Genomic DNA, 43,521 nt, shown 5'->3' on the forward strand with positions numbered 1-43,521 from the left:
CCAGGATCAAACTCTCCAATTGTATTCTTGGTTTGCTTGAACCGGCGTTCCCCGAGACCCGGCTAAGGAGTCTCGGCTCGCTGATTCGTCGGCACTTCCCTCTCGCTGCGCTTTTCAGCGCTGCTCTCGAGGTGAAGCGCCCTCAAAAAATTGACTGCGGGTTTCCGCAATCCATTACTTCTTGGGCTTGCTATTTGGTTTTCAAAGACCGAGCCGCTTGTGCTGCTTCGCGACTTTTGCTACCGTCTACCTCGCTGCTGGTTTCGTTTCAACCAGCGGGGTTGCAGCTTCTATTTCAGTTCGCAATCAGCGTCAACTTCGCTTTTGCGGGCTGCGGGCTGCTTCGAAGTTCGTCGGCGCCGTCCAGTGACTTCCGCCGTTTCTTTTCGAAGGGGAGCGGCTTCTACTTCGGCGCCGTCTTCCCTGTCAACCGCTTGCTGTCAGCTTTCCTCACCGCTTTGCGTCCGTCGTGTTGCTTTCCGGACTGCTGCTTCTTCGGTGGGGCGCGGCTTCTATCTCTTCGCCGCGTTCGCTGTCAACTCGCTCGTTGACTGCCCTATTTCCTTGTCGGTGCTGCTCTCTCCACGAAGTGCCTTCCGCGCCAGTGCGCGGGCTTCGAGGTGAGGGGCGCGGCTTGTACCACCACCGCATCCGCGATCAACCATTTTGGTGGCGACCGTTTGCTGCTGTCCGCTCTCTGCGTTCCGAGGTGCTGCTTTCGGTCCGGTTCGGGCGGGGCGCGGCTTCTACCTCTTTGCCGCGTTCGGGATCAACAACCTTCGTCGATCCTTTTCTTCCCCGCGCTGACTTCCCGAGGCCCGAGGGCCAGCGGTCCGTTGCGCGGAGGTCCAGTCTCTAACGCTTCGGTTCGGCGACGTCAAACCCTGATTGATCCGGGCCTGATCATTCGACTCAGCCGCCGGGGATATGGGCACGCCGTTCCAAGGTGTGAACCCCCGGCTCCGGCTTTCTTCTTTCCCCGTCACTTCCCTCGGCGTGCCGCCTGCTCCTCATCCAGCGGGGCGCGCCATCGCGTCCCGAAGAGCCCGTCCGAGAGGGGAAAGGTGATGTTGAAGTTGTGGCGGCCCATCCGGCTGGGATCGTGGTGCACCTGGTGGTGACGCCGGAGGAAGGAGATGCCGGGCAGCCGGGCGCTCCAGTGGTTGCTCGGCAGGTGGGTGGTGAAGTGCACCCACTCGTACGCCAGGTAGTAGCCGAGCGCCGTGGCGGCGAAGAGCCAGCCCGCGTTGGGGGAAATCAGCAGGAAGCAGAGGGCGCCTAGCGGGGCGGCGATGGCTCCCAGGAAGAAGAGGAGCAGCACCGGCGGGAAGAGCACCATCTTGAAGTCCCGGCTGGACTCGTACGCCATCGCCTCGTGGGTGAAGAAGCGGTGGTGCTGGACGGTGTGCCGCTCGAACATCAGGCCCAGGCCCCGGGTGCGGTGGTGCATGGGGCCCCGGTGCCCGAGGAACTCGACCACGTTCGCGAGCGCGATGACCGCGGGGACTCCGAGCAGCTCCCAGAGGCGGGGGGCCTCCAGCTGGCTCAGCGCCAGGGCGATTCCCCCCAGGCAGACGAGGCTGGTGAAGGCGAAGTGGACCTGCCCCCGGTAGCCGGGCCCGATGGCCTGGGCCCGGTACTCCTCACGGAAGGCCAGGACCTTGCGGGGGACAGGGTGCGGTTCCATGCGTCAGGAGCGCTTCGTTCCCTTGCCGTCCGCGGGCTCTTCCTTCCGGCGCGCGAGCGACTTCTGCAGCTTCTTCATGCGGTCCAGGATGAGGGTGCGCTTCAGGCTGGAGAGGTGGTCCACGAAGACGTGGCCGTCCAGGTGGTCGATTTCGTGCTGGAGCACGTGCGCGAGCCGGCCGTCCGCCTCCAGTTCGTGCCACTGGGCCGTCTTGTCCTGGTAGCGGACCTTCACGCGCTCGACGCGGGAGCACTTCTCCCAGACGTCCGGCACGGAGAGGCAGCCCTCCTCCAGCTTCACGCTCCCCTCCTTCGAGAGTATCTGGGGGTTCACGATTTCGAACTGGGTGCCGTCCTCGCGGCCGACGATGGCCACTCGCAGGGGGACTCCCACCTGGTTGGCCGCGATGCCGATGCCCTTGGCTTCCGCCATGGCCTCCGCCATCTCCTGGAGGAGCGTTTCGAGCGCCGGGCCGAAGTCGGTGACGGGCTGGGTAGACGTGGTGAGAACCTTGTGGGGCCAGATGACGATGTCGCGAGCCATGCGGCGGACTCTGCCATGCGGCCCCTTCCATTGCTCGGCAGTTCCGCTAGACCGGCGGCATGCACCCGAACGCCCAGCTCATCACCGACTTCTATTCGGCCTTCCAGCGGCGCGACGCGGACGGAATGGCCGCCTGCTACCACCCGGACGTGGAGTTCAACGACGCCGTGTTCCAGGGCCTGCGCTACGCGGGGGCCACCTCCATGTGGCGCATGCTGCTGGAGCGCGGCAAGGACCTGGAACTCGTCTTCAGTCAGGTCCAGGCCGATGACCGCACCGGCAGCGCCCACTGGGATGCGACCTACACCTTCAGCCAGTCGGGCCGGAAGGTGCTCAACCGCATCGACGCGACCTTCGAGTTCGCTGACGGGAAGATCATCCGCCACACCGACCGGTTCCCCTTCTGGACCTGGTCGCGGCAAGCGCTGGGGCCAGTGGGATGGGCGCTCGGGTGGACGCCGCTCTTGCACAACAAGGTGCGCGCCCAGGGCGCAGCGGGCCTGCGCAAGTACATGAAGGAGCGCGGCATTCAGGGGCCGTGACTCACTCCCTCACGTCGAGCGCCTTCAGCGTCACCGGTCCCTTGGGGCCCTGGCGTGAGAGGGTCGCCTCGCAGCGCACCTGGCCCATCCAGTCCGTGTAGCGCAGCGACGCGTTGCCGTCCGCGTGCAGCCACAGCGACGCATGACCGTGGTTGCCCCGGTCCTGGCGCACGCCCGTCCATTCCGGGAAGCGCGGCCGGGATTCGAAGAAGCGAACCGGTGCCACCGGGTACGCCGGGGCATCCCTGCGCTCGGAGGGAAAGCCTCCGTGGCCCAGGCTCGCGCCGACGAAGGGGAGGCCCGGGGCGCGGTCGTAGAGCGCTCCGGCCTGGGCGCCTCCCCAGCACCAGAGGTCCACCCACTCGCGCTCCACGACCAGGGTGCGCAGGTCCTCCGTCACCAGCGGGGCGAGCTGCTCCGCGCCCGGGCCGTAGGGCGCGGCGTGGGTCAGCAGGATGTTCATCGCTCCCCGCCGGCGTCCCTCCGACAGGCGTTGCTCCAGCCATTGCAGCAGCGCGGGCTCGCGGTGACGGCCCGCTTCGAACCACGCGGTGTCCAGACCGATGAGCTGGAAACGCTCCGCGGCGAGGCTGAAGTAGCTGCCCTCCTGCGGGTGACGGGAGCTCGCGCCCCGCCGCTCGTCCAGGTAGCGGAAGTAGGCCCCCGCTCCCGAGCGCATCTCCGGCGGCGCGTTCAACGTCAGCAGCGCCGTCGTCCCGAGCAGTGGCTCCAGCGGCTCCGCCAGGTGCGCGTCGAATTCGCCCTGGCGGCCCGAGTAGAAGACACCACCCAGGTGCACCGCGCAGTCCAGGCGCTCGCCGCGCATCACCAGCTGCCGGGCGATGTATCGAGAGGCGTATTCGCCCGTGCCGAAGTCTCCGAAGAGCGCCACCTCCACCGGGCGGCCGGGCTCCGGCTCTCGCAATGGGTAGACGAAGCGGCTCTTCGCTCCGAAGTGCCAGCGGAATGGGGCCTGCCGCGCCGCCGCGCCCTGCTCCAGCCACACGGGGCCGCTGAACAACAGCCAGCCTCGCAGGTCCGCTTGCGGCTCGAAGCGCGTGCGCGTGGGGTCGATGGGGATCTCCTCCGTCCTCAGAGGGAAGGTGAAGTCCGCGGGCAGACCTCCCGTCCCCTGACGGGCGTGGCGCTCCGTCGCGGCCAGCTGCTCCTGGAGCTGGCCGGGGTCCGTGAAGAGCAGCTCGAGCTCTCGCAGCGCCTCCACGAACGCGCCCACCGTGACCCTCGCGCCCAGGCCACTCTCCGTCCAGCGCAGCACGTCCTCCGGCTCACGCAGGAAGGCGGTCTTCAGCGCCTCCAGCTCCTCCGGGCCGAGGAGGGGCAGGTCCGTGTCCTCCGGCGGCGGTGCTCCCGCCGGCACGGCCCTTCCGCTCGCGGGCGGGCAATAGCCGAGCGATTCGTAGAGCGGATTCCACCTGCTTTCCATGCGTCGTCCCCCTGGTGATGGCGTCGGATGCCCAGGGACGTATTCTCCCAGGCATCCCCGACATTCCTGCTCATCCTGGGGTGCGGCTCAGGGCGCGGCGGCGCCCGTGCCTTCCTTCCGGAAGGTGTAGAGCGTGTAGTACGAGCCCGTGGCGAAGCCGGGCAGCTTGAGCGGGTTGAACACGCTCAGGTTCGTCATCACGCCGCCCACGAAGCCCGGCGGGACTTCCACCAGCTTGAGCGCCCCCCCCGCGAGCACCACGCCCGCCTGGGGCTGGTCGTTGCTCACGAGCACGCACTCGCCCTGCGCGGTGAAGGCTCCCACCGGCAGGAGGAAGCGTGCGTAGAACGGGACCTGCGTGCCTGGCGTGAAGGCCCGGTCCGTCAGCCGGAAGCAGGCCGTGGCCGAGCCCACTCTTTCGTAGCCGCCGTCGCCCGCGGGCACATACAGGCCCGCGCCCAGCTTCACGGTGGGCGTGAAGGGCGCCGCCACGCACACCGCGTCATCCGGTGGCGTCGCGGCGTCCTCCTGCGAGCGAAAGGCATACACCCACTCGTCGCAGGACTGCAGCCGCACCGGGGCCCCCGCCTGTCCTTGAGTCATGTTCAAACCCATCCTTCTTCGAGGACAGCGAGGACCGCTGGGTTCGTGCTCCGGTCACTGCCAGGACAGCGCGTACTCCGTGTCCACCGGGCCCGTCTGCCGGCCCTTCACCTGGACGCCTCGGGCACCGAGCGCCTCGATGACGCCCTGGAGCACGCCTTCGTGGTACGCGGGCGGCATGAAGTCCCGCTTCATCATGAGCTTGCCCGCGCGGTCGCTGGACCACTCCACGCTGCGCTCGCCGTAGCTCACCGCCGCGCGGTAGCCCGTGGGCAGGTTCGTCACCAGCCGCCTGGGGCTGTCACCCGCGAGCAGCAGCAGCGTCTTGCCCGCCGCCGACGACAGGAAGTCCGTGGTCGCCTGCGTGCCCATCTTGCGCAACATCGCGTCGAAGCCGCCCAGCTGCGGGCCCATCAACTGCGCTCCCGTGAAGGACAACTTCAGGAAGCCCGCCACGGGGTAGTTGAAGAAGTCGACGAACTTCTTCTCCTGCACCACCGCCAGGCACTTCTCCACCGCGGCATCGCCGCCCAGGATGCGCACCGCGTTCAACGCGCCGTTGAAGAACATTCCTCGGGCCGTGTCGTCGGGGGTCGCCAGGGCCAAACGCTTCTCGAGATCCTGGGCAATGGCTGGCTCCAGGACCGTGACTTCCTTGCGCTGCTCACTCATAGAGGGGGGAATCTCCGGGGGGGAGGAGATGAACACGCGTGCGCGCTACAGCCGCACGAGCTGGGCCCCATAATGGACGTTGGCTCCGACAGCCGCCACCACCACCAGGTCCCCACTGCCGAGTGCAACACGACCCTGCTCCAGGTCGTCCGCCAGAAGAATCAACATCCCGGCCGCGGACGTATTGCCAATGCGATCCACGTTGCAGGCCACCGACTCCTTGGGCAGACCCGCCCGGGTCACGAACGAGTCCATCACCCGCTTGTTGGGCTGGTGGAAGTAGTAGCGCTTCACCTGTTCACGCAGCGTGGGGGTGAGCACCGCGTCCAGGCACTTCTGCATGTACTCCGGGTAGCTGCGCGCGACCTTGAAGCCGTCCACCACGAAGGCCATGTCGGACGGGCGCGTGCGGCCCGGCTGGTAGGGCAGCTTCAGCATGCCGCCGCCACGGCGCGTCACCAGCTCCGCGTATGCGTTGCCGGAGAACGAGGAGAGGATGCCCGGACCGTCCTCGTCACCCTCCTGCTTGCGCAGCACCACCGCGCCCGCGCCGTCACCGAAGACATACATGGACAGGTAGGCGTTGAGCGCCTTGGGGCGGCCCGGCGTGGGCGGCAACTCGTCCGTGTAGACCTCCCGGTTGAGCAGCGGCGACGTGAACGCCGAGGCCACCACCGCCACCGTGCGGAAGCGGCCGCCGTCCATCATCTTGCGCACCAGGTCCAGCACGTAGGGCGTGCCGCCGCAGCCGTCATCCACCACCAGCGCGAAGGCGTCCTCGCGCAGGCCCAGCCGCTCGTGCAACGCCATGGCGTCGTGGTTGAAGTGCGGCGCGTCCGGGGTGCACGTCACCACGAAGAGCGCGTCCAGCTCCTTCGGATCCACGCCGCCGCGGGACAGGGCCTGGCGCAGCGAGACCTCGCACATGTCCGTGTTGGTCGCCGGATAGAAGCGCCCCAGCACGTCGTCCGGCGGGGGGATGGCGCGGCCCGTCTCGTCGTCGAAGTCCCAGAGGAAGCGGCGCTCCTTGATGCCAATCTTCTCTTCGATGCGGGCGGCCGACCAACCGGGGATGGCTTTCGCGATCCGCTCGTTGGAGATGGTCCGTGCTGGGACGAACGAACCCGCGCCCACCACACACACCCGTTCGGTCATTACCATGGCCTCGCGATTTCACAGCCTTGCCGGACGGGATGGATTCCCTGGCACGCGTGCATAGAGCACGTTCCAGGCCACTTCCTAAGCCCTTGGAAAGACGGAGTTCCTGTTTCTGGACGCGTCATTCGTGAAGCACACGCCAGGACAGAACAGCCCCGAAAGCCTGTGAAATCCGCAGGATGCGGAATGTTTCAGAAGTGAAGCTATCGACGTGGAATGAATCACACGCGATGTGTCAATTCACTGACAGTGGACACCGAGGAGACTCATGGTGTCTGCCATTGCTCAATACTGTCAATGGCCCTCGCGTCGGCAAGGGTCCGCCGCCCCCTGCCGGGCGGGCGGTGGACTGACGACAAGCCCGCCGCGCCTCCCCCCATTGCCAGCAGGTCGCACCGGGCCCGGCTCGCACTACGCAGGGCACGGAAAATCGGATCTCCCGCCGGACACGCCGGACTTCTCTTCGAATATTGCGCGGGACGGGTCCGATTGGATCGCTCCCCTCAGAAGGGGATGTTGTCGTCGTCGCCGGGGGGCGGGATGTCGCCGTCGTCCGGCGGGTTGCCGAAGCCGTAGCCACCGCCCCGGCCTCCTCCGCCACCGCGCGCGGGGGGCTCGCCACCGCCGCCGTCACCGCGCTGCCGGGCGATCTCCGCCTCGATGGAGGCCAGGAGCTGGCGCTCCTTGTCGTGCCAGCGCGACTTGCTGGGGTCCGACAGGGAGCGGCGCGCGCCGTTGGCGTAGAACTCCAGGTCCTGGAGGCTGGCGCCGTAGACGGGGGCGCCCTTGCTGCGGCCGTAGTTGGGCAGGAGCATGCCGTCGCCGCCGCCGCCACCAGACGGGGCGCCCGAGGCCGCGGGACGGCGATACGCCGGGGCCGACGCCGCGACGGGCGTGGCGCTCATGGACAGCTCGCCCAGTTGAAGCGTGAAGCCGTCGTCGTTCCTGTACGCCGTGCCCACCCGGACCTGCTCCACCGAACCGTCGGGACGGCGGACCGCGACGGTGACTGGATATTGCTCGCTCATGGGGCCGGGATTCACACCGCCACGGCCCGCATGTCAATCGAAGGAAGCAACCCGTGTCGCTCCCGAGGCACGCACGGCGGGCCGCTCGGGGCGACCCGTCACGCGGGGAGGAGCACGGACGACGTCCTCCGTCAGGTCAGCGACACCATGCCGCCGCTGGAGCCCTTCTTGCGCAGCCACGCCTTGGGCTTGGGCGGCACCGCGGGCGCGGCCGGCTTCGCCGCTTCCTTCAGCGCCTGGCTGCCCGCGCGACCCCTCGGCAGCGTGAGGTCCGGGACCGACTGCGGCTTCGCGCCATCCACCCACGCGTCCGGGCGGCGGCCCGTGCGGATGAGCAGGCGCAGCTTCTGGTAGTGCGCCGAGCAGTAGCCCTTGGAGCGGCTCTGGCGCTTGCAACCGATGACGGCGCAGGCCTGGTTGTCTTCCGCGGCGACGACCTTCGGCGGACGGCCCGGGGACTTCGCGGCGGGCGCCTTCACGGGCGCGGCCTTCGCGGCGGGCGCCTTCACGGGCGCGGCCTTCGCGGCCGGCGTCTTCGCGGCGGGCGCCTTCACGGGCGCGGCCTTCGCGGCGGACTTCGGCGGACGGCCCGGACGGCGGCGGGCAACCGGCTCCGGCGCCAGCGAGGGCGTGCGCACGCCCGCCACGGCTCCCAGGCGGCTGGACAGCGGCGCCAGGCGGTCGGTCACCGCGCGCAGCGCATCCAACGCATCCAGCCCCTTGGCCATACGGGCCACGGCCTTCTGAACGGGAGCCAGTTGCAGTTGCAACTCGCGGCGGACCATGTCGCGAAGTTCGGTTTCAAGGGAAAGTGGGGCCATGTGGGGCAGGATATACACCCATCCGCCCGTCTAGGGATGGAAACATTCCCCAGGATGTTAAAGGAACCATCCATGACTCCGGTTCCCACTCCCGTTCGCTTCCGCGGCACCGACTCCTACCTCACGAGCGAGGGCCTGCAGGCGGCCGTCAACTGCGCCCTCACGCTCCAGCGCCCCCTGCTGGTCAAGGGTGAGCCCGGGACGGGCAAGACGTTGCTGGCGGAAGCGATTGCCCAGGGACTGGGATTGAAGCTGCTCACCTGGCACGTGAAGAGCACCACGCGCGCGCAGGACGGTTTGTATGTCTACGACACCGTGCAGCGGCTGTATGACTCGCGCTTCGGGGACGGGGACGTGCGAGACATCCGGCGATACATCCGCATGGGGCCGCTGGGCGAGGCCTTCGCTTCTCCGGAGCGCGTGGTGCTGCTCATCGATGAAGTGGACAAGGCGGACCTGGAGTTCCCCAACGACCTGCTCCACGAGCTGGACCGGATGCGCTTCCGCATCTCCGAGACCAACGACGAGGTCGTGGCGAAGAACCGCCCCGTGGTGCTCATCACCAGCAACAACGAGAAGGAATTGCCTGACGCGTTCCTGCGCCGGTGCGTGTTCCACTTCATCGACTTCCCGGAGCGCGAGCTCATGCAGCGCATCGTGGACGTGCACCACCCGGGGCTGGACTCGGCGCTGGCGGACCAGGCGATGAAGGTCTTCTACGAGCTGCGCGCGATGACGCGCCTGCGCAAGCGGCCGTCCACGAGCGAGCTCATCGACTGGATTTCCGTGCTCAAGGCCAACGGCGTCGTGGAGTTGAAGCTGGAGGAGCAGCTGCCGTTCCTGGGCGCGCTGCTCAAGAAGGAGCAGGACCTGGTGGCGGTGGCGGAAGCCTTCGGACGCGGCCGGCGGACGCGCGCTTAAGACAGCCCGGGAGCCACGCCATGTTCCTGCCGTTCTTCTACGAGCTGCGAAAGCGCGGGGTGAAGGTGGGCGCGCAGGAGGCGCTCGCCCTCGCCGGGGCGCTGAAGGCCGGGCTGCATGACAGCAGCCTGGATGGGTTCTATCACGTGGCTCGCGCGCTCCTGGTGCACTCGGAGACGCAGCTGGATGCCTTTGACCAGGCGTTCCTCTCCCACTTCCAGGGCGTCGCTTCCGACGCGCTGAAGCTCACCGAGGAGCTGTTGTCCTGGCTGGAAGAGGCGAAGGAGCGCACCGACCTGAGCCCGGAGGAGATCGCGCTCCTGGAGCAGTGGGACCCTGAAGAGCTGCGGCGGCAGCTGGAGCAGCGCCTGAAGGAGCAGACCGAGCGCCACGACGGCGGAAACCGCTGGGTGGGCACGGGCGGCGCGTCTGCCTTTGGCAACAACGGCGTGGCCCGGCAGGGCGTGCGCATTGGCGGCACGGGCGGGCGGCAGGGGCAGGCGCTGTGGCAGGCCGGGGCTCGCAAGTACGCGGGCTACCGCGACGACCTGGTGCTGGACACGCGGCAGCTGGCGGTGGCGCTGCGCAAGCTGCGGGCCTTCGCGCGTGAGGGTGTGGCTGAAGAGTTGGACGTGGACGAGAGCATCGCCGCCACCGCCAAGAACGCGGGCGAGCTGGAGGTGGTCACGCGTCCGCCGCGCCGGCCCAACACGCGCGTGGTGTTGTGCATGGACGTGGGCGGGTCCATGGACCCGTACGCGCACCTGGTGAGCCGGCTGTTCAGCGTCGCCAGCCAGGCCACGCACTTCAAGGAACTGCGCACCTACTACTTCCACAACTGCGTCTACGGGAAGCTGTACGCCACGCCGCAGCTGACGGGCGGCATCACCGTGCCGGAGCTCACCGCGCAGGTGGGAAGGCATCACAAGCTGGTGATGGTGGGCGATGCGTCCATGGCCCCGTATGAGCTGGGCATCCGCACGGATGCCAATGGCCAGTACCGCCAGGAGGGCCTGGAAGGGCTCACGTGGCTGATGCAACTGGCGCAGCACTTCGAGCGCAACGTGTGGCTCAACCCGGAGCCTCGTGGGTCGTGGCGCTCGGGCAGCATCGCGGTCATCGCCAACGTGTTCCCCATGTTCGCTCTCACCGTGGAGGGCCTGGGTGAGGCGGTGAACCACCTCACCCGGGGGAAGACGCCCCGGGGGGCGATGGCGCGGCGTTAATTCCCGGAAAGGTGCGAGCCCGCCCACCCGTCGGTGTGACTGCCGACGGACGGGCGCGTTTGGTGCGGCGCGGCGGCTCCAGTTACGGCATGGTGCGCCCGCGACGCAGTCCTGCGCGGGAGGCCGCATGACGACCGAGAAAATCGATACCCAGGCAATCAACACCATCCGCACGCTGTCCATGGACGCGGTGGAGAAGGCCCACTCTGGCCACCCGGGCGCGCCCATGGCGCTGGCTCCCGTGGCCTACCAGCTGTGGCAGCAGGAGCTGCGTTACGACCCGGCCCAGCCCAACTGGCCGGACCGCGACCGCTTCATCCTGTCCAATGGCCACGCGTCCATGCTGCTCTACAGCCTGCTGCACCTGGCTGGCGTGAAGCGCGTGAAGGACGCCAAGGTCACCGACGTGCCGGCCGTGTCCCTGGACGACATCCGCAACTTCCGCCAGCTGGACTCCGCCACGCCCGGCCACCCGGAGTACCACTGGACCACCGGCGTGGAGACCACCACCGGCCCCCTGGGCGCGGGCGTCTCCAACAGCGTGGGCATGGCCATCGCCAGCAAGTGGCTGGGCGCCCACTTCAACAAGCCCGGCTTCGACCTGTTCACCCATGACGTCTACGCCCTCTGCGGCGATGGCGACATGATGGAGGGCGTGGCGTCCGAGGCCGCTTCGCTCGCGGGCCACCTCCAGCTGCCCAACCTGTGCTGGATCTACGACAGCAACCACATCTCCATCGACGGAAGCACCGACCTGGCCTTCACGGAGGACGTGGGCCGCCGCTTCGAGGGCTACGGCTGGCGCGTGCTCAAGGTCACCGACGCCAACGACCTGGACGCGCTGTCCAAGGCCTACAAGTCCTTCAAGGACGAGCGCGGCAAGCCCACGCTCATCATCGTCAACTCGTTCATCGGCTTCGGCTCGCCCAAGAAGCAGGGCTCCGCCAGCGCTCACGGCGAGCCCCTGGGCGCCGACGAAATCAAGGCCACCAAGAAGGCCTACGGCTGGCCCGAGGACGCGCAGTTCCTGGTCCCCGACGGCGTGCGCGAGCGCTTCCAGGAGCGCATGGGCGCTCGCGGCAAGGCGCTGCACGACACGTGGGAGAAGTCCGTCGCGGACTACCGCAAGCAGCACCCGGAGCTGGCTCGTGAGCTGGAGGCGCTGCTCAAGCGCGAGCTGCCCGAGGGCTGGGACAAGGAGCTGCCCGTGTTCCCCGCGGACGCGAAGGGCATGGCCACCCGTGAGTCCGGCGGCAAGGTGCTCAACGCGCTGGCGAAGAACTACCCGTGGCTCGTCGGCGGCTCCGCGGACCTGAACCCGTCCACGAAGACGTACATCTCCGCGTCCACGTCCATCAAGCCGGGCGAGTACTCGGGCCGCAACATCCACTTCGGCGTGCGCGAGCACGCGATGGGCTCCATCGTCAACGGTCTCAACCTGAGCCACGTGCGCGGCTACGGCGCCACGTTCCTCATCTTCAGTGACTACGAGCGCCCCTCCATGCGCCTGTCGTCCCTGATGGAGATTCCGTCCATCCACATCTTCACGCACGACTCCATTGGCCTGGGCGAGGACGGCCCCACGCACCAGCCGGTGGAGCAGCTGATGTCCCTGCGCGCGGTGCCGGGCAACGTGGTGCTGCGCCCCGGCGACGCCAACGAGGTGGCCGAGGCGTGGCGCTACATCGCGCAGCAGAAGCACCACCCGGTGGTGCTCGTGCTGTCGCGCCAGCCGGTGCCCACGCTGGACCGCACGAAGTTCGCTCCCGCTTCCGGCACGGCCAAGGGCGCGTACACGCTGCTGGAGGCGGAGGGCGGCTCGCCGGACGTCATCCTCATCGGCACGGGCACGGAGGTGGCGCTGGTGGTGGAGGCCGCGGAGAAGCTCAAGGCCGAGGGCGTGAAGGCCCGCGTGGTGAGCATGCCTTCGTGGGAGCTGTTCGAGCAGCAGCCCCAGGAGTACCAGGACAGCGTGCTGCCCCCGGGCGTGAAGGCTCGCGTCGCGGTGGAGAAGGGCGCGGCGTTCGGCTGGGAGCGCTGGACGGGACACACCGGCAGCATCATCGGCATGCGCAGCTTCGGCGCTTCCGCCCCCATCAAGGCGCTGCAGCAGAAGTTCGGCTTCACCGTGGAGAACGTGGTGAAGGAAGCGCACGCCACCATCGCCAAGGCGAAGAAGCACTGACGCGCCTGTAGAAAAAAGAAGGGCCCCGGACCCTCCCCCGAAGGTCCGGGACCCCTCTGACTTCCAATCCCCCCTACTTCGACTTCGCTCCCCCCGGCTTCACATCAGGCCGCGTAGAACACGGGGCGCGTGGGGCGCGGGTTGCTGACGAACTTCATCTCGTTGATCATCTTCTTGAAGTCCTTCTGGTCGATGCCCGTGGAGCCCTGGGCCTGCGAGCGGGTGGCGTACTTCTCGTAGGTGTCCACCACCTTCTTCGCCTCCGGCGTGAGGCGGTCGTAGTTCTGGCGCGCCCACTTCATCGTGTCGGTGAACTCGGTGCCGGCCGCGTTGCCGTCCAGGTCGCCCGCGCCCTTCTCGATGGCGGCGGTCAGGTCGTTGCCGGAGATCTTGCCCTTCTTGGCGTCCAGGCCCTCCAGCGCGTCGCGCATGGAGCTGTCGTGGAAGGTCTTGAAGCCATCCATCTTCTTGAACATGGCGTCCGCCTCCTTCTGCGTCATGCCCTCCGGGCCGGCCTTCTTCGCGGCCTGCTGGTAGGTCTTCAGGACCTCCTTGGCCTCGGGCGTGAGGCGGCTCTCGTTCTTGGCGGCCCACTTCTCGAACTCCTTCAGCTCGGAGGTGGAGGAGTGGCCGTCCGTGTCGGAGATGCCGTCCTTGATGGCCTTGGTGAGGTCCTCGCCGGAGATGGGGCCGCTCTGCTTGTCGAGCGCCTCCGTGGCCTTGCGGGCGCTCACGTCACCGGCGCCCACCTTGCTCAGCTCCTTGTTCATGGCGGCGGTCTCCTTGTCGGTGAGACCGGTGCGGCCCTGGGCCTGCGCCGCCTGGGTGTGCTTGCGGTAGACGTCCAGGACCTCCTTGGCCTCCGGGGACAGGCGGCTCTCGTTCTTGGAGGCCCACTTCTCGAACTCCTTCAGCTCCGCGCCGCCGGCCTGGCCGTCGTGGTCCGCGGTGCCCGTCTTGATGGCGCGGGCCATGTCCTGGCCGGACACCGTGCCGCCGTGGCTCTTGCTGTCCAGGTTGGCGAGCGCCTTCTTCGCGCTGGCGTCACCCACGTCGCGCATCTCCGCGAGCATCTTCTTGAAGTCGCCCTGGGGGATGCCGGACTCGCCGCGCGCCTGGGAGACCGCCGCATACTTGCTGTAGATGTCCATCACCTGGCGGGCTTCCGGGGTGAGGCGCTCGCGGTTGTTGGCGGCCCAGTCCGCGACGGCGCGGTACTCACCGGAGGCGGCCTGGCCGTCCAGGTCACCGACCGCGGCCTCGATGCTGTCCGCGAACTGCTCCGCGCCGATGGAGCCAGAGGTCTTGTTCAGCTTGTTCATCTCCACCATGGCGCCCAGGTCCTTGGGCTGCCAGTTGTCACGCGGGCCCACGCAGCCGTGGCCCTGCGCGGAGAAGCGGTCACCGAGGTGCGCGTGGCGGGACTGGAGGTCGTGGAGCTGCGACTTCAGGCCCGCCATCTGCGACTTCATGTTGTTGAGGGTGGCCTTCATCTCCGCCGCCTGCTTCGCCGGGGACGAGCTGCCACGCAGGACCGCGAGCTCCTTGTTGCCGAGGGCCGGCTTGCCGTTGAGGGAGGTGGCGACGGCGGTGGAAGCGGACTTGGCGATGGTCATTTTTGATCTCCGGTGGGAGCGGCTTCCGTTGCGGAAGCAGTCATGCCGGGACCTATTGCGCGCGTCGTGCCAGCTCCCCGGGCCAGCACACCCTGAAGGATTCCATGGGGTTACGCTGCGATGACGCGAGAGCCGGGGTGGTGACAACAGTCACCAGCGGTGATGACTGTCACCATCCCCCCCGCCCCGGGGTGGTGACGAAAGGCATCACTTCCGGCGCGAGGGCTTGAGCGCCTTGCGCACGCGCTGCTTGCCGGCGGGACGGTCCGCGACGTGGACGTAGCCCCGCTTGAGGAAGAACGGGAGCGTGCCCGTGTAGGCCATTCCGTTGCTGATACGCGCTGAGCCCTTGGGTGGTTTCACCGGATAGCCTTCGAGGGTGGCGGGGCCCTCGCGACGCACCGCGGCCTCCACGGCGGCGAGCAGCGCGGTGGCCACGCCCTGGTTGCGCCAGTTCCGGTGGATGAAGAAGCAGGGCACGGAGGTGACGGTGTCCGCGTCGTCGCACGTGAAGCTGGGGGCGCGGTCCAGGCGCGAGAAGGAACGGCGCGGACCGAAGGCGGCCCAACCCACCGGTACTCCGTCCGCGTAGGCGAGGATGCCCTTCGCCTCTCCGCTCGCGACCAGGGCCTTGAAGCGGCGCTTTGCTTCAGGGCCTCGCACGTCGTCGTAGCGCTCGCCCTCCGGGATGCGCCAGTACATGCACCAGCAGCCGCCACAGGCGCCGTTGGGGCCGAAGAGCTTCTCGAGGTCGGGCCAGAGCTCCGGGGTGAGCTCCACGGTCTTCAGGTCGGGTGGCGCCATGGGGCGCCCGTTCTAGACGCCGCCGCGCAGCTCTGTCTCGGGCCAGAGGGCTCCGTCCCTCGGGGTGAGCAGGAAGGTCAACTTCCCCTGGTGGAAGCCGCGCACCGGGCCCGTGGGCTCCGGGTAACCCGGTGGCAGGAGCCAGTCCGGGGGCTGGAGTGGTGTGGTGGCGATGGACTGGCCCTGGCGCAGGGCTCCCACGTCCTGGTCCGTGAGTGCTCGCGAGGGCGTCCAGGGGAGCAGGTCGCGGCCGTGCCGTTCGATGCGCGCGCCGGGGCCCGGGTCCTTCCAGGGGCCGATGGCCGTGCGCTTCAGCGTGGAGAGGTGCGCGCCGCAGCCGAGTGCGCGTCCCAGGTCTCGGGCCAGGGAGCGGACGTAGTAGCCGCCACGGCAGGTGAGTTCCAACGTGCTGGCCTTGGGCAGGTCGTGCGAAAGCCAGCGCGCGGTGTGCAGGTACACGCGCGAGGGAGGCAGCTCCACGACTTCGCCCCGGTGGGCCTTGCGGTAGGCGGGCTCACCTCCGAGCTTCTTCGCGCTGGTGGCGGGCGGGATTTGATCCGTCCAGCCGAGGAACGGGCGCAGTGCTGCTTCGAGTTGCTCGGGGGTGAGCGCGGTCGCGTCCCCCTGGTGCACGGGGCGGCCGTGCAGGTCTCCGGTGTCCATCTCCGTGCCCCACTCCACGCGGGCCTCGTAGACCTTGGGCGCCGCGTGCAGGTGTTCGAAGAGGTGCGTGGCCGGGCCCACCAGCATCAGCAGCAGCCCTTCCGCGAACGGATCCAACGTGCCGCCGTGGCACAGCGCCGTGCGGCGGCCGGGCCTCGTCGTCTGCGCTTCCTCCTGGAAGGCACGGACGGTGGCGAAGCTGGTGGCGCCCACGGGCTTGTGCGTGAGGTAGAGGCCGGGGGTCATTCGTCGTTTCCGTTCCGCTTCACCGTCGTCGCGCCCTGCTGCTTCTCCAGGTGCACGGGCGAGGTGCCGGTCTTGTCCGCGATGACGGTCGCCAGGGCTTCCGCGTGCGTCGTCACCCAGACCTGGCTGTACTCGGAGGCTCGCACGATGAGCCGGCCCAGGGGCTCCAGCAGGTCCGGGTGCAGGCTGGTCTCCGGTTCGTTCAACGCGAGGAACGGCGGCGGTCTGGGACTGAGCAGCGCCGCCAGCAGACACAGGTAGCGCAGCGTCCCGTCCGACAGTTCCGGCGCGGACATGGGCCTCGACAGGCCGGGCATGTGCAGGAAGAGGCTGAAGCGTCCGTCCTCCGCTCGCACCTCCAGCCTGGAGCCGGGGAAGGCGTCGTCGATGCCCTGCTCCAGGGCGCGGTCATCGCCAATCTCCCAGAGGGTCTGGAGCGCCGCCGCGAGGTCGCGCCCGTCCGACGCGAGCACCGGCGTGCGCACGCCCACCTGCGGGTGCCGGGGCAGCGCGTCCGGGTCCGTGCGGAAGTGGTGGTAGAAGCGCCACGCGCTCAACGTGCGTTGGACTTCGCCCAGTCTGGGGAAACGGTGCGGTTCGGCGAGCTGATCCATCACCGACTCCGAGCCCCACAGCTCCGCGGGGAACGTGACGCGCTTCCCGTCCGCGTCGCGAAGGAAGGCCGTGCGGTCCTTGCGCTCCATCAACACCAGATGCCGGCCTCCGGAGTGCGCCCAGAGGTGCTCCTCCTTCACCTCCGGATCCAGGGTGAACATCGTCTGGGGTGGCGACGTGGGCACCACGCCGCACTGCAATTCGTAGGTGAGGTCGTCCAGGTCCACCGTCACGCGCATGCGCGCCGGCTTCTTGGGGTCACGGGGGCCGGCCCACATCACGCTCGAGGTGCCGCCCTCGTCCGCCAGCGTGCGCGCGAGCCGGCCTTCCGCCGCCGCCGCGAGCAGGTACAGCGCGCGGTACAGGTTCGTCTTGCCGCTGCCGTTGGGGCCCACCACCACGGTCACCGGCCCCAGCTCCAGGTGGAGCTGACGCACGGAGCGGTAGCCTGCGATGTCCAGACGCGTGAGGGCCATGACGTGCGCGCGAGCCTATCCGGCCTCCTACGGAGGGGGCCGCACCTTCGTCCGGCCGCTGCCCACCTCCCGGCACAGCGTCCAGCCGTCCTCGATGATTTCGTCGGACGGCACGGGCTCCAGCCAGCGCCGCGCCTCCTCACTGGCCCTGGCCTCCTCCAGTTGCAAGGAGGCACGGACCTCGCCACCCACGACCCACGAACCTTCCCCGCCGGACAGCATCAGCAGGTCCGTTTCGAGGTCTCCGACCATGAGGTGATCCGAGCTGGTGTACAGCGCGCGCACGCGCTCGTTGCCAATCACCACGAGCCCTGAGTCCGCCGGGTCGCCATCCATCAGGGCGCCATGGATGATGAGGTCTCCCAGCACGACGACGGTCCCCGATAGGTGGACGTGGCCGTGGAGCTCCAGGGGGCCCTGGTAGATGACCATTTCGTCGGAGGCCGTACCGAGCGTGATGAACGTGTCCCCATCGCGCTGCCGGGTCTCCGAGAAGGCTGGAAAGGAAGCCACCCGCCCGCCGTGACGCGCCAGCGCGTGCGCGACGATGAACTCCCAGTCCGGGGGGCTCCGCGCTTCGAAGATGGTGATGGGCTCGAAGGCCTGCCGCGTCAGCGCCGTCTCCAGCGCCTCCGCCATGCTGTCCAACCATTTGTCCCGCAGGCGCTGCTGCTCGGGCGTGGGCCAGTGAGGCTCGCCGCCCCAGTGGTCGACAATCTTTCCCCCGGGCAAGCGGTTGCGCAGGTCGGTGAGCGCGGCTTCGATGTCCGGGCGACGTGGGTGCATGACGGGCTTCTAGCTCCTCAGGGAGGGCTCGCGCATCCGCTTCGGGCCGTGGGATAGACTCTCCGCGACTTCGCGTCGGCCGTGGACCGCGAAGCCCCGCGCAGGAGCCTCCATCCCATGACGTCCTCCATTCGCCTCCTGGGCACGGGCCTCTTCGCCTGCGCCCTGTCCCTGTCCGGCTGTAGCGACTCCAACCCTCCCGGACCGGGACCTTCGGATCCGAAGCCGCTCGTCGAGCTCACCGACTACATCGACGTGGTCCCCAACGAGCCCTGCATGGACTCGAGCTACGCGTCCCCTCGCGCGAACTGCACCGACCCGGCCAGCTTCCCCCTCACGGGCTGTGACCTGGACGCGGTGCGCGCCGTGGAGCCTTCCGGCGTCTACCAGGCCGTCTTCCGCTACACCTCCGTGAGCGCGTTCGGCACGGGCTTCCGCCTGGACACCACCCCCAGCTTCCTGGGCAAGCCCCTGGTGCGAAACCAGGTGGGCCCCGAGGGGTTCTTCGTCACCGGCGAGTACATCACCTCCGCCAACAAGCAGCAGCGGTACGCGCTCGCGGGCTGCCGCGTTCCGGAGCCCGGCCGCATCACCGGCTGCTTCGTGCGCTGCACCGATGGCGTACCGGATTACTCCGGCACCTTCGACGCCCGGCGGATGAACCTGGCCCATGAAGCGGACACCGGCGCCCAGCCCATGCGCCTCGTCTCCGAGACCGCCGTTCCGGTGGGCGACCCCGTGGACGTCTACGTCACGAAGGGCCACGCCTACGTGGTGTCCCTGCCGCGCGGCAAGGAGGAGCCCGGCGGCCTGAGCGTCATCAACGTGAGCGACCCGGCCCACCCCGTCCTCGTCACCCGCCTGAGCCTGCCCAACGACAACTACTGGAACGGCGTCTGGGCCAAGGGAGACGCGCTCTACGTCGCCAGCGGCGACTCCGGCGTCATCATCTACGACATCACGAACCCCGCGGATCCCCGGTACGTGCGCGCGCTGCCCGGCGGCGCCATCAACGTGCACACCGTGTTCGTGGACGGCGACCGGCTGTACGCCATGTCCCCGTCCCCCAGCGGCACGACGTTCGTGTTCGACGTGTTCCGGCCGCTGGAGCCCTCTCTGGTCAGCCGCATCACCGTGCCCCACGAGCCAGGCGCCTACCCGCACGACGCGTTCGCCTACAAGGGGCGGCTCTACATCAACCACTCGACCACGGGCTACGTCGTCGTGGATGTCACCCGCACGGACGTGACGCCCGTGCTGGGCATGTATGCCTTCTCCGGCCAGTACAGCCACGCGAACGCGGTGGGCACCATCAACGGGCGCACCATCGCCTTCGAGGGTGGCGAGCGCCCTGGCGCGCACCTGCGCGTGCTGGACGTCACCGACCCGGCGAAAATCCGCCTCATCGCGGAGGTGCGCAAGCGCCCGCAGACGTCCATCCACAACATGGTGCTGGTGGGCACGCGGCTCTACGTGGCCTGGTACCACGAGGGCGTGCGCGTCTTCGACGTGGCCGACCCCGAGCACCCGAAGGAGGTGGCCGCCTTCGACTCCTTCCAGGAGGCACACCCGCGCAGCACCGACAGCCTCTACCAGGGGGCCATCGGCATGCGCGTGCCGGGCGACGGGCACGTGTACGTCGTGGACCTGTCGCGCGGACTGCTGGTGCTGGCGGAGCCGTGACGCGCGGGCGTCACTCCGTTTCGATGCGGTTGCGGCCGTTCTCCTTCGCCCGGTAGAGCCGGGCGTCCGCGGCGCGCAGCAGCTCGTCCAGGGTGGTGCCGTCCCTGGGCGCCACCGCGAGCCCCGCGCTGAAGGTGACGTGGAAGGTCTCCCCCGCGTCGCCTTCGAAGGTCATCGCCGACAGCTCCTCGGCGGTGCGGGAGAGGATCTCCTTCGCGCTCTCCGGCGTCTCGCCCAGCAGCGCGACGACGAACTCCTCGCCGCCCCAGCGGGCGCGCAGGTCCTCGCGGCGGAAGCGCGCGCCCAGCAGCCTTCCCAGACGCATCAGCACGCGGTCCCCCGCGAGGTGGCCGTACTGGTCGTTCACCTTCTTGAAGTGGTCCACGTCCAGGAAGCACAGCGCGAGCGGCCGGTCGCTTCGGCGCGCCTCCGACAGCCGCGTCGCCACCGCCTCCACGAAGGGACGGCGCAGCATCAGTCCCGTGAGCGCGTCTCGCTCCGTGCGCTCGCGCGACAGCCGTGCCCGCTCCAGCCGCGCGTGCACGCGGGCGCGCAGCTCCTCCTTCAGCACGGGCTTGGCCAGGTAGTCATCCGCACCGGCCTGGAACGCGGCCAGCCGGAACTCCAGCCCCACCTGCGCGGTGATGAGCAGGATGGGCAGATCCTGCCACTCCGGCGTCAGGCGCAGGATGCGGCACAAATCGAACCCACTGGGCCCGGGCATCTGCACGTCCAGGAGCAGCAGGTCCGGGCGGTGCTGCGCGAGCGCGTCCAGCAGGCCGTAGGCGTTCTCCAGCCCCACGACCTCCACGGCGTCGCTCACCAGCGCCTGGGAGAGGGCGCGCACCGCCTCCGGGTCGTCATCCACCACCATCACCTTCGAGCGCTCCAGCCGGCGCGTGGCCACCAGCCGCTCCGCCGCGGTGGCGAAGTCCTGCTGGGTGAAGGGCCGGGGCAGGAACAGCGACGCGCCCGCGTGCGCCGCGCGCACTCGCTCCTGCAGACCTCCGCCCGTGCTGGAGAAGGCCAGCGGCAGGGACTGGTGTCCCTCCATCGCGCGCAGCGCGCTCGCGGTGGCGAGCCCCGCCGCGCCCATGTGCAAGAGCGCCCCGTCCACCCACTGCCGCTCCACCGCGGCGCAGGCCTCCAGGGGCGTGGCGGCCGTCACCACGCGCACCCCTTCACGCTTGCCCATCCGCTTCGCGTCCGCGAGCACGCCCGCGTCCTCGTCCACCACGAGCAGCGTGCCCATGGCGGCGACGACGGCCTCCTCGGACTCCGGCTCCGGGGTCAGCACGGGCAGCGACACCCGGTCCTCCAGCGCGCGGAAGCCCGCGTCCACCTGGGCCCAGTCCAGCGTGCCCCCGGTCTTCACCGGCCGGAGCACGTCCTCCAGCGCGCCCGCCGCGATGCTCACGTCGCGGAAGCCGTAGCTGCCCGCGGTGCCGTGCAGCTTGTGCACGACGCTGTAGGCCTCTTCCATGGCCTCCGCGTCGCCGTGGCGCCCCTTGCCGAGCAGGGCCTGGAGCATGGCCAGCCGCTCCGGCAGCTTCGCGCCGTAGTCCGCGCTCAAGCGCGCCAGGCTGGCCGCGAAGTCGTCCACGGGCTCCGCGTCCTCCGCGTCCAGGGACTCCCGCGGCGGGGGCGGCGGCTGTGCCACCGCGAAGAGCTGCTCCAGCCACACCGCCAGCTCCTCCGGCCGGTAGGGCTTGTGCACCACGCGCGCCACGCCCAGCTGGCGCGTGAGCAGCTCGTGGCTCTTCAGGTCCTTCCAGAAGGCGGACGCGAAGAGCACCGGCAGGTCCGGCTTCGTCTTGCGCAGCTCCCGGATGAAGTCCGCGCCCGTCATGCCCGGCAGCAGGCCGTCCACGATGGCGGCGTCCACCGGCTTGGATTGGAGCACCGCGCGCGCTTCGGCGGCGGTGCGCGCGGGGGTCACCTGGTAGCCCCTGTCCCGCAGGAAGGTGCAGACCAGGGCCTGGAGGTCGCGGTCGTCCTCCAGGAAGAGCAGCGTCTTGTCGTTGCGCGCGGTGCTCATGGCATCGCCTTTCGGGGCTCGGCCGCGGCGTCGCGGCGGGCCAGCAGTCCGTTGAGCAGCTCCCGCACGGAGGCCACCAGCTCCTCCTCGGAAGCGCGGGCCTTCGTCAGGTGCCGGGTGATGCCCAGGGTGAGCTGGCGCTGGTCGGTGCGAGACAGCTCGCGGCCGGTGAAGACGATGAGCGGCGTGGCGCGGCCCTTGCCCTGGCGCAGGATGTCCACCACCTCGAAGCCGTCCAGCCGCGGCAGCCCCACGTCCAGCACGATGAGGTCCGGGGGCGTGTCACGCGCGAGCGCCACCGCGCTCTCTCCGTCCGCCGCTTCGATGCACAGCGCGCCCAGCCGTTCGAACTGCGCGCACAGCACCCGGCGCGTGGTGGCGTCGTCATCCACCACCAGCACGCGCGCCTGGCCTGGCTGGCGCATGGCGTAGCGCAGTGTCTTCAGCAACCGGGTTTCATCCACCGGCGTGGGCAGCCAGTCCACCAGCAGCGCCGTGCCCGCGTCCTTCGCCCCCGGCTGCGAGCGCCCGGACAGGGCCAGCACGGGCAGGTCGCGCGTGCGCGGCTGTTCCCTCAGGCGGCGCACCCAGTCCAGCACGGCGCCGTCCGGCATCCGCGTGTCCACCAGCAGCGCGTCCGGCAGCGCGTGCTCCACCGCCTGCACGGCCTCCGCGAGCGAGGCGGAGCGCACCACCCGGTAGCCTTCGTGCGACAGCAGGCCGCGCAGCAGGGCGGACAGCTCCGTGTCCGCGGTGACGATGAGCACGTTGTGGCGCGACTCGTCCCGGGGCAGCGGCGCGACGGAGGGAGCGCGCAGGGCCTCCAGGGTGAAGTGGAAGGTGGCGCCCCGGCCCGGGGGACTCGACACCTCGATGCGGCCGCCGTGCTGCTCCACGATGGCCTGCGAGATGGCCAGCCCCAGGCCGGTGCCGCCCTTGGAGCGGGTGTCGGACGCGTCCAGCTGCTGGAAGCGGCCGAAGAGGCGGGGGAGCTTCTCCTCCGGGATGCCGGAGCCCTGGTCCGTGACGCTGAAGCGCACCCGGCCGTCCACCGTGAAGCCGGCCGCCACCACCACGGAGGCGCCCTGGGGGGAGAACTTGATGGCGTTGGAGACCAGGTTGGTGAGCACCTGGATGAGCCGGTCGCGGTCGCCCTTCACCTGCGGCGCGCCCTCCACGTCCGAGCGCAGGGTGACATGCGCCGCCTCCGCCATGCCCTGCACGCCCGCGAGCGTCGCCTCCACCAGGTCCTGCGCCGCCTGCGGCTGGAGCTTCAGCTCCAGCATCCCAGACTCCATCTTCTCCAGGTCCAGGATGTCGTTGATGAGGCGGATGAGCCGTTCGGTGTTGGTACGCGCGATGCGCACCATGTCCAGCGCCTGCGAGGGCAGCTCCCCCACGATGCCGTTCTCCAGCAGGCCCAGCGAGCCGCGGATGGAGGTGAGCGGGGTGCGCAGCTCGTGGCTCACGGTGGAGACGAACTCGTTCTTCATCCGCTCCACGGCCTTGCGCTCCGTGAGGTCGCGCACGAAGACGGTGGTGCGCGGCGGGCCGTCCGCGTGCACGCGCGCGAAGGTGAGCTCCGCGGGGAACACGTCGCCGTCCGCGCGCAGGCACGGCGATTCCAGGCGCGCCGCGCCGTCCTCCTGGAGGAGCGCGGCGTGGACGGCTTCCCGCTGCGAGGCCGGCAGCGTCGCGGGCAGCGCCAGCGACATGAAATCCGCCCCCACCGCTCGCGCGGACGGCAGGCGGAAGTGGGTCGCCGCGGAGGGGTTGAACTCCGCGACGCGGCCGGACTCGTCCAGCACCACGATGCCGTCCGGCGACGCCTCCAGGATGGCGGCCTTGCGCGCGTCGCTGGCCCGCGCCTCCGCGCTCGCGGCGGACAGGGCCTGGGTGCGCTCCGCCACGCGCGCCTCCAGCCCCCGGTTGAGCTCCCCCAGCGCCGCGGACGCCCGCGCCAGCCGCACCAGCACGACGAGCACGTAGCCCACGAGCAGCAGGCACACGCCGAAGAGGACGATGCGCGTGCGCTCCGCGCGGGCCTGGGACTGCTCCTGGAGCTGGAGGTACGTGGTGATGAGGCGCTCGGCCTCCCCCGTGGCGCCGTGGTCCAGCAGCGCCTGGTAGGACGCGTCCGTGGCGCGCTGGAGCGCCATCAACTCCCGCGTGCGGGCCTCCAGGGCGTCCAGCGCGGCGAGGGCGGGGGCGGGCAGCGGCTGCTTCTCCCGCGCCCGGGCCAGACGCGCGAGCGAGGCCTCCACGCGGACCCCCGACGCCTCTCCCGGAGCGCGCGAGGCGAGCAGCACGTCCACGTCCATCGCCTCCACGTGCGCGCGCGGCGAGCCCGGAGGCAGCGCGGCAGCGGTGGCGGCGACGACGCCGGGGAAGGCCTCACGCAGGGCGGCGAGCTGCTTGTCCTTCTCGCGGGCCGCCGCCAGCAGGACGCGCGAGCCCTCCAGCACGCGCAGGTACGTGTCCAGGGACGCGTTGAGCGAGCGCATGCCCTCCGCGGGGAGGAAACCGGGCGCCGTGCGCAGCTGGCGGGCGCGGGCGGCCAGCGCGTCGAAGTCCCGCGCGGAGGAGCCGTGCAGCTGCGCCATGCCCACGCGCTGGCGCAGCACGTCCTGTTCCAGCTCCGACGTGGCCACGCGCAGCTGCCGCAGCTGGGTGCGGTAGTGGTCGTGGTCGGCGGTGGAGCCCGGGCGGCCCAGGACGAACAGGGCACACAGCAACACCAGGGCGCCAGCGGCCAGCGCGGCGGAGCGTTTGGACAGGCGGGGTTCCATCAAGGCACCAGGCGGCGGATTTCCTGCGGCAGGGTCATGGGGTCGAACGGCTTGCCGATGACCCCCACCGCGCCCAGCTCCAGGTAGCGCGCCACCTCCTGCTTCTGGACCTTGGCGGTCATGAAGATGATGGGCGTGTTCGCGGTGGCGGGCTGGGCGCGCAACCGGCCGAACGTCGTAGGCCCGTCCATGCCGGGCATCATCACGTCCAGGAGGATGAGGTCGGGGCCCTCCTGACCCGCCTTCTCCAGGGCCTCCGCGCCGGAGGACGCGAGCACCGTCTTCCACCCCCCCACACGGCTCAGGCTCAGCTGCCCGATGGTGCGGATGTCATCCTCATCGTCCACGAGCAGGACCTTCTCGATTTTCGCCATGGGAGGCAGTGCGCCAGGAAGAGGGGTTTGGATCGCGGTACGGAAGCGGGGGGGAAGTGGATGTCCGTCAGGCGACGTCGGGCTCCGGTTCGCACTCCGGCAGGTCGAAGGAGAAGCGGGTGCCCGCGCTGGGGGAGGTGCTGAAGCGCAGGGTGCCTCCCATGCGGGCCACCAGCCCGTGGGCGATGCTCAGCCCCAGGCCGGTGCCGGGGCGCTTGCGGGTGTCGGACGCGTCCGCCTGGGCGAACTTCTGGAAGACGCGGGACTGGAAGGCCTCCGGGATGCCGGGGCCGTGGTCCTGCACGCCCACGCGCAGGACGCCGTCCTCGCGGGTGAGGAACAGGGTGACGCGCTCGCCCTGGGGGGAGAACTTGATGGCGTTGGAGAGGAGGTTCGCCAGCACCTGGATGAAGCGGTCCTCGTCCACGCGGGCGCGGGCGTGGGGGAGGTCCACCACGGCCTCCAGGCGCACGCCGTATTCGTCCGCGTAGCCCTGGTGGGCCTGGAGCGCCTGGGCGAGCAGCGGCGCGACCTCCGTGGGCGCCAGGTTCAGGTCCAGCCGGCCGGACTCCATCTTCTCCAGGTCCAGGATGTCGTTGATGAGGCGCAGCAGCCGTTCGCTGTTCTTGTGGGCAATGCCCACCATCTGCGCCACCTGCGCGTCCAGCGGGCCGAGGATGCCGCCGCTGAGCAGCCCCAGCGAGCCGCGGATGGAGGTGAGCGGCGTGCGCAGCTCATGGCTCACGGTGGCGATGAACTCGTTCTTCATCCGCTCCACGCGCTGGCGCTCCTCCTCCAGCGTGCGGGCCTGGGTGACGTCGCGGGCGACGGCGTAGAGCAGCCCCTCCTCCGGGTCCGGCACGGCGTTCCACTGCAGCCAGCGCCAGGTGCCGTCGCGGCAGCGGGCGCGGTGCTCGAACTGGAGGACGGGGATGCCCTCCCGGGCGCGGGACAGGTGCCGCGAGGTGTCTGCGCGGTCCTCCTCCAGCGCCAGGTCCACCAGGGACGTGCTGTAGAGCTCCGCGTCGGAGAAGCCCAGGGTGCGGCTCCAGGCGCGGGACAGGCGCAGGAAGGTGCCGTCCATGGCGGCGATGCAGAGCATGTCCACGGAGACTTCGAAGAAGCGCTCCTGCTGCTCCAGCGCCGCGCGGGCCTCGCGCTCGTCCAGGGCGTTGAGCTCTCCTTCCGCCCAGGCGGCCATGTCCGCGAGCGCGGTGCGGTCCGCGTCCGAGAAGTCCCGGGGCTGCGAGTCGATGAGGCACAGCGTGCCCACGCGGCTGCCGTCCGTAGCGCGCAGGGGGTGGCCCGCGTAGAAGCGGACAAAGGGAGCGCCCAGCACGAACGGGTTGTCGTGGAAGCGCGGGTCCTTCAGCGCGTCCGGCACGATGAAGGTGGAGGGCGAGAGGATGGCGTGGGCGCAGAAGGACAGCTCGCGCGGCGTCTCCGTGCCGTCCAGGCCGATGCGGGCCTTGAACCACTGGCGGTTCTCGTCCACCAGCGAGACGAGCGAAATGGGCACGCGGAACAGGTGCGCCGCGGCGCGCACGATGCGGTCGAAGCGCTCGTGAGCGGGCGTGTCCAACAGACACAGCGAGCGCAGCGCCTGGAGTCGCCGCGGCTCATCCGAGGGCGTCGGGGGAGGAAGCATGGCGTAGCTCCCGTGCTACCCCACTTGTCTGCCATTGGGGAGAGGGCCCCACCCGAAGGCCCGGCCCCGGGTCAGGAGGACGAGCGGGCAGCCATCCTGTTGCAGCCCGAGAGGATTTGTCTGCTCTTGCCGCCTCGCTAACCCGCGCGGCGCTTGCGGGCGGCCCGCGGCTTCTTCCGGGGCGTGGGAGTGGGCGAAGACCCGGGCGCCGTCTTCGGGGGCATGACGGACACCACCGTGCGCACCACGCGGGCCACGGCCTTGAGCTGGCGGGGCTCCAGGTCGCGCAGCGTGCGCACCAGGCGGCGCAGCTCCAGTGAGTCCTCCTGACCTGGCGAGGCCCGGGGCGGCACCGGGGAGGTGCCGGCCCCCACGCCCAGCAGCGCGTCCGCGGACACGGACAGCACGTCGCACAGCCTCCGCAGGGTCTGGGCGCGGGGCAGCATGCGGCCGCGCTCCATGCGGCTGTAGACCTCCATGGCGATGCCCACGCGCTCCGCCACGTCCGCCTGCGTGAGTCCCAAGCGCAGCCGCGCGTCTCGGGCGGCGGCTCCAAACACCGTGTTCAGCTTTTCATTCACCGGGGCAGGCACGCGCAAAACCTTGCATCTCTCCCCAGGGGCGCAAGTTTTCGGGGGCCTGTCGGTCAGCGTTCCCGCAGCGCGAGCGCGCCCTGGATGATGAGGCCCATGGCCTTCAACCCCTCTTCATCCAGGGGCCGCAAGGCGCGCACCAGCCGGCGCAGGGAGGGGGGATCCTCCTCGCGGTCCGCCAGGGCCAGCGTGAGCGCCTCGTCCGGGGGCGACGGCCCGTCCAACCCCAGCAGCGTGTCCGAGCGGATGCGCAACACCATGCACAACCGGCGCAAGGTGGTGGAGCTGGGCAGCACGCGCCCGCGCTCCATGCGGCTGTAGACCTCCATGGCGATGCCCACCTGGCTGGCGACGTCGCCCTGGGTCATGCCCTGCCGCTCGCGGGCCTGTCGCGCCGCGGTGCCCACCGTGATGGCCAGCTCCTCGTTCATTGCCGCTCACCACCCCTGGCCGGACCGTGTCTCCCATGAAGTCAGGTGTCCGGCATCCTACCTGACACGGCAGCAACACTACCCCAAGGGGCGTGCGCCATGCTATGGACCCTTGAGGTCACTTCCATCCTTGCGCGAATGCATCCTCTCAGCCACGTCCTCCCTCTGGGATTCAACCCCCCACGTCCCGAAGCATCCGGGCTTTCCTTCCACGTAGGAGGCGCCACCCCATGAGCCTGGAGGGAGGACATCCGCTGCTCCTTCAGCCCCAGGAGGTGGTGGGCAGCTTCCGGCTGTTGAAGCGCCTGGCCACGGGGGGCTTCGGCACCGTGTTCCTGGCGGAGACCGGGGGGTTCCAGGTGGCGCTGAAGTTCGCGCTCCAGGGGCCGCAGGACTCCGAGGAGGGTTCGCAGGTGGACGCGCGCACGCTCAAGGAGGTGAGCGTGCTGCACCGCATGACCCATCCCAACGTGGTGGCGTTGCGCGGCTACCACCGCTGGCCGCACCCGCGCACGGGCTACCTGTTCCTGGTCATGGACTACGTGGAGGGTCCCACGCTGTCCGACTGGGCGATGGAGGCGAAGCCCACGGCGCGGCAGGTGGCGCGGCTGTTCGCGGAGCTGGCGCTGACGCTGGACTTCATCCACCGCGCGGGCGTGCGCCACCGCGACATCAAGGGCAGCAACATCATCGTGCGCGCGTCGGACGAGCGGCCGGTGCTGGTGGACTTCGGCGCCAGCGACCACGCCTGCGCCCCGGTCATCACCGACGGGCGGCCGCCGCCGGGCACGCCCAGCTACCGCAGCCCGGAGCTCCTGCGCTACTGGCTGAGCAACCCCCTGGGCATGGCCCGCTACGACTACCAGCCCACGGATGACCTCTATTCGCTGGGGCTCACGCTCTTCCAGGTGCTCACCGGGGACTTCCCCTATCCCCCGGACCTGCCGGCCGCGGCGCTGCTGGGAGGAATCCAGGCCATCAAGGGGCGAACCGCGCGTTCGCTCAACGCGCGCGTGCCCCGCGCCCTCGATGACATCTGTGGGCGGCTGCTGCGACTGGAGGCCAGCGAGCGCTACCAGATGGGCGCGGATCTCTACGCCGACCTGAGCGCGGCGCTGGAGCGCGCTCCGGACAGCTGGGACACGCCGCTGTTCAACACACCGCCGCCCCACGACGCCGTCACGGAGGAGTCCGACACGTACTTCGACGGCAACGAGGAGGCCCGCGAGCTGCGACGCTGGACCCGCTCGCAGGAGCGGCGCATCCCCGGCGCCGCGCCCCACTCCAGCGCGCCCACGCCGTCCGTGCCGCCTCCGCCCGGACCGACGCTGGGGCTGGCCGCGCCCCTGCCCCCGCCCATGCCCTGGTGGGTGGCCCGGCGGCTGGCGTGGCGGCGGCGGTGGGAGCGGTGGCTCCGGCGTCTGGGATTGCGCCGGGACGGGTGAACCCCAGGAGTTCCATGGCTCCAATCCAACCCTGGACGTTTGACGGCGACAGGGTTTGTGCTACCTGCGGGGTTGAGCGATTTCCGCTCCACCTGGGAGGTTGGAAGGCAGGCCATGAAGACGCCCGATACGACGACGGAGGAGAACCCCGGCATGCCCCGCCGCCCGCGCGTGCTGTTCACGGTGGGAGGCACGGCCTTCGAGTTCGTGCGCAAGCTGGAGGTGCGCTCCACCGGAGAGCTGCTGATGCTGGCGCGGCGGCGCTACCGGGGAGGGATGGGTGGCCCGGTGGTGATCAAACGGCTGCGCAACCCGTCCGGCTTCGTGGAGCGGCGGCGGCTGGTGGAGGAGGTGGAGCTGACGTTCCGGCTCAACCATCCGGGCATCGCCAAGGTCTACCACCTGAAGGCGTACCGGGGCGTTCCGCACGTGGTGATGGAGTACGTGGAGGGCCGGTCGCTGGACACGGTGCTCAACCTGGTGGCCATGCGGCGCAAGCCCATGTCCCCGGCCTTCGGTGCGTGGGTGGTCTCCGAGGTGGCGGAGGCGCTGCATCACGCGCACACGCTGCGGGATGAGTGGAACCGGCCGCTGGGCATCGTGCACCGGGACGTGAGCCCCCGGAACCTGCGCCTGGGCGTCCATGGCGAGGTGAAGCTCACGAACTTCACCGCCGCGTTCTCCACGCTGCCGGGGCGGGAGATCACCAGCCGCCCGCTGGTGAAGGGGGACGTGGCGTATGCCTCACCGGAGGCGCTGCGGCGCGAGCCCCTGGACGCGCGCAGCGACCTGTTCTCGCTGGGGCTGGTGCTGCTGGAGGTGCTGACGGGGACGCACCCGCTGGCGCAGGGGGACACGGCGCCTCCGCCCCCGCCGGACCTGCCTCTGGTGCAGGCCCAGGGCCCCACGTGGATGCCCCTGACGGAGGTGGCGGCGCGGATGGCGCTGGTGGGGCCTGGGGAGGTGGAGCTCATGGCCCGCGACGTGCCGGAGGGGCTGCGCGCGGTGGTGGTGCGGGCGCTGCGCCAGGCCCCGGCGGACCGCTTCGGCACGGCGGCGGAGCTGGCTTCCGTGCTGCGGGAGTGGCTGCGGGAGCATGCGCCCGCGTACGGGCGGCAGTCCGCGGCGGAGGAGGTGGCGGAGGCGGCCCGGGAGGCCACCGGCCGGCGCAACCAGGCGGAGCTGCTGGAGGGAGGGCTGCACCCGGAGGAGCTGACCGCGGAGGAGGCCGCGATGGCGTCCGAGGCCACCGTCTCGGAGGGTCCACCGCCGTTCCTTGGGGGTGACGACGTGACGCCGGACCTGAATGACGAGCCCTTGCCCGTGGAGGACCTGGATGAGCTGGCCAGTCCGGACGAGGAGGCCCCGGGAGACGACCTCGAGGACGACGACGACGGCCACCAACCGGTGTGAGTTCGTGTCCGCACCGGGTCCCTGGGACTCGGGTCACCCGAGTCCCCCGGGACCAGCGGGGTACCGAATGGCGGCCATGACTGTCTTTTCCGGACTTCGTGCGAGCCGCAAAGCATTCTGGTGTTTGGCGAAGCTTCCGTGAGTTGCTTGATTCCTCTCACTCAGCAACCCACTGCGTCACCCGGCCGGCGCGTTCCTCCAGGTGGGGCGCCGAGGGGGGGATGACAAATCCTGTCACCCGAGGGTCCACCGCGACTGACACGCATTCCACCCGCCAGTCAGCGCAAACCCAGACATTGACAGACTTTCACAGGAACCAATAAAAGGCGTGACAGCATTTTCACCCGCTGGCACTGTGATTTGCGTTTCCAGCTGTAGTCCAGACATACGCCGAGGGCCGGGAGGTCCCCCCGGGTCGGCGTAGGCCTGTCCATTCCCTCCATTTTCCATGACGTCCCCCGGCCGTGCTCGCTCCGAGCGCGGCACGGGAAGCGTGTCTCCGGGCTCCGGCCCGGTCACGTGAGGCCGGCGCGTGCCCGCTGCAAGCCATTGACTCTTTTCCTGACTGTCTTTGTCTCCCCAAGGAGTGTCGAGTGAAGCGAACGTCCCCTCGTTGGTTCCGGTCGCGCGGCATGTTGGGCGCGCTCTTGCTGTCCCTGTCTTCCCCGTGGATTGCCGCGTGTAGCTCCGGCTCGAGCGCGCCGGAGCCCTCCGCGCCCGCCGACCAGACGCAGTCCCAGGTCACCGTCTCCATTGGCGCTCAGGACCTCTTCAGCCAGGCCGTGAAGGGTCGCGTCTCCGCCCAGGCCTTCGCCTACAGCGACGTGAAGAGCATCCGCGTCGATGTCTCCGAGCAGGGCACCAACGGCCTCGTCATCTTCAAGAACTTCGACCTCTTCACCTCCGCCGGAGCGTGGACCGGGAAGCTCCCCTTCCTGCCCAAGGCCAAGGCCCTCACCTTCTCCGCCCGTGCACTCGATGCCTCGGGGAATCTCCTCTTCTCCGGCACCCTCGACGCCACGCTGAACCTCGACTTCGAGACCGTCACCATTCCGCTGGCTCCGGCCAACAACAACGCCGTCATCTCCCTCCCTCGCATCCGAAAGATCAGCATCCCCAGTGCCTTCGCCTCTTCGCAGTCGGGCAACATCACCTTCGCGGTGGAAGCAACGAATGGCGAAGTGCTGCGCTACGCCATCACCTCCGCCGTCACCGGAAGTGGCAGCTTCTCGCCCCTCAACGGAGCCATCACGCTGCAGAACACCGCGGGCGCCTTCGTCTCCCAGTACACGCCGCCGACGGTGTCTTCAGAGACGGTCTTCAACCACACCGTCACGGTGACCAACCCCGCGGGCCACTCCATCAGCACCACCTTCACCACGAAGGTGAAGCCCCCGGAGACGTCCAACGGCGTCATCGACACGTCCGTCGCCGTGCTCTTCAACCCCGTCATCAACGGCCTCAACGGCCTGCGGGTGCGCGACACGCAGAACGTCATCTTCACGGCGGACGTGAGTGACGACGGTGCCCAGGAAGCGCTCACCTACGCGTGGAGCTTCACGCCCGCTACGGGCACCACCTTCGACCCCGCGCCCGCGTTCACCGGGGACACCAACCCCTCCACGCTCCAGAACTACACCACCGCCGTGCAGGGTGACCTGAAGCTCGCCGTGACAGACGGCAACAACGGCACCACCACGCTCACCTACAAGCTCACCCCGGATCAGTTCCCGGACAACCCTGTCGCCGAGGGCCCGCTGGACGGTATCAACAGCATCCGCAACGGCCGGGACCACACGTGCACCCTCTTCAACAACGGCTCGGTGCGGTGCTGGGGCTACGGGGCCTTTGGTCAACTGGGCTACGAGAACACCCAGAGCATCGGTGACAACGAGCTTCCGTACACGGCTGGCGAGGTGAAGCTGCTCGGCAAGGCCACGAAGATCGCGATGGGTGGCAACCACTCGTGCGCGCTGATGGACACGGGCCTGGTGCGCTGCTGGGGCCTGAACAACTACGGGCAGCTCGGTTACAACAACACGGCCAACCTGGGTGATGGCGAGCCGGTGGCCAGCTTCGGCTACGTGAACCTGGGCGGCCCGGCCACGCGCATCACCGTGGGCGAGACGCACTCCTGCGCGGTGATGGCCACGGGCAAGGTGCGCTGCTGGGGCCGCAACCAGTACGGACAGCTGGGCTACGGCCACGTCAACAGCATCGGTGACGACGAGCAGCCCTGGAGCGCGGGTGACGTCGACCTGGGTGGCGTCACGGCCACGGATGTCGTCGCGGGCTCCAACCACACCTGCGCGCTGCTCTCCAACGACAAGATGCTCTGCTGGGGCTACAACCTGGAGGGCCAGCTCGGCTACGCCCACGCCAGCAACATCGGCGACAACGAGGTGCCGGGCAGCCAGACCGCGGTCGAACCGAGCGGTCCGATTGCACAGCTCGCCCTGGGCAACAACCACACCTGCGCCCTGCTGAAGACGGGCACCCTGCGGTGCTGGGGCGCCAATGGCCTGGGCCAGTTGGGCACCGGGCAGGCCGGCGGCAACTTCCTGTTCAAGGATTCCGGCAGCATCGACCTGGGCACCGGCGCCCTGCAGGTCACCGCGGGCGTGAGCCACACCTGCGCCCTGCTCTCCACGGGCAGCGTGCGGTGCTGGGGGCAGGCGAACTTCGGACAGACGGGCTACGGGACCACGACGGCGCGCAACACGCCGGGCCCGGCCGTGGACCTGGACGGAGCCACCGCGTACCAGGTGGCGGCCTCCTCCTCCGGAAACTACACCTGCGCGCTGCTCTCCACGGGCAAGGCGCGGTGCTGGGGCCAGGGCAACTCCGGTCAGCTCGGCTACGGCAACACCAATCACATCGGTGACAACGAGCAGCCCTCCGCCGCGGGCGACATCCAGCTCCTGCCTCCCGCGCCGTAGTCGCCGTCTCCCTCGCGGGCGCCCTCAGGACCGGGCGCCCGCCTGTTTTCGCCTGTCATTCCCTTCGCCTTCAGGAGTCTTCCGTGCAGAGGTCATCCCCTCGTTGGTTCCGTTCGCGCGGCATGTTGGGCGCGCTCTTGCTGTCCCTGTCTTCGCCGTGGATCGCCGCGTGTAGTGCTGGCTCCAGTACACCCGAGCCCTCCGCGCCCGCCGACCAGACGCAGTCCCAGGTCACCGTCTCCATTGGCGCTCAGGACCTCTTCAGCCAGGCCGTGAAGGGTCGCGTCTCCGCCCAGGCCTTCTCCTAGAGCGACGTGAAGAGCATCCGCGTCGATGTCTCCGAGCAGGGCGCTGGTGGCCTCGTCATCTTCAAGAACTTCGACCTCTTCACCTCCGCCGGGGCGTGGACCGGGAAGCTCCCCTTCCTCCCCAAGGCCAAGGCCCTCACGTTCTTCGCCCGCGCGCTCGATGCCTCCGGGAATCTTCTGTTCTCCGGCTCGCTCGACGCCACGCTGAACCTCGACTTCGAGACCGTCACCATCCCGCTGGCCCCGGCCAACAACAACGCGGTCATCTCCCTGCCGCGCATCCGCAAAATCAGCATCCCCAGCGCCTTCGCCTCTTCGCAGTCGGGCAACATCACCTTCGCGGTGGAGGCCACCAACGGCGAGGCGCTTCGCTACGCCATCACCTCCGCCGTCGCTGGAAGTGGCAGCTTCTCGCCCCTCAACGGAGCCATCACGCTGCAGAACACCGCGGGCGCCTTCGTCTCCCAGTACACGCCGCCCACGGTGTCTTCAGAGACGGTCTTCAACCATACCGTCACGGTGACCAACCCCGCGGGCCACTCCATCAGCACCACCTTCACCACGAAGGTGAAGCCCCCGGAGACCTCCAACGGTGTCATCGACACCTCCGTCGCCGTGCTCTTCAACCCCGTCATCAACGGCCTCAACGGCCTGCGCGTGCGGGAGACCAGCAACGTCATCTTCACGGCGGACGTGAGTGACGACGGTGCCCAGGAAGCGCTCACCTACGCGTGGAGCTTCACGCCCGCTACGGGCACCACCTTCGACCCCGCGCCCGCGCTCACCGGGGACACCAACCCCTCCACGCTCCAGAACTACACCACCGCCGTGCAGGGTGACCTGAAGCTCGCCGTCACGGATGGCAACAACGGCACCACCACGCTCACGTACAAGCTCACCCCGGATCAGTTCCCGGACAACCCTGTCGCCGAAGGGCCCCTCGACGGCACCAACGCCATCCGCGGCGGCAGCAATCACACCTGCGCGATGCTGAATGACGGCACGGTGCGGTGCTGGGGCTACGGCAACTTCGGCCAGCTGGGCTACGCAAGCACCAACAACCGGGGTGATACCCAGGCGCGGCTGCCGTATCTGGCGGGCCCGGTGGGCATCCTGGGCAAGGCCACCAAGCTGGCCACGGGCGGTGACCACTCCTGCGTCCTGCTGGACACGGGCCTGGTGCGCTGCTGGGGACGCAACGACTTCGGTCAGCTCGGTTACAACACCACGCAGAACCTGGGCGACGGCGAGGCCGTGACCGAGTTCGGCTATGTCAACCTGGGCGGGCCCGCCATCCGCATCGCGGCTGGCAAGGACCACACCTGCGCGGTGATGGCCACCGACAAGGTCCGCTGCTGGGGACGCAACAACGCGGGCCAGCTGGGCTACGGCAACACGGACAACATCGGCGACAACGAGCAGCCCTGGAGCGCGGGTGACGTCGACCTGGGCGACAACACCGCCACCGACGTCGTCACAGGCGAAGAGCACACCTGTGCACTGCTCTCCACCGGCAAGGTGCTGTGCTGGGGCCTCAACACCTTCGGGCAGCTCGGCTACACGCACCTCCAGACCGTGGGCCTCTCCAACAAGCCCAGCAGCCAGACGCCGGTGGAGCCCACGGGACTTGTGGCCCAGCTCGGCGCGGGCCACAACTTCACTTGTGCGCTGCTTCGCTCCGGCTCCGTCATCTGCTGGGGCAGCGCCACCAACGGCAAGCTGGGAGGAGATAGCCCCACCTACGATTACTACTCCTCCTGCGCTGACTACTCCGGCTGGTGCACGTTCCGGAGGCTCCCTGGCCCGGGCGTGCAGAACGCCACGTCCGCGGTGAACTTCGGCGGAGTCACCGCCCTGCAGGTGTCCGTGGGCTCGGAGCACGCGTGCGCCTTGCTCTCCACCGGCACCGTGCGGTGCTGGGGCCTCAACAACTACGGACAGCTCGGATACGGCAACACCACGAGTTTGGGCACTCCGGGCGGCGCGGTGGACCTGGACGGCGCGACGGCCTACCAGATCAGTGCCTCCTCCGGAAATCACACCTGCGCGCTGCTCTCCACGGGCAAGGCGCGCTGCTGGGGCCGGGGCACCTACGGTCAGCTCGGCTACGGCAACACCAACCACATCGGTGACAACGAGCTGCCCTTCGGCGACGTCCAGCTCCTGCCGCCCACGCCGTAGTTCCTGAGCACTCGCGGGCGCCTGGCACACACCGGGCGCCCGCTTCGCCGTCTTCCCGTGTGAGCCATGACGAAGCCTGCCGCCGCCCTCACGCTCCTGCTGTTGTGCACCGCCGCCGCGTGCACCGCTCCGTCGTCCACGGGTGACACACCTCTGGAGCCGACGTCCGCGGTGACGTTCAACATCACGGCGGACACCGTCGGCTCCCAATCCCAGACACGGCGCGCGCTGGGCATCACCTTCGCGGACGTGGCGCGCATCCGCATCGACGTGGAGGACGCGGCCAGCCACAGCGCGCTGTTCTCCAACTTCGACCTGGTGCCGTCTCCCTCCGGGTGGTCCGGCACCATGCCGTCCCTGCCGCGCCATCAATCCCTCACCTTCATCGCGTGGGCCTACGACGGAAACAGCGCGCTCCTCTTCCAGGGCAGCACCACGCAGACGCTCATCGCGGACCGGGAGTCCGTGGCCATCACGCTGGCGCCCACCAACGACGGCGCGCCCATCACCCTGCCGCGCATCCCTCGCATCCAGCTCCCCGGCGAGCTCATCTTCGGCCAGCCCGCCACCGTCACCTTCTTCGTCGAGTCCACCTCCGGTGAGGCCCTCACCTTCGCCCTCACCGCCGCGAACGACGGCGGCGCCTTCGTGCCCTCCAGCGGGACGTTCACGCTCACCGGGACCTCCGGCGCCTTCGTCGCCCGCTACCTGCCGCCCTTCGGCATCCCCAGCCCCACGGACTACACGCACTCGCTCACCGTCACGAACCCGGCGGGGCACTCGGTCAGCACCACGTTCGTGACGCGCGTCCTTCCCGCGGATCAATCCACGGACTCGCTGGGCACCACCGTGCGCATCCTCTTCGCTCCCGTCATCCAGGGCCTGGCCGCGTCCCGCCTCGCTGGCACCTCCGAGGTCGCGTGGTCCGCCACCGTGTCGGATGATCAACCCGCCCGCACGCTCGACTACGCGTGGAACTTCATCCCGGACGCGCCCGTGACGCCCGCTCCGGGCTTCACCACCCAGGCCAACCCCACCGTCCTCCAGCATTACGCACCCTCGCTCCAGGGCCGGCTGTCCCTCCAGGTCACCGACGCCGCTGGGGCCCGCACCACCGCCACCTACCGCCTGGGCGCGCAGCAGTTCCCCGACGCTCCCGTGCAGGCCGGCGGCCCCACCGACGTCGCCCAGCTCCGCGCTGGGGACAGCCACACCTGCGCCCTGCTCAACGACGGCTCCGTGCGCTGCTTCGGCAGCGGCGCGCAGGGCCGGCTCGGCTACACCGGCACCGCCAACGTCGGTGACGACGAGACGCCCGCGTCGAAGGGCCCCGTGCCCCTCGCTCCCAGCGAGAAGGCCGTGCAGCTGGCCACCGGCCTGGGCCACACCTGCGCCCTGCTCTCCACCGGGCGCGTGCGCTGCTGGGGCGCCAATGCCTCCGGACAGCTCGGCCTGGGCCATACGCGCACCATCGGCGACGACGAACCCATCGCCAGCGTGGGCACCGTCGACCTGGGCGGCGCACGCGCGCTGCGCATCACCGCGGGCGACCGCCACACCTGCGCGCTCCTCTCCTCCGGCCACGTGCGCTGCTGGGGCGACAACACCCACGGACAGCTGGGCCTGGGCCACACCGACACGCTGGGCGACAACGAGCCTCCGCCCACCACCGACGTCCCCGTCGGCGCTCCCGTGCAGGACCTGGTCGCGGGCGGCGACCACACCTGCGCCCTGCTCTTCTCCGGCCGCCCACGTTGCTGGGGCGCCAACGCCTACGGACAACTAGGTTACAACCGTGATGATGATGTCGGTGACACCGAGTTGCCGTCGTCAGCGGGTGACGTGGACGTGGGCGGCACCGCCGTGCAGCTGGCCCTGGGCACGAACCACACCTGCGCCCTGCTGGACACCGGCGCCCTGCGCTGCTGGGGCGCCAACGCCTACGGACAGGTGGGCAACGGCAACCCCGACTACGCCACGCCCCTTACCGCCGTGACGTTGGGCTCGGGCCTCCGCGCCGTCCAGGTCGCAGCCGGTGCGCAGCACACCTGCGCCCTGCTCGAGTCCGGCCAACTCCAGTGCTGGGGCAACGGCGCCCGGGGACGGCTGGGATACGCCAACACTCGTTCCCTCTCCGCTCCCGGCACCGCGTTCATCGACGTGGGCGGCGCTCCCGCCACCTCCGTCACCGCGGGCGGCCAGCACACGTGCGCAGTGCTCTCCTCCGGCCGTGCGCTGTGCTGGGGCTTCAACACCTCCGGACAGCTCGGCTACGGCCACATGCGCGCCATCGGCGATGACGAGGCACCCGCGCTCGCCGGGGGCATCCTCCTCGTGTCGCCCTGACACCGCGCACGGGAGGGCCCTGATGCCTTGCGGCCTGCCCTCCAGGCCCGGGCGGGCGCTTCCGGAGCGGGGTGCCGGACACAGGGGGCGATGACGTGACGCAGGAGCTGAATGAGGAGCACCTGCCCGTGGAACGGCCCCCCGCGCGCGTGGACCGGAAGCGGAGCTTCCAGGCCTGTGATTCCTTCTGGTCTGGTAGTTTCTCGGGCGGAGGCCGTCCCGCTTGCCCTTCTCCTTCTCCGCGTTGAACCTGCCCCTGGTGCTTGGGGGACTGCTTCTCTTCACGGCGGCCCAGGCTCAGTCAGCATCATCTGTTCGCGAGCGCAGGGATAGGCGGGTTGTGCTCCCTCGCCCTGGTGAGCCCATCCTGGAGGTTCCAGTCGCGGCGGGCATCCTGACGACCCTCGTCCTCGATTCGGCGCTGGACCGGGCCTCCATGGAACTGGAGGGCCGCACTCGCTTCAAGCTCGTAGACGTGGGCGAGCGCTCCATCAACCTGGAGCCGGTGGTGGAGCTGGGCGCGGGTGAGCATCTGATGCTCCGCGTGCGCTTCGCGGATGGAGCCTTCCCCGAGCATGCGGTCTTCGCTCTCGTGTCTCACCCAGCCGTGGTGGACACCCGCGTGGAAGTATCCCGTCGTCCACTGGCCCCCGAGGCGCTTCAGGCGGAGTTGTCCGAGGTGCGCGCCCAGCTTGCGGCGAAGGAGGCCGAGCTTGCCGCACTCCGTGCACGCGGCGATGCGGGTAGCCCTGCGGCTCTCGCTCTGGCGGGGCTTCTCGGCGCGGACGGGGTATCGGCCAGGAACGTTGGCCTTCAGCCCGAGACGGAGATGCAGTCCTCACTGCGTGTCATGGACGGCCTCAGCCTTCGCGCGTCTGCCTGGAGAGTGGTGTCCGTGGAGGTGAAGAACTACGGAAAGACACCTTGGACGCCCACGGAAGCGCGTCTCACCCATTCAACGGGCGGTGTGCCGGTGCAGGTGCTCGGCGTTCACATGAAGCAGCCGCAGATTGGGCCCGGAGAGGTTGGCACCGTTGTGGTGGAGACGAAGGTGCCTGCCTGGGATGCGGGTACGTTGTTCCGCTTGGAGTTGGTGGATGCCACGGGCACGCGTCCTCTTCTCGTTCCATCTGTCGCGCTGTAGAGGTTGGTCATGTTGACGGTCATTCACCACCCCGCGCAGCTCCCGCCCGGGTACATGATTCACGGCTGGCGCGTGGTGAAGCTGCTGGGCGCGGGCACCTATGGTGCCGTCTATCGCGTGGAGATGAACGGCCGCCACTTCGCGATGAAGATCGCGATGCACCGGCCCGGGAGCGGCGACGCGGAGCAGGCGGACGCACGGTTGAAGCGTGAGCTGGGCTGCCTCGTTCACCTGACGCACCCGAACATCGTCGGCGTGCACGGTCACGGTCGCTTCCCGGACTTCGAAACAGGGTGGCTCTACGTTCTGCTCACCTTCGTAGAGGGCTACACCCTGGCGGAGTGGGTGGAGCGGGTGCACCCCACGGCCCAGGAGGTGGTCCGCGTCTTCGAGAAGCTCGCGGGCGCCATGGACTACATGCACGGGCGCGGCGTCTTCCACCGCGACTTGAAGCTCGCCAACATCATGGTGCGCGCCAAGGACGGCGAGCCCGCCATCCTCGACTTCAGCGCAGGCGACTACACGCACGCCGAGGATTTGACGGATGCGCCCCTGCCGCCCGGCACCCGGCGCTATCGCTCGCCCGAGGCTGCGCGCTTCTTCAAGGAGCATGGAGACGAGCGGGGCGCGCGCTATGAGTTCAAGGTGACGGATGACGTCTACGCGCTGGGCGTCTGCCTTTATGACGTGCTGACGACGGCGGAGCCCGCGAGCGGTTCCCCGAAGGCGGCCGTGGAGGGACGCTGGGTGCCCAGGTCCGCCCGGGAGTTGAACGCGCGGGTGCCGGCGGGACTCAGTGACGTGGCGATGCGCTTCATCGCGCGCGAGCCCGAGCAGCGCCCCCCCACGGCGGAGGTGATGCGCCGCGAGTTGGCGGCCCTCGCGGGCGAAGCGGGACCGGAATGGACCGTTCCCGTCCACGTCCCCTCCTTGAAGCCCCCTACCGCTCCCGCCTCCAACACGGATGAGGAAACGCCCCCCGCCCGCCGCGTGAGGCGGGCCCGCGCCGTGGATGCCGGAGTGGCGCTCCTCGTCGTGGCGGCCGTGGCGGGGGCCTTCATGTGGCTGCGTCCTGCGTCGCATTCTGTCTCCAGTGAGGACGTTGAGCATCCGCCCGCGCCCACTTCGCCTGGGGATGCGGGAGTTGCCTCCCTCGTTCCAGGACCCATGTCCCTCCAGGATGCGGGCCCCTCGCCTGACGCGGGCGACATGCTGGCTGCGTCGTCCCCTGGGGTAGCTTTGCCCCCACTCGATTCTGTCCGGAAGGAAAGCTCCGCCGTGAAGCGTGCTCCCATCGTCGCAAGCCCGTCCAAGAAGGACTCCACCTCCAGCACCAGGGCGGAGTTCCTCGCGAAGTGTGCTGCGGCGAGCGCCGCCGTCGCCCTGCAACTCGGCTGCCCTAGCAGCTCCCAGGTGCGTCCTGAATCAGGAGCGTGCCCCGAGGAAGCACGCAACGCCATGTTCCGAGGAACTGGAAATGGAGGGCTCGATCTGATGCCGAACCGTTCTTCTGTGCAGGTCACCATCGACAGGAGCCAGCCGGGCGATCCTGGTGATTTGGGGGTCTTCAGGGATGGCCCCGTGACAGGCGTTGTCTTCAAGGGCAATCGCACCATCCCCAAGGGAACGGTGTTCTCCGGCCGGTTGTGGACGGGAGACGGGACGTTCCTGCTGGCCCGCTACACCGAAGCGCACCTCCCGGACGGACGCACGCTGCCGGTGTGCTTTGCCATTGGGGATGAGGGCCCCGAGGGAGCTTGGGAGGGCTCCAAGCCGGGGGCAGTTGTCTACTCTCGTGTCGGGTATGCCTATTCCATGGACCGCTGGCCCTGAGTCTGGAACGTAAAGACTCGTTGCGTTTCCGTCGCTGCGGAGGCCATTCCGGGGATAGCAGGGAAATTCGAACTAGATGACCCGTAGCGTCGTTCACGCGTGGAGGCAGCCGGAGGTAGCTTTCCGTCTGCCTTTGCGCGGCTCCCTCGCGCGGGCATTCAGGAGCCCCCTTCATGTCCAGTGGTGCTGACTCCCGGCTCGCCGGGGGCACGGTCCTCTTTTCCCACGCGGGAACCGCTTACGAGTTCTTCCAGGAGCTGGGCATTGGCCGCAATGGCGAGCGAGTCCTCTTCGCCCGGCCCCGAACGCCCTCCGGCTACAGGGGGAAGGTCCTCGTGAAGTGCGTGCCCCTGCCGGAAGGGGCCGCGCCGGAGAAGTTCCAGCGGGCGCGGGCGCGGCTGGAAGAGGAGGTGCGGCTGGCGCAATTCCTCCAGCACCCCAACATCGCCCGCGTCCATGGCCTCTTCGAGATGAAGTTTGGAGAGGCACGAGGCCTGGGCGCCGTCATGGAGTGCGTGGAAGGCTTCAGCCTGGACACCCTCCTCACCATCGCTCAGCTGCGCGGGCGCTACTTCTCCGAGGCCTTCGTCCTCTACGTGGGCGCGGAGGTGGCGGCGGCCCTTGCGCATGCACACACCCGCACGGACGACGCGGGCAACTCGCTGGGCATCGTCAACCGGGACATCAACCCCGGTTGCATCCGCCTGCGGCCTGGTGGGGGCGTGGTGCTGACGGACTTCGGCGTCGCTTGCTCCAGTCTGCAAGGGCGCCTCGCTACGACGCTGCCGCGTCCTCCAGGAGAAGTCATCTACGCTTCACCCGAGGCGCTGGTGGGGGCGGTGACGGATGCGAGAAGCGACCTCTTCTCCCTGGGGCTGGTGCTGCTGGAGTTCGCCACGGGGCGACACCTCTACTACCCGGGGAATCTCAAGGTGGAGGACGAGTCCCCTCGGCTCTCGCGGGAGCAGAGCCAACGCGTGCTCGCGGCCATGACCACGACAATGGACATGAACCTGCCGCCCTTCGTGGAGGACGCCGTCCAACGCGCCATGGTGTTCAGCGGGAAGGACGTGAAGGAGGCCGCGTTCGGGCTGTCCACCTCGCCGCGCTCCGTCTTCCTCCGGCTGCTGTGCCGCGAGCCCGCGTCTCGCTACCCGACAGCGGCGGCGCTGGAGCTGGAGTTGCGCGGGCAGCTCGCGCGGCTGGGGCCGTACAGCGCGGCGGATGCGGTGAAGGAAGTAGAGACCGCCCTCTTTGAAGGCGGCGAGGCCCTGGAGGAGCTGAATCTGCTGGAGGACGAGGGCGGCATCGTCCCGGCCTTTCCGTCGCTGAGTCAGGACGCCATCCGCACGGAGCCGCACCCGCTGCGCAGCGCGGACGAGACGACGACAGAGCCGGGACCGGGCGCCTTGCGCCTGCCACGGCATTAACAGTCGCTGGCTCGACGCAGCCGACCTTCCCCCTGTGTGGCAGCGCTGGGCCCGCGGGTGCCGGGCTGAATGTCAGACGTGTGTCCTTTGCTCTCCTCGGAGGTGTCACGCCCAGGGGGCGTGGATGCGAATGACACGAAGTTGCTCTCCCCCACGCCGCAGGGGACGCCGCGGCCGGGGGCCTTCGCCTCGGTGGGCCTGGGGGTGGACCATGCGCGCTGATGCCCTCTTGCTGGCCCTGGTGCTGATGGCCATGGGATGCGCCTCCGTGCCGCAAGCGCATGGGCGTGGCCGAAGCTTGAGCCATGCGCCGCGAGAGGACTCCTCGCCCGCCTGGGTGGAGGCTCCGAACGACGAGCCCCCGCGCGCATGGAACGCTCTCCCCCGCGTCCTCTCCGGGTCTGAGCAACGGCTCCTGCGCCGCCAGCAGCCGCGTGACGACGTGACCGCCGTGGGAGACGGCGCTGTCGGGGGCGGGGCCCGGAGCAATGCATTGACGCGGCAGGCAGTCCTCGACGCGACGAAAGACGTGAAGGGCTCCCTGTCCCGCGTCGAGGCCGCGTTCACCCAGTTGGCGGCCCGTCCTCCGGACCTCTGGGGCTTCAGCCTCACCGGCGTCTTCACGCGCTACCTCGACCAGGGCTCCAAGCAGGTGACGTGGCTTCATGGCGCGCTTGGGAGCGCCACCGCGTTGACGGAGGCGGCCTCGGAAGTTGGCGACACTGACATGGAGTTGGGCCTGCTGCGCATGACGGGGCCAAAGCTCCAGGCGGCTCAGTTCGGGACGCTCCTGCTGGCCACCTGGGTGGACTTCCTCCACCTCGCGGACGCCATTCTCAGAAACTGCCCCATGTGCAGCGCCGAGAAGCTCTTCGTGGACCTTCATCGCG

General features: G+C 69.5%; 34 protein-coding genes and 1 pseudogene. 16 read left to right on the forward strand and 19 right to left on the reverse strand.

The window, feature by feature from the left end:
* On the forward strand, positions 1–551 hold a 551-nt coding region (locus D7Y11_RS44310), incomplete at its 5' end, for a hypothetical protein (protein WP_233607303.1).
* Positions 552–982: 431 nt separating this feature from the next.
* Here D7Y11_RS44310 and D7Y11_RS16260 read toward each other — a convergent pair.
* Positions 983–1,687, reverse strand: coding sequence for a sterol desaturase family protein (locus tag D7Y11_RS16260; protein WP_121752768.1), 705 nt, complete (start codon positions 1,685–1,687; stop codon positions 983–985).
* 3 nt (positions 1,688–1,690) lie between these two features.
* Entirely contained in the window at positions 1,691–2,230 is a 540-nt protein-coding gene (gene def / locus D7Y11_RS16265; protein WP_121752769.1) for a peptide deformylase, read from the reverse strand.
* A 59-nt stretch (positions 2,231–2,289) separates the two neighbouring features.
* On the opposite strand from def, the gene D7Y11_RS16270 reads away from it, so the two are divergent.
* Positions 2,290–2,772, forward strand: a complete 483-nt coding sequence (locus D7Y11_RS16270; RefSeq protein ID WP_120599893.1) for a nuclear transport factor 2 family protein — start codon at positions 2,290–2,292, stop codon at positions 2,770–2,772.
* Position 2,773: 1 nt separating this feature from the next.
* Here the strand turns inward: D7Y11_RS16270 and D7Y11_RS16275 are convergent, their stop codons facing one another.
* The 6 genes from D7Y11_RS16275 to D7Y11_RS43315 all read right to left on the reverse strand — a co-directional run bounded on the left by D7Y11_RS16275 (position 2,774) and on the right by D7Y11_RS43315 (position 8,498).
* On the reverse strand, positions 2,774–4,216 hold the full coding sequence (locus D7Y11_RS16275; protein ID WP_126934150.1) for a hypothetical protein: 1,443 nt from the start codon (positions 4,214–4,216) through the stop codon (positions 2,774–2,776).
* Positions 4,217–4,303: 87 nt separating this feature from the next.
* A complete protein-coding gene (locus tag D7Y11_RS16280) occupies positions 4,304–4,819 on the reverse strand; it encodes a hypothetical protein (protein ID WP_126934151.1) in 516 nt (171 codons plus the stop codon).
* 54 nt (positions 4,820–4,873) lie between these two features.
* The gene (locus D7Y11_RS16285; RefSeq protein ID WP_121752771.1) at positions 4,874–5,491 is read right to left on the reverse strand and encodes a DUF2378 family protein; all 618 of its coding nucleotides are present in this window, start codon (positions 5,489–5,491) and stop codon (positions 4,874–4,876) included.
* A gap of 45 nt (positions 5,492–5,536) precedes the next feature.
* Positions 5,537–6,646, reverse strand: a complete 1,110-nt coding sequence (locus D7Y11_RS16290) for a 3-oxoacyl-ACP synthase III family protein (RefSeq protein WP_120575466.1) — start codon at positions 6,644–6,646, stop codon at positions 5,537–5,539.
* Positions 6,647–7,152: 506 nt separating this feature from the next.
* Positions 7,153–7,677 carry a hypothetical protein gene (locus D7Y11_RS16295; RefSeq protein WP_126934152.1) on the reverse strand — a complete coding sequence of 175 codons (525 nt, stop codon included), beginning with the start codon at positions 7,675–7,677 and terminating at the stop codon, positions 7,153–7,155.
* A 131-nt stretch (positions 7,678–7,808) separates the two neighbouring features.
* Entirely contained in the window at positions 7,809–8,498 is a 690-nt protein-coding gene (locus tag D7Y11_RS43315) for a vegetative protein (RefSeq protein ID WP_158641954.1), read from the reverse strand.
* A gap of 72 nt (positions 8,499–8,570) precedes the next feature.
* On the opposite strand from D7Y11_RS43315, the gene D7Y11_RS16310 reads away from it, so the two are divergent.
* From D7Y11_RS16310 to tkt, 3 genes are all read left to right on the forward strand, one after another.
* Positions 8,571–9,419, forward strand: a complete 849-nt coding sequence (locus D7Y11_RS16310) for a MoxR family ATPase (RefSeq protein WP_126934155.1) — start codon at positions 8,571–8,573, stop codon at positions 9,417–9,419.
* 20 nt (positions 9,420–9,439) lie between these two features.
* Positions 9,440–10,645: a VWA domain-containing protein gene (locus D7Y11_RS16315; protein ID WP_126934156.1), complete on the forward strand. Its 1,206-nt coding sequence runs from the start codon at positions 9,440–9,442 to the stop codon at positions 10,643–10,645.
* Positions 10,646–10,772: 127 nt separating this feature from the next.
* Positions 10,773–12,830, forward strand: coding sequence for a transketolase (tkt, locus tag D7Y11_RS16320; RefSeq protein ID WP_126934157.1), 2,058 nt, complete (start codon positions 10,773–10,775; stop codon positions 12,828–12,830).
* Positions 12,831–12,934: 104 nt separating this feature from the next.
* Here the strand turns inward: tkt and D7Y11_RS16325 are convergent, their stop codons facing one another.
* From D7Y11_RS16325 to D7Y11_RS16345, 5 genes are all read right to left on the reverse strand, one after another.
* A complete protein-coding gene (locus tag D7Y11_RS16325) occupies positions 12,935–14,446 on the reverse strand; it encodes a hypothetical protein (protein ID WP_126934158.1) in 1,512 nt (503 codons plus the stop codon).
* Between the two features lie 207 nt (positions 14,447–14,653).
* On the reverse strand, positions 14,654–15,250 hold the full coding sequence (locus tag D7Y11_RS16330; RefSeq protein ID WP_120575475.1) for a GNAT family N-acetyltransferase: 597 nt from the start codon (positions 15,248–15,250) through the stop codon (positions 14,654–14,656).
* Positions 15,251–15,262: 12 nt separating this feature from the next.
* Positions 15,263–16,159, reverse strand: coding sequence for a tRNA pseudouridine(55) synthase TruB (truB, locus tag D7Y11_RS16335; protein ID WP_126934159.1), 897 nt, complete (start codon positions 16,157–16,159; stop codon positions 15,263–15,265).
* The gene (locus tag D7Y11_RS16340) at positions 16,156–17,250 is read right to left on the reverse strand and encodes an AAA family ATPase (protein WP_120575477.1); all 1,095 of its coding nucleotides are present in this window, start codon (positions 17,248–17,250) and stop codon (positions 16,156–16,158) included. The genes truB and D7Y11_RS16340 overlap by 4 nt, the downstream gene beginning before the upstream one ends.
* 27 nt (positions 17,251–17,277) lie before the next feature.
* Positions 17,278–18,036, reverse strand: coding sequence for a hypothetical protein (locus D7Y11_RS16345; RefSeq protein WP_126934160.1), 759 nt, complete (start codon positions 18,034–18,036; stop codon positions 17,278–17,280).
* Between the two features lie 117 nt (positions 18,037–18,153).
* On the opposite strand from D7Y11_RS16345, the gene D7Y11_RS16350 reads away from it, so the two are divergent.
* A complete protein-coding gene (locus tag D7Y11_RS16350; protein ID WP_120575483.1) occupies positions 18,154–19,719 on the forward strand; it encodes an LVIVD repeat-containing protein in 1,566 nt (521 codons plus the stop codon).
* A 10-nt stretch (positions 19,720–19,729) separates the two neighbouring features.
* On the opposite strand, the gene D7Y11_RS16355 is transcribed toward D7Y11_RS16350, so the two are convergent.
* From D7Y11_RS16355 to D7Y11_RS16380, 6 genes are all read right to left on the reverse strand, one after another.
* Complete coding sequence (locus tag D7Y11_RS16355) at positions 19,730–21,757, reverse strand: response regulator (protein ID WP_126934161.1); 2,028 nt, start codon at positions 21,755–21,757, stop codon at positions 19,730–19,732.
* The gene (locus tag D7Y11_RS16360; protein ID WP_126934162.1) at positions 21,754–24,546 is read right to left on the reverse strand and encodes an ATP-binding protein; all 2,793 of its coding nucleotides are present in this window, start codon (positions 24,544–24,546) and stop codon (positions 21,754–21,756) included. The genes D7Y11_RS16355 and D7Y11_RS16360 overlap by 4 nt, the downstream gene beginning before the upstream one ends.
* Positions 24,546–24,920 carry a response regulator gene (locus D7Y11_RS16365; RefSeq protein WP_014400722.1) on the reverse strand — a complete coding sequence of 125 codons (375 nt, stop codon included), beginning with the start codon at positions 24,918–24,920 and terminating at the stop codon, positions 24,546–24,548. The genes D7Y11_RS16360 and D7Y11_RS16365 overlap by 1 nt, the downstream gene beginning before the upstream one ends.
* 67 nt (positions 24,921–24,987) lie before the next feature.
* A complete protein-coding gene (locus tag D7Y11_RS16370) occupies positions 24,988–26,568 on the reverse strand; it encodes an ATP-binding protein (RefSeq protein WP_126934163.1) in 1,581 nt (526 codons plus the stop codon).
* Between the two features lie 137 nt (positions 26,569–26,705).
* A complete protein-coding gene (locus D7Y11_RS16375; protein ID WP_233596734.1) occupies positions 26,706–27,161 on the reverse strand; it encodes a helix-turn-helix domain-containing protein in 456 nt (151 codons plus the stop codon).
* Positions 27,162–27,214: 53 nt separating this feature from the next.
* Positions 27,215–27,592 (reverse strand): helix-turn-helix domain-containing protein, encoded by a 378-nt coding sequence (locus tag D7Y11_RS16380; RefSeq protein WP_120575488.1) that lies wholly within the window; start codon positions 27,590–27,592, stop codon positions 27,215–27,217.
* Between the two features lie 230 nt (positions 27,593–27,822).
* On the opposite strand from D7Y11_RS16380, the gene D7Y11_RS16385 reads away from it, so the two are divergent.
* The 10 genes and pseudogenes from D7Y11_RS16385 to D7Y11_RS16425 all read left to right on the forward strand — a co-directional run.
* The gene (locus D7Y11_RS16385) at positions 27,823–29,037 is read left to right on the forward strand and encodes a serine/threonine-protein kinase (protein WP_121752789.1); all 1,215 of its coding nucleotides are present in this window, start codon (positions 27,823–27,825) and stop codon (positions 29,035–29,037) included.
* Positions 29,038–29,151: 114 nt separating this feature from the next.
* Positions 29,152–30,450, forward strand: a complete 1,299-nt coding sequence (locus D7Y11_RS44975; protein WP_121752790.1) for a serine/threonine-protein kinase — start codon at positions 29,152–29,154, stop codon at positions 30,448–30,450.
* A 593-nt stretch (positions 30,451–31,043) separates the two neighbouring features.
* The gene (locus D7Y11_RS16395) at positions 31,044–33,389 is read left to right on the forward strand and encodes an RTX toxin (RefSeq protein ID WP_233604934.1); all 2,346 of its coding nucleotides are present in this window, start codon (positions 31,044–31,046) and stop codon (positions 33,387–33,389) included.
* 83 nt (positions 33,390–33,472) lie between these two features.
* On the forward strand, positions 33,473–33,697 hold the full coding sequence (locus D7Y11_RS44320; RefSeq protein WP_233607304.1) for a hypothetical protein: 225 nt from the start codon (positions 33,473–33,475) through the stop codon (positions 33,695–33,697).
* A gap of 6 nt (positions 33,698–33,703) precedes the next feature.
* Complete coding sequence (locus tag D7Y11_RS16400; protein ID WP_233607305.1) at positions 33,704–35,878, forward strand: RTX toxin; 2,175 nt, start codon at positions 33,704–33,706, stop codon at positions 35,876–35,878.
* Between the two features lie 66 nt (positions 35,879–35,944).
* Positions 35,945–38,224 (forward strand): RTX toxin, encoded by a 2,280-nt coding sequence (locus D7Y11_RS16405; protein WP_126934164.1) that lies wholly within the window; start codon positions 35,945–35,947, stop codon positions 38,222–38,224.
* 259 nt (positions 38,225–38,483) lie between these two features.
* Positions 38,484–39,368 carry a DUF2381 family protein gene (locus tag D7Y11_RS16410; protein WP_233596738.1) on the forward strand — a complete coding sequence of 295 codons (885 nt, stop codon included), beginning with the start codon at positions 38,484–38,486 and terminating at the stop codon, positions 39,366–39,368.
* A 9-nt stretch (positions 39,369–39,377) separates the two neighbouring features.
* Positions 39,378–41,201 (forward strand): serine/threonine-protein kinase, encoded by a 1,824-nt coding sequence (locus D7Y11_RS16415; protein ID WP_233596737.1) that lies wholly within the window; start codon positions 39,378–39,380, stop codon positions 41,199–41,201.
* A 173-nt stretch (positions 41,202–41,374) separates the two neighbouring features.
* Complete coding sequence (locus tag D7Y11_RS16420) at positions 41,375–42,631, forward strand: protein kinase (protein WP_120575494.1); 1,257 nt, start codon at positions 41,375–41,377, stop codon at positions 42,629–42,631.
* 211 nt (positions 42,632–42,842) lie between these two features.
* A pseudogene (locus D7Y11_RS16425) lies at positions 42,843–43,521 on the forward strand (DUF2380 domain-containing protein); the annotation flags it as partial.

Source organism: Corallococcus sp. AB018, assembly GCF_003986945.1.
Taxonomy (GTDB): Bacteria; Myxococcota; Myxococcia; order Myxococcales; family Myxococcaceae; genus Corallococcus; species Corallococcus exiguus.

What these genes read in the sequence shown, in the direction of transcription:
- D7Y11_RS16380 (WP_120575488.1), bottom strand. Translation starts at nt 27,592, where the DNA reads ATGAACGAGGAGCTGGCCATCACGGTGGGCACCGCGGCGCGACAGGCC.
- D7Y11_RS16330 (WP_120575475.1), bottom strand. Translation starts at nt 15,250, where the DNA reads ATGGCGCCACCCGACCTGAAGACCGTGGAGCTCACCCCGGAGCTCTGG.
- D7Y11_RS16280 (WP_126934151.1), bottom strand. Translation starts at nt 4,819, where the DNA reads ATGACTCAAGGACAGGCGGGGGCCCCGGTGCGGCTGCAGTCCTGCGAC.
- D7Y11_RS16315 (WP_126934156.1), top strand. Translation starts at nt 9,440, where the DNA reads ATGTTCCTGCCGTTCTTCTACGAGCTGCGAAAGCGCGGGGTGAAGGTG.
- D7Y11_RS16310 (WP_126934155.1), top strand. Translation starts at nt 8,571, where the DNA reads ATGACTCCGGTTCCCACTCCCGTTCGCTTCCGCGGCACCGACTCCTAC.
- D7Y11_RS44975 (WP_121752790.1), top strand. Translation starts at nt 29,152, where the DNA reads ATGAAGACGCCCGATACGACGACGGAGGAGAACCCCGGCATGCCCCGC.
- D7Y11_RS16360 (WP_126934162.1), bottom strand. Translation starts at nt 24,546, where the DNA reads ATGGAACCCCGCCTGTCCAAACGCTCCGCCGCGCTGGCCGCTGGCGCC.
- D7Y11_RS43315 (WP_158641954.1), bottom strand. Translation starts at nt 8,498, where the DNA reads ATGGCCCCACTTTCCCTTGAAACCGAACTTCGCGACATGGTCCGCCGC.
- D7Y11_RS16260 (WP_121752768.1), bottom strand. Translation starts at nt 1,687, where the DNA reads ATGGAACCGCACCCTGTCCCCCGCAAGGTCCTGGCCTTCCGTGAGGAG.
- D7Y11_RS16370 (WP_126934163.1), bottom strand. Translation starts at nt 26,568, where the DNA reads ATGCTTCCTCCCCCGACGCCCTCGGATGAGCCGCGGCGACTCCAGGCG.
- D7Y11_RS16275 (WP_126934150.1), bottom strand. Translation starts at nt 4,216, where the DNA reads ATGGAAAGCAGGTGGAATCCGCTCTACGAATCGCTCGGCTATTGCCCG.
- def (WP_121752769.1), bottom strand. Translation starts at nt 2,230, where the DNA reads ATGGCTCGCGACATCGTCATCTGGCCCCACAAGGTTCTCACCACGTCT.
- D7Y11_RS16365 (WP_014400722.1), bottom strand. Translation starts at nt 24,920, where the DNA reads ATGGCGAAAATCGAGAAGGTCCTGCTCGTGGACGATGAGGATGACATC.
- D7Y11_RS16350 (WP_120575483.1), top strand. Translation starts at nt 18,154, where the DNA reads ATGACGTCCTCCATTCGCCTCCTGGGCACGGGCCTCTTCGCCTGCGCC.
- D7Y11_RS16270 (WP_120599893.1), top strand. Translation starts at nt 2,290, where the DNA reads ATGCACCCGAACGCCCAGCTCATCACCGACTTCTATTCGGCCTTCCAG.
- D7Y11_RS16415 (WP_233596737.1), top strand. Translation starts at nt 39,378, where the DNA reads ATGTTGACGGTCATTCACCACCCCGCGCAGCTCCCGCCCGGGTACATG.
- D7Y11_RS16285 (WP_121752771.1), bottom strand. Translation starts at nt 5,491, where the DNA reads ATGAGTGAGCAGCGCAAGGAAGTCACGGTCCTGGAGCCAGCCATTGCC.
- D7Y11_RS16420 (WP_120575494.1), top strand. Translation starts at nt 41,375, where the DNA reads ATGTCCAGTGGTGCTGACTCCCGGCTCGCCGGGGGCACGGTCCTCTTT.
- D7Y11_RS16355 (WP_126934161.1), bottom strand. Translation starts at nt 21,757, where the DNA reads ATGAGCACCGCGCGCAACGACAAGACGCTGCTCTTCCTGGAGGACGAC.
- D7Y11_RS16325 (WP_126934158.1), bottom strand. Translation starts at nt 14,446, where the DNA reads ATGACCATCGCCAAGTCCGCTTCCACCGCCGTCGCCACCTCCCTCAAC.
- D7Y11_RS16295 (WP_126934152.1), bottom strand. Translation starts at nt 7,677, where the DNA reads ATGAGCGAGCAATATCCAGTCACCGTCGCGGTCCGCCGTCCCGACGGT.
- D7Y11_RS16345 (WP_126934160.1), bottom strand. Translation starts at nt 18,036, where the DNA reads ATGCACCCACGTCGCCCGGACATCGAAGCCGCGCTCACCGACCTGCGC.
- D7Y11_RS16340 (WP_120575477.1), bottom strand. Translation starts at nt 17,250, where the DNA reads ATGGCCCTCACGCGTCTGGACATCGCAGGCTACCGCTCCGTGCGTCAG.
- D7Y11_RS16405 (WP_126934164.1), top strand. Translation starts at nt 35,945, where the DNA reads ATGACGAAGCCTGCCGCCGCCCTCACGCTCCTGCTGTTGTGCACCGCC.
- D7Y11_RS16385 (WP_121752789.1), top strand. Translation starts at nt 27,823, where the DNA reads ATGAGCCTGGAGGGAGGACATCCGCTGCTCCTTCAGCCCCAGGAGGTG.
- tkt (WP_126934157.1), top strand. Translation starts at nt 10,773, where the DNA reads ATGACGACCGAGAAAATCGATACCCAGGCAATCAACACCATCCGCACG.
- truB (WP_126934159.1), bottom strand. Translation starts at nt 16,159, where the DNA reads ATGACCCCCGGCCTCTACCTCACGCACAAGCCCGTGGGCGCCACCAGC.
- D7Y11_RS16290 (WP_120575466.1), bottom strand. Translation starts at nt 6,646, where the DNA reads ATGACCGAACGGGTGTGTGTGGTGGGCGCGGGTTCGTTCGTCCCAGCA.